58 protein-coding genes and 2 tRNA genes (2 of these 60 cut by a window edge) are annotated in these 56629 nt (G+C 65.8%); 26 read left to right on the top strand and 34 right to left on the bottom strand.

Features of this window, described 5'->3' with window-relative positions:
- The 3 genes from fdhD to LGY53_RS13355 form a co-directional block, all read left to right on the top strand.
- Positions 1 to 549, top strand: the 3' portion of a protein-coding gene (fdhD, locus tag LGY53_RS13365; RefSeq protein ID WP_225727000.1) for a formate dehydrogenase accessory sulfurtransferase FdhD. It extends 291 nt beyond the left edge of the window; the window shows 549 of its 840 coding nt (coding positions 292–840); its start codon lies off the left edge, out of view; the stop codon is at positions 547 to 549.
- 84 nt (positions 550 to 633) lie between these two features.
- Positions 634 to 996, top strand: coding sequence for a hypothetical protein (locus tag LGY53_RS13360; protein ID WP_225726999.1), 363 nt, complete (start codon positions 634 to 636; stop codon positions 994 to 996).
- The gene (locus LGY53_RS13355; protein WP_225726998.1) at positions 993 to 1178 is read left to right on the top strand and encodes a hypothetical protein; all 186 of its coding nucleotides are present in this window, start codon (positions 993 to 995) and stop codon (positions 1176 to 1178) included. The genes LGY53_RS13360 and LGY53_RS13355 overlap by 4 nt, the downstream gene beginning before the upstream one ends.
- Before the next feature lie 192 nt (positions 1179 to 1370).
- On the opposite strand, the gene mihF is transcribed toward LGY53_RS13355, so the two are convergent.
- Positions 1371 to 1685, bottom strand: coding sequence for an integration host factor, actinobacterial type (gene mihF, locus LGY53_RS13350; protein ID WP_167473202.1), 315 nt, complete (start codon positions 1683 to 1685; stop codon positions 1371 to 1373).
- Between the two features lie 623 nt (positions 1686 to 2308).
- Here mihF and LGY53_RS13345 point away from each other — a divergent pair.
- Positions 2309 to 2686 (top strand): nuclear transport factor 2 family protein, encoded by a 378-nt coding sequence (locus LGY53_RS13345; RefSeq protein WP_225726997.1) that lies wholly within the window; start codon positions 2309 to 2311, stop codon positions 2684 to 2686.
- A gap of 135 nt (positions 2687 to 2821) precedes the next feature.
- Entirely contained in the window at positions 2822 to 3754 is a 933-nt protein-coding gene (locus LGY53_RS13340) for a hypothetical protein (protein WP_225726996.1), read from the top strand.
- An 83-nt stretch (positions 3755 to 3837) separates the two neighbouring features.
- On the opposite strand, the gene LGY53_RS13335 is transcribed toward LGY53_RS13340, so the two are convergent.
- On the bottom strand, positions 3838 to 4626 hold the full coding sequence (locus LGY53_RS13335) for an alpha/beta fold hydrolase (RefSeq protein ID WP_225726995.1): 789 nt from the start codon (positions 4624 to 4626) through the stop codon (positions 3838 to 3840).
- Between the two features lie 65 nt (positions 4627 to 4691).
- Complete coding sequence (locus LGY53_RS13330; RefSeq protein WP_225726994.1) at positions 4692 to 5303, bottom strand: LysE family translocator; 612 nt, start codon at positions 5301 to 5303, stop codon at positions 4692 to 4694.
- Positions 5304 to 5412: 109 nt separating this feature from the next.
- Here LGY53_RS13330 and LGY53_RS13325 point away from each other — a divergent pair, with 109 nt between their 5' ends.
- Positions 5413 to 5865 (top strand): Lrp/AsnC family transcriptional regulator, encoded by a 453-nt coding sequence (locus LGY53_RS13325; protein WP_225726993.1) that lies wholly within the window; start codon positions 5413 to 5415, stop codon positions 5863 to 5865.
- On the opposite strand, the gene LGY53_RS13320 is transcribed toward LGY53_RS13325, so the two are convergent.
- The 6 genes from LGY53_RS13320 to LGY53_RS13295 form a co-directional block, all read right to left on the bottom strand.
- A complete protein-coding gene (locus LGY53_RS13320) occupies positions 5862 to 6119 on the bottom strand; it encodes a 50S ribosomal protein L7/L12 (RefSeq protein WP_225726992.1) in 258 nt (85 codons plus the stop codon). The genes LGY53_RS13325 and LGY53_RS13320 overlap by 4 nt on opposite strands.
- 85 nt (positions 6120 to 6204) lie before the next feature.
- Positions 6205 to 7485: an ATP-dependent Clp protease ATP-binding subunit ClpX gene (clpX, locus tag LGY53_RS13315; protein ID WP_167473196.1), complete on the bottom strand. Its 1281-nt coding sequence runs from the start codon at positions 7483 to 7485 to the stop codon at positions 6205 to 6207.
- A 432-nt stretch (positions 7486 to 7917) separates the two neighbouring features.
- Positions 7918 to 8583: an ATP-dependent Clp protease proteolytic subunit gene (locus tag LGY53_RS13310; RefSeq protein ID WP_225726991.1), complete on the bottom strand. Its 666-nt coding sequence runs from the start codon at positions 8581 to 8583 to the stop codon at positions 7918 to 7920.
- A 40-nt stretch (positions 8584 to 8623) separates the two neighbouring features.
- On the bottom strand, positions 8624 to 9211 hold the full coding sequence (locus tag LGY53_RS13305) for an ATP-dependent Clp protease proteolytic subunit (protein ID WP_225726990.1): 588 nt from the start codon (positions 9209 to 9211) through the stop codon (positions 8624 to 8626).
- Positions 9212 to 9410: 199 nt separating this feature from the next.
- Positions 9411 to 10787, bottom strand: coding sequence for a trigger factor (gene tig, locus LGY53_RS13300; RefSeq protein WP_374111172.1), 1377 nt, complete (start codon positions 10785 to 10787; stop codon positions 9411 to 9413).
- Positions 10788 to 10958: 171 nt separating this feature from the next.
- Positions 10959 to 11510 (bottom strand): FKBP-type peptidyl-prolyl cis-trans isomerase, encoded by a 552-nt coding sequence (locus tag LGY53_RS13295; protein WP_225726988.1) that lies wholly within the window; start codon positions 11508 to 11510, stop codon positions 10959 to 10961.
- A 267-nt stretch (positions 11511 to 11777) separates the two neighbouring features.
- On the opposite strand from LGY53_RS13295, the gene LGY53_RS13290 reads away from it, so the two are divergent.
- From LGY53_RS13290 to LGY53_RS13265, 6 genes are all read left to right on the top strand, one after another.
- A complete protein-coding gene (locus tag LGY53_RS13290) occupies positions 11778 to 12680 on the top strand; it encodes a glycosyltransferase family 2 protein (RefSeq protein WP_225726987.1) in 903 nt (300 codons plus the stop codon).
- 54 nt (positions 12681 to 12734) lie between these two features.
- Positions 12735 to 14300 carry a 3' terminal RNA ribose 2'-O-methyltransferase Hen1 gene (locus LGY53_RS13285; protein ID WP_225726986.1) on the top strand — a complete coding sequence of 522 codons (1566 nt, stop codon included), beginning with the start codon at positions 12735 to 12737 and terminating at the stop codon, positions 14298 to 14300.
- Entirely contained in the window at positions 14297 to 16924 is a 2628-nt protein-coding gene (locus tag LGY53_RS13280; RefSeq protein ID WP_225726985.1) for a polynucleotide kinase-phosphatase, read from the top strand. Before LGY53_RS13285 ends, LGY53_RS13280 begins: the two co-directional genes overlap by 4 nt.
- Positions 16925 to 17431: 507 nt before the next feature.
- The gene (locus LGY53_RS13275) at positions 17432 to 18325 is read left to right on the top strand and encodes a glycosyltransferase family 2 protein (protein WP_225726984.1); all 894 of its coding nucleotides are present in this window, start codon (positions 17432 to 17434) and stop codon (positions 18323 to 18325) included.
- A 131-nt stretch (positions 18326 to 18456) separates the two neighbouring features.
- Positions 18457 to 19683 (top strand): serine hydrolase domain-containing protein, encoded by a 1227-nt coding sequence (locus LGY53_RS13270; protein ID WP_225726983.1) that lies wholly within the window; start codon positions 18457 to 18459, stop codon positions 19681 to 19683.
- A gap of 125 nt (positions 19684 to 19808) precedes the next feature.
- On the top strand, positions 19809 to 20165 hold the full coding sequence (locus tag LGY53_RS13265; RefSeq protein ID WP_225726982.1) for a hypothetical protein: 357 nt from the start codon (positions 19809 to 19811) through the stop codon (positions 20163 to 20165).
- Between the two features lie 36 nt (positions 20166 to 20201).
- Here LGY53_RS13265 and LGY53_RS13260 read toward each other — a convergent pair whose 3' ends face one another.
- The 7 genes from LGY53_RS13260 to LGY53_RS13230 all read right to left on the bottom strand — a co-directional run bounded on the left by LGY53_RS13260 (position 20202) and on the right by LGY53_RS13230 (position 27519).
- Positions 20202 to 21536 carry a hypothetical protein gene (locus tag LGY53_RS13260; RefSeq protein WP_225726981.1) on the bottom strand — a complete coding sequence of 445 codons (1335 nt, stop codon included), beginning with the start codon at positions 21534 to 21536 and terminating at the stop codon, positions 20202 to 20204.
- 43 nt (positions 21537 to 21579) lie between these two features.
- Positions 21580 to 22062, bottom strand: a complete 483-nt coding sequence (locus LGY53_RS13255; protein ID WP_225726980.1) for a YbaB/EbfC family nucleoid-associated protein — start codon at positions 22060 to 22062, stop codon at positions 21580 to 21582.
- Positions 22059 to 25739 (bottom strand): hypothetical protein, encoded by a 3681-nt coding sequence (locus LGY53_RS13250; protein ID WP_225726979.1) that lies wholly within the window; start codon positions 25737 to 25739, stop codon positions 22059 to 22061. Before LGY53_RS13250 ends, LGY53_RS13255 begins: the two co-directional genes overlap by 4 nt.
- Before the next feature lie 42 nt (positions 25740 to 25781).
- Positions 25782 to 26087 (bottom strand): hypothetical protein, encoded by a 306-nt coding sequence (locus LGY53_RS13245; protein WP_225726978.1) that lies wholly within the window; start codon positions 26085 to 26087, stop codon positions 25782 to 25784.
- Positions 26088 to 26128: 41 nt separating this feature from the next.
- Complete coding sequence (locus tag LGY53_RS13240; protein ID WP_225726977.1) at positions 26129 to 26614, bottom strand: YbaB/EbfC family nucleoid-associated protein; 486 nt, start codon at positions 26612 to 26614, stop codon at positions 26129 to 26131.
- A gap of 713 nt (positions 26615 to 27327) precedes the next feature.
- Positions 27328 to 27401, bottom strand: a tRNA-Pro gene (locus LGY53_RS13235).
- 44 nt (positions 27402 to 27445) lie between these two features.
- Positions 27446 to 27519, bottom strand: a tRNA-Gly gene (locus tag LGY53_RS13230).
- A gap of 753 nt (positions 27520 to 28272) precedes the next feature.
- On the opposite strand from LGY53_RS13230, the gene LGY53_RS13225 reads away from it, so the two are divergent.
- Positions 28273 to 29229: a GGDEF domain-containing protein gene (locus tag LGY53_RS13225; RefSeq protein ID WP_225726976.1), complete on the top strand. Its 957-nt coding sequence runs from the start codon at positions 28273 to 28275 to the stop codon at positions 29227 to 29229.
- Positions 29230 to 29277: 48 nt separating this feature from the next.
- Here LGY53_RS13225 and LGY53_RS13220 read toward each other — a convergent pair whose 3' ends face one another.
- Entirely contained in the window at positions 29278 to 30489 is a 1212-nt protein-coding gene (locus tag LGY53_RS13220; RefSeq protein WP_225726975.1) for a cytochrome P450, read from the bottom strand.
- 383 nt (positions 30490 to 30872) lie between these two features.
- Between LGY53_RS13220 and LGY53_RS13215 the strand changes: the two genes are divergently transcribed.
- Positions 30873 to 31928, top strand: coding sequence for a cytochrome P450 (locus LGY53_RS13215; RefSeq protein ID WP_225726974.1), 1056 nt, complete (start codon positions 30873 to 30875; stop codon positions 31926 to 31928).
- On the opposite strand, the gene LGY53_RS13210 is transcribed toward LGY53_RS13215, so the two are convergent.
- Together LGY53_RS13210 and LGY53_RS13205 are read right to left on the bottom strand one after the other, a co-directional pair.
- Complete coding sequence (locus LGY53_RS13210) at positions 31916 to 32728, bottom strand: Fpg/Nei family DNA glycosylase (protein ID WP_225726973.1); 813 nt, start codon at positions 32726 to 32728, stop codon at positions 31916 to 31918. The two genes, LGY53_RS13215 and LGY53_RS13210, sit on opposite strands and share 13 nt — an antisense overlap.
- A gap of 47 nt (positions 32729 to 32775) precedes the next feature.
- On the bottom strand, positions 32776 to 33249 hold the full coding sequence (locus LGY53_RS13205; protein ID WP_167473176.1) for a ribose-5-phosphate isomerase: 474 nt from the start codon (positions 33247 to 33249) through the stop codon (positions 32776 to 32778).
- Positions 33250 to 33390: 141 nt separating this feature from the next.
- Between LGY53_RS13205 and LGY53_RS13200 the strand changes: the two genes are divergently transcribed.
- On the top strand, positions 33391 to 34380 hold the full coding sequence (locus LGY53_RS13200) for a M48 family metallopeptidase (RefSeq protein WP_225726972.1): 990 nt from the start codon (positions 33391 to 33393) through the stop codon (positions 34378 to 34380).
- Positions 34381 to 34389: 9 nt separating this feature from the next.
- Here LGY53_RS13200 and LGY53_RS13195 read toward each other — a convergent pair whose 3' ends face one another.
- Positions 34390 to 35025, bottom strand: coding sequence for a DsbA family protein (locus LGY53_RS13195; RefSeq protein ID WP_225726971.1), 636 nt, complete (start codon positions 35023 to 35025; stop codon positions 34390 to 34392).
- A gap of 187 nt (positions 35026 to 35212) precedes the next feature.
- Between LGY53_RS13195 and LGY53_RS13190 the strand changes: the two genes are divergently transcribed.
- The 3 genes from LGY53_RS13190 (at position 35213) to LGY53_RS13180 (ending at position 38164) form a co-directional block, all read left to right on the top strand.
- Complete coding sequence (locus LGY53_RS13190; protein WP_225726970.1) at positions 35213 to 36445, top strand: NAD(P)/FAD-dependent oxidoreductase; 1233 nt, start codon at positions 35213 to 35215, stop codon at positions 36443 to 36445.
- A gap of 84 nt (positions 36446 to 36529) precedes the next feature.
- Positions 36530 to 36931, top strand: a complete 402-nt coding sequence (locus LGY53_RS13185; RefSeq protein ID WP_225726969.1) for a YciI family protein — start codon at positions 36530 to 36532, stop codon at positions 36929 to 36931.
- A 21-nt stretch (positions 36932 to 36952) separates the two neighbouring features.
- Positions 36953 to 38164: an RNA polymerase sigma factor gene (locus LGY53_RS13180; protein WP_225726968.1), complete on the top strand. Its 1212-nt coding sequence runs from the start codon at positions 36953 to 36955 to the stop codon at positions 38162 to 38164.
- 54 nt (positions 38165 to 38218) lie between these two features.
- On the opposite strand, the gene LGY53_RS13175 is transcribed toward LGY53_RS13180, so the two are convergent.
- Positions 38219 to 38857, bottom strand: coding sequence for a LysE family translocator (locus LGY53_RS13175; RefSeq protein WP_225726967.1), 639 nt, complete (start codon positions 38855 to 38857; stop codon positions 38219 to 38221).
- 68 nt (positions 38858 to 38925) lie between these two features.
- Between LGY53_RS13175 and LGY53_RS13170 the strand changes: the two genes are divergently transcribed.
- On the top strand, positions 38926 to 39897 hold the full coding sequence (locus LGY53_RS13170; protein ID WP_225726966.1) for a threo-3-hydroxy-L-aspartate ammonia-lyase: 972 nt from the start codon (positions 38926 to 38928) through the stop codon (positions 39895 to 39897).
- A 174-nt stretch (positions 39898 to 40071) separates the two neighbouring features.
- On the opposite strand, the gene LGY53_RS13165 is transcribed toward LGY53_RS13170, so the two are convergent.
- The 4 genes from LGY53_RS13165 to LGY53_RS13150 all read right to left on the bottom strand — a co-directional run bounded on the left by LGY53_RS13165 (position 40072) and on the right by LGY53_RS13150 (position 42962).
- Complete coding sequence (locus tag LGY53_RS13165) at positions 40072 to 40539, bottom strand: hypothetical protein (protein ID WP_225726965.1); 468 nt, start codon at positions 40537 to 40539, stop codon at positions 40072 to 40074.
- A 371-nt stretch (positions 40540 to 40910) separates the two neighbouring features.
- Positions 40911 to 41582 (bottom strand): hypothetical protein, encoded by a 672-nt coding sequence (locus LGY53_RS13160; RefSeq protein ID WP_225726964.1) that lies wholly within the window; start codon positions 41580 to 41582, stop codon positions 40911 to 40913.
- A 160-nt stretch (positions 41583 to 41742) separates the two neighbouring features.
- Positions 41743 to 42282: a hypothetical protein gene (locus tag LGY53_RS13155; RefSeq protein ID WP_225726963.1), complete on the bottom strand. Its 540-nt coding sequence runs from the start codon at positions 42280 to 42282 to the stop codon at positions 41743 to 41745.
- Between the two features lie 287 nt (positions 42283 to 42569).
- Entirely contained in the window at positions 42570 to 42962 is a 393-nt protein-coding gene (locus LGY53_RS13150) for a hypothetical protein (protein ID WP_225726962.1), read from the bottom strand.
- A gap of 575 nt (positions 42963 to 43537) precedes the next feature.
- On the opposite strand from LGY53_RS13150, the gene LGY53_RS13145 reads away from it, so the two are divergent.
- Positions 43538 to 43693: a hypothetical protein gene (locus LGY53_RS13145; protein WP_225726961.1), complete on the top strand. Its 156-nt coding sequence runs from the start codon at positions 43538 to 43540 to the stop codon at positions 43691 to 43693.
- A gap of 366 nt (positions 43694 to 44059) precedes the next feature.
- Here LGY53_RS13145 and LGY53_RS13140 read toward each other — a convergent pair whose 3' ends face one another.
- Both LGY53_RS13140 and LGY53_RS13135 read right to left on the bottom strand, forming a co-directional pair.
- On the bottom strand, positions 44060 to 44242 hold the full coding sequence (locus LGY53_RS13140; RefSeq protein WP_225727214.1) for a DUF1918 domain-containing protein: 183 nt from the start codon (positions 44240 to 44242) through the stop codon (positions 44060 to 44062).
- A gap of 311 nt (positions 44243 to 44553) precedes the next feature.
- A complete protein-coding gene (locus LGY53_RS13135; RefSeq protein WP_225726960.1) occupies positions 44554 to 45003 on the bottom strand; it encodes a PPOX class F420-dependent oxidoreductase in 450 nt (149 codons plus the stop codon).
- Positions 45004 to 45092: 89 nt separating this feature from the next.
- Between LGY53_RS13135 and LGY53_RS13130 the strand changes: the two genes are divergently transcribed.
- A complete protein-coding gene (locus LGY53_RS13130) occupies positions 45093 to 45401 on the top strand; it encodes a hypothetical protein (protein WP_225726959.1) in 309 nt (102 codons plus the stop codon).
- Between the two features lie 139 nt (positions 45402 to 45540).
- On the opposite strand, the gene LGY53_RS13125 is transcribed toward LGY53_RS13130, so the two are convergent.
- Both LGY53_RS13125 and LGY53_RS13120 read right to left on the bottom strand, forming a co-directional pair.
- A complete protein-coding gene (locus LGY53_RS13125; protein ID WP_225726958.1) occupies positions 45541 to 46302 on the bottom strand; it encodes a hypothetical protein in 762 nt (253 codons plus the stop codon).
- A 168-nt stretch (positions 46303 to 46470) separates the two neighbouring features.
- Positions 46471 to 46719, bottom strand: a complete 249-nt coding sequence (locus LGY53_RS13120) for a hypothetical protein (RefSeq protein ID WP_225726957.1) — start codon at positions 46717 to 46719, stop codon at positions 46471 to 46473.
- A 578-nt stretch (positions 46720 to 47297) separates the two neighbouring features.
- Between LGY53_RS13120 and LGY53_RS13115 the strand changes: the two genes are divergently transcribed.
- The 4 genes from LGY53_RS13115 to LGY53_RS13100 all read left to right on the top strand — a co-directional run bounded on the left by LGY53_RS13115 (position 47298) and on the right by LGY53_RS13100 (position 49421).
- The gene (locus LGY53_RS13115; protein ID WP_225726956.1) at positions 47298 to 47813 is read left to right on the top strand and encodes a hypothetical protein; all 516 of its coding nucleotides are present in this window, start codon (positions 47298 to 47300) and stop codon (positions 47811 to 47813) included.
- A gap of 67 nt (positions 47814 to 47880) precedes the next feature.
- On the top strand, positions 47881 to 48159 hold the full coding sequence (locus tag LGY53_RS13110) for a hypothetical protein (RefSeq protein ID WP_225726955.1): 279 nt from the start codon (positions 47881 to 47883) through the stop codon (positions 48157 to 48159).
- A 307-nt stretch (positions 48160 to 48466) separates the two neighbouring features.
- Positions 48467 to 48856 (top strand): hypothetical protein, encoded by a 390-nt coding sequence (locus LGY53_RS13105; RefSeq protein WP_225726954.1) that lies wholly within the window; start codon positions 48467 to 48469, stop codon positions 48854 to 48856.
- Between the two features lie 58 nt (positions 48857 to 48914).
- A complete protein-coding gene (locus tag LGY53_RS13100) occupies positions 48915 to 49421 on the top strand; it encodes an NUDIX domain-containing protein (protein WP_225726953.1) in 507 nt (168 codons plus the stop codon).
- A gap of 92 nt (positions 49422 to 49513) precedes the next feature.
- Here the strand turns inward: LGY53_RS13100 and LGY53_RS13095 are convergent, their stop codons facing one another.
- Positions 49514 to 50365: a phosphoribosylaminoimidazolesuccinocarboxamide synthase gene (locus LGY53_RS13095; RefSeq protein WP_225726952.1), complete on the bottom strand. Its 852-nt coding sequence runs from the start codon at positions 50363 to 50365 to the stop codon at positions 49514 to 49516.
- Between the two features lie 209 nt (positions 50366 to 50574).
- Between LGY53_RS13095 and pepN the strand changes: the two genes are divergently transcribed.
- Entirely contained in the window at positions 50575 to 53145 is a 2571-nt protein-coding gene (gene pepN / locus LGY53_RS13090; RefSeq protein ID WP_225727213.1) for an aminopeptidase N, read from the top strand.
- 53 nt (positions 53146 to 53198) lie between these two features.
- On the opposite strand, the gene LGY53_RS13085 is transcribed toward pepN, so the two are convergent.
- The 4 genes from LGY53_RS13085 to LGY53_RS13070 all read right to left on the bottom strand — a co-directional run.
- Positions 53199 to 54467 (bottom strand): lipase family protein, encoded by a 1269-nt coding sequence (locus LGY53_RS13085; protein WP_225726951.1) that lies wholly within the window; start codon positions 54465 to 54467, stop codon positions 53199 to 53201.
- A gap of 213 nt (positions 54468 to 54680) precedes the next feature.
- Complete coding sequence (locus tag LGY53_RS13080; protein WP_225726950.1) at positions 54681 to 55145, bottom strand: DUF5130 domain-containing protein; 465 nt, start codon at positions 55143 to 55145, stop codon at positions 54681 to 54683.
- Complete coding sequence (locus tag LGY53_RS13075; protein ID WP_225726949.1) at positions 55132 to 55410, bottom strand: hypothetical protein; 279 nt, start codon at positions 55408 to 55410, stop codon at positions 55132 to 55134. Before LGY53_RS13075 ends, LGY53_RS13080 begins: the two co-directional genes overlap by 14 nt.
- Positions 55411 to 55479: 69 nt before the next feature.
- A protein-coding gene (locus tag LGY53_RS13070; RefSeq protein ID WP_374111171.1) for a glycoside hydrolase family 13 protein crosses the window boundary here: on the bottom strand, positions 55480 to 56629 show its 3' portion. 455 nt of this gene lie beyond the right edge of the window; 1150 of the gene's 1605 nt are visible here — the last part of the coding sequence; its start codon lies beyond the right edge, outside the window; its stop codon occupies positions 55480 to 55482.

The following is a 56629-nucleotide window of genomic DNA, read 5'->3' as shown; positions in this document are numbered from 1 at the left end:
ATTCCCTTGCCCGCCCGCAATTTCCTGTCCACCGGCGCCTGCGGCCTCTGCGGTAAAACGGCTTTGGACGAGGTGCGCAAGCGCGGCAGGTTCCCGATTCCGCGACCGGGTCCGCGGGTCTCGGTCGCGACACTGGCCGCGATGCCGGACGCGCTGCGCGCGCGGCAGTCGGTGTTCGACGCCACCGGCGGCCTGCACGCGGCGGGTCTGTTCACCGCGGACGGCACGGTCCTCGCGGTGCGCGAGGACATCGGCAGGCATAACGCGGTGGATAAGGTGATCGGCTGGGCGCTGCGCGAAAACCTGGTTCCGGCAAGCGATCTGGTATTGATCGTCAGCGGGCGCGCCTCGTTCGAACTGGTGCAGAAGGCCGTCATGGCCGGTATCCCGATGCTGGGCGCGGTCTCCGCGCCCAGCTCGCTCGCCGTCGACCTGGCCGCCGAATCCGGCCTGACGCTGGTGGGGTTCCTGCGCGGCGAGACGATGAACGTCTACACCGAGGCCGACCGCCTCGTCGAGCACGCGACGGCATACGAACCCGTGCGCTAGCCCAAGGGCTATTGCCCCTCGGTCACGTCCGCAACTACGGTTGGCGGCACCGGTCCACCATCTTCGGACGAAGGGGAGTTTCCGATGCGGATCTCGGTGCGTGGCGATTCCGGCGGCGTCCAGGTGCGGATGCACCTGGACCGGCAGCGTTGGCGATGGTTGGCCACCCGGATCCTCTTGGCCGTCTTGGCCGTGCAGGGCGTGGTCATCGGGCTCTGGGCGGTCGTGCTGCCGCATTCCTTCTACGAGGGTTTCCCCGGGCTGGGCATGCACTGGATCGCGCAGGACGGTCCGTACAACCACCATCTCGCCACCGATGCCGGTGCGTTCTTCCTCGCCCTGGGCGTGGTCGCGGCCGCGGCCGCCTACCTGAACACCGGCAATGCCGCGCGCCTTGCCGGGCTGGGCTGGCTCGTCTTCGCCGTGCGCATTTCCTGTACCACGTGACGCACCATCCCACCGCCATGCCGACCGGCAGCTATGTGCTCAGCGTGATCGCCACCGTATTGCTCGCGATCTTGGCCGCCGCCGTACTCGTCATCGCGCCGCGCGGCGCGCAACTGCCCGACCCGGACCCGATCAACCTTCGCTTCCGCCGCCGCGGCACGGGCGAGCGCCCGGCGCGCTGACCGGGGCGCGCTGCGCCGGATCACGCTGTATCGGACTCACAAATGGCACGAGGGTGTCGGACCGCAGTCCGGCACCCTCGTCGTGTGCGAACCACCCGCCGGGCTCTACCCCGGCAACCCGGTGGGTCGTCCTGGCCGCAGCGCCCGCCCCGGTTGGTCCGGCGGCGTGACGCCACGGCGCGATCGGCGTCGTCAGTCCTTGAGCGCCTCGAGCAGCGCGGCCCGCTGCCGGGCACCCAGACCGCCGATGCGCCGGTCTTCCGGGATTTCCGCCTGATCCATCAGTTTGGCGGCCTTGACCGGGCCGACACCCGGCAGCGCCTTGATAACGGCGGCGACCTTGGTCTTCTTCACCAGATCGTCGGTGTCGGATTTCTTGAGCAGGTCCGCGACCGTCAGCTTGCCCGCCTTCACCTTGCCGATCAATTCGGAGCGCGCCTTGCGAACAGCCGCCGCCTTGGCCAACGCCTCAGTGCGTTGTTCCGCGGTCATGGTAGGCAGTGCCATGTCTCCTCCGCTTCTACTCGTCACTCGAACATCTGGTTGGACCGGACCGAGTAAACCGCACGGCGTCGATAGCGTAACGCCGACACACCGGGACGAGGTAGCGATGAGTTTTCTGGGCCCTGACCGAGCAAACCCCCGCAACCGCCGATGAGAGCCGACCAAACGGACGAAACGGCCCGTTTGTGCCCCCGATTCATGCGGCACGACGAACCGGTAACGCCGCACCTTCCGATGCCGACAGCATCGGTGAAAGCACCAGCGTGGAAACAAGGTTCAACGACGAACCAGGGGGATCAACGGCGATTCCCGATCCGGGCGCGACGTGTCATTCCGGGCACCGCCGTCACCGGTTCCACCGGCGCCGATATCGGGGATCCCGACTCCACCATCGGGGGATGGACGTCGGCGCGGCTGAGGGGGTGGGGTGAGCGCCGTCGGCGGCGCCGCCGGACATTGCCGGTCCGGCCGCTGCCGGCGAGCGCCGTTTCCGCCGAATTGTGCGGGCGATTTGCCGGATACGCCGGTCGACGAGTCCGTCGCGGAATGCCGGATAACCGGTTGAAACGCGTTTGCGGGCTGATACGCTGCGCACTAGAACACGTTTCAATTCTTGGGAGTTTTCCATGGCGCGGCAAATTCGTGACGTCATCGATCAGTACGTGAAGGCGGTCGGCTCCGGAACCACCGCCGAAATTCTCGCGCTGTTCGCGCCGGAGGCGACCGTCGAGGATCCGATCGGCACCCCGACACGGCAGGGACACGCCGCGCTGCGCGAGTTCTACGACGTGGTGACCGGGCTCGACCGAGAGGCCGAACTGCACGCCGACACCGTGCGAATCGGCGATCGGCAGGCCGCGTTCATGTTCACCATCGTCACCCGAGTCGGCGGTCAGCGGTTTACGCTGTCCCCCATCGACGTCATGGAATTCGACGCCGACGGCAGGATCTCCCGGATGCGCGCCTACTGGAGCCAGGAGGATATGCACGCCGAGCCCGAGTAAACTCGCCGCGATGCTGCGCGCCGGAGCCCGAGACGGTATCTTGGGATCCTCGCGACTGCCGGGAATCCGGACGTAGGAAGGGATTTCGCTCCTACTCGCGCGAGATCCCTTACCGACCATCCCGTTTGGAGCCGCATGTCCGACCTGCAACCGCTCGACGACGATGTCGATGTCGCGGTGCTCGCCGCGCGCGTCGAGCAGGCTCGCGGCCGCCTGGCCTATCAGTTCGACCCGGCACTCACCGAGGCGCTGTCCGAGGATGAGCTGCGTGCGGAACGCGAACTCGCCGAACGCATTCGGACCCTGGACCGGGAGCAGCGCTGGAAGCACACCCAGGCCGCCGGTGTCGCGGCCGATCGAGTCCGCCAGACGGTCGAGGAGATCGAGAAGGCCGATATCCGGGATGTGATGGCGGCCCGCAGGGCGATCGCCGCGCAACGGCGCGAATCCAGTCCGCATGCGCGCCTGGCCTCGCTCTACCGGCATCGGGCCTGGTCGCTGCGCGCGCTGGCCGGAGTCGTCGTCGCGGGCATGCTGTGGTCGGCGGTGAACGTGCAGCACAATATCGCCCCGGCAGGCGCGTCCGATCCGCTGTACTGGTTCAGCTACCTCATCGAGGCGATGATCAGCGCCTGCCTCGTCATCATCATGATCGGCACCAACAAGGTCGCCGAATGGGGCATCCTGGACAGCCGCCAGAAAGTGGTGGCCGCCGAGATCGCCCTGCTCGCACTGACCGTCGGGCTGAACACCTACCCGTACATCCGTTCAACGCTATGGTTCGACGCCGCGGTGCACGGTATCGCCCCGGTGATGATCGGCGTCGCACTCCTGGTGCACGACGCGGCGAGCGCCCGCTACGGAATGGCGATCACCCGCGCGACCCAGGCGGTTCGGGAGGTGCCCGATCCGATGTCGAGCGCGCCGACCCTGTCCGATAGTGACGAGGCGATGCCGGACAACGCCTACGAGCAGATGGTGTACGGCACCGTGGAGGAGGCCGACCCGGCGCCCGCCACCGATCGAGAATTCGTCGGCCTGTCCTTCCCTGCGACGACACAGCGCTGACCGATCACACCGCTCGGGCTCCCGCACACCGGACCTTCCGGCAGCGGGAGCCCGAAATGTTTTCGTGACAAACAGGTCTCGACTCAGGCAGCGAATAGCCGCACGACCATACCGGCGAAGGTCTCCGGTTGTTTCAGGAACGACCAGTGATCGCCGGACACCTCGACGAGACGCGCGCCGGTCCGCTCGGCGATCACCCGACCGGCCCGGTACGGATGCGAATTCGGCTGGTCACACCCCACCGCGATAACGAATCGCGTTGCGGCGGCGGACAATCCGGGCATATCGGTGATGGAGTCGACGATCATCCTGGTCTCGTGCACGAAGGTCAGTTCGGGATTGCCGGTCAACCGCGCGGCCAGGTCCGGCGGCAGGGCGGTGCCGACCGCCGATAGCAGTCGGTCGGCCGCGGCCTGCGGGCCGTCCCGCCGGAATGCGCGCATCATCGCATCGGCCCGGTCCCGCATGGCCGCGACATCCGGCAGCACATCGAGTACGCCGGGGTCGTGCGCGATCATGCGATCGACGTAATCCGGTTGCCTCGCAACGAGATCCAGGGCCACAACGGCCCCGGCTCCGCTGCCGACCACCCGGGCGGGACCGCCACCGACCGCATCGATCAATCGGCACACATCCGCGCTCTGCCGCATCAGCGTGAGTTCTTCGAGCGGATGGCGCAGCGTACTGCGCGAATTGCCGCGCCGGTCATAGGTCACCACGGTGTAGAAGTCGGCAAGCAACTCGGCGACGTCGGTATAGACACCCGCGTCACCGCCCGCACCGGGAATGAGCACCAGAACCGGCCCCGCTCCCCTGGTCTCGTAGTACAACGTCGCGTCGGGCAACTCCAGCAGGTGGTGGGCATATGTCACAAGATCACCTTCGCCGAATCCCCCGACTCACTCAACGCCGTATGCGCTGCGAGACACCGGTGAAGTCAGATGAAGCGTTCCGCCAGCAGGAAGATACCGATGAGAATCATTGCGGCGCCGGAGATTCGGCTGACAATGCGGGCGGCGGTGGGGCGGGCGTTGAGCACTGATTGCGCAAGCAACCCGACGCACAGATAGATGATGCCGCAGGTGACGGTGTGCACGATCCCGAGCGTGCCGATTTGAATCGCTATGGGCCACTTGCCGTTTCGATCGGTGAACTGTGGCAGCAGGGCCAGGAACAGCAGCAGCGCCTTCGGGTTGAAACCGCTGATGCCCGCGCCCTGGCGAATGCGGGCGCCCCACGGTGTCGGCTCGCCGAGCGCGGCACCGGGCGCTGCGGGCCGCATCAGGGTGGCGGCGCCGATCCATATCAGGTAGGCCGCACCTGCGGTGGTCAGCGCGGTCAGCACGGCGGGGTTGCGGGTCACGATGACGGCGATACCGGAGGCCACCACCGCGGTCAGCGCCAGATAGCCGACCAGCAATCCGCCGACCGACGGCAGCACCGAGCGCTCACGCAATCCGGCGCCGATGACATAGGCCCAGTCCGCACCCGGGACCAGTACGAGCAGGAACGACACCAACCAGAAGGCGGCGACGGAACCGGCGGTCACGACAATTTCTCCCTTCACTTCGCTTGCCGAAGGGAGACTAATGCGAACGATGCCGAACAGGATTCCAAGTATTTCCAGCTGGAACCCGAAGAGTGGAAGAATCTTCCCCATGGACATGGTCGACCGGAAGATCCTTGCCGAACTACAGCGCGACGGCCGGATGACGATCACCGATCTGGCCGCCCGAGTGCGGCTGAGCCTCTCGCCGTGCCATCGGCGATTACGCGAATTGGAGGCGAGCGGCGTGATCCGCGGCTACCGGGCGTCGGTCGACGCCGCCGCCGTCGGATTGGCCTTCGAGGCCCTGATTTTCGTCACCATGCATCAGGAGGACCGCGGCACCGTGGCCGCCTTCGAGCAGGCGCTTACCGAGATTCCCCAAGTGCTACAGGCCCAGCGGCTGTTCGGCGATCCGGACTATCTGCTGCGCGTGGTGGCCGCGGATTTGCCTGCCTTCCAACAGCTTTACGATGATCGACTGGCGACGCTCCCCGGCGTCGGCCGATTGACGTCGACCTTGGTGATGAAGCAGGTGGTCACCGACCGGCCGCTACCGCTCTAGCGCCAGCGGGTCTCTACCGCGTCCTTGGCATCTTTGAGCCCGGCGCCGGTCAATTCCCGGTAGCGCTTGATCGCCTGAATCTTCTTACCCTGGGCCATGAGTTCGCCGACCTCGGTGAGATCGACCGAGTAGGACCCCGCCGATTTATTCAGCACGACGGCGTCCGCGTCCTGGATGCCCAGATGTTTGATGATCAGATCGAGCTTGTAGTTCAGCAGATCGATCTTACGTTCCAGATTGCGGTCACCGAACATATCCTCGATCCTCGATCAACCTGTGCCCGTATGGATTTCACGACGCGGCCGGGTTACGGCCGCGATCGCTGAACGGATTCGAATATCAGGCCGACTTCTCGCGACGCTCGGTGCGCTGCGCCTTGCGGGGCACGATGGTGGGCAGCACATTGTCGTTGACCGTATCGGCATCGACGACCACCTTGGCGACGTCATCGCGGCTCGGGATGTCGTACATCACCGGCAGCAGGACCTCTTCCATGATGGCGCGCAGACCACGAGCGCCGGTGCCACGCAGAATCGCTTGGTCCGCAACGGCTTCCAACGCGTCCTGGGTGAATTCCAGGTCCACACCGTCCATTTCGAACAGCCGGATGTACTGCTTGACCAACGCGTTCTTCGGCTCGGAGAGGATCTTGACCAGGGATTCCTTATCCAGGTTGGTCACCGACGCGACCACCGGGAGCCGGCCGATGAACTCCGGGATCAGACCGAATTTGATCAGATCCTCCGGCATCACCTCGGCGAAGTGGTCGGTGGTGTCGATCTCCGCCTTGGACCGGACCTCGGCGCCGAAGCCGATACCGCGGTGCCCGGTGCGATCGGAGATGATCTTCTCGAGCCCCGCGAACGCGCCCGCCACGATGAACAGCACATTCGTGGTGTCGATCTGGATGAACTCCTGATGCGGATGCTTGCGCCCGCCCTGCGGCGGCACGCTCGCCTGGGTGCCTTCCAAGATCTTCAGCAGGGCCTGCTGCACGCCTTCACCGGAGACGTCGCGGGTGATGGACGGGTTCTCGCTCTTGCGGGCGATCTTGTCGACCTCATCGATGTAGATGATGCCGGTCTCAGCCCGCTTGACGTCGTAGTCGGCCGCCTGGATCAGCTTCAGCAGGATGTTTTCCACATCCTCGCCGACGTAGCCCGCCTCGGTGAGCGCCGTGGCGTCCGCGATGGCGAACGGGACGTTCAGCATCTTGGCCAAGGTCTGCGCCAGGTAGGTCTTACCGCAGCCGGTCGGGCCGAGCATCAGGATGTTCGACTTGGTCAGCTCCACCGTCTCGCCACGACTGTCGCGCCCCTTGTCCCCGGCCTGGATGCGCTTGTAGTGGTTGTAGACGGCCACCGCGAGCGTGCGCTTGGCGGTGTCCTGCCCGATGACGTAGTTCTCCAGGAAATCCCGGATCTCGGCGGGTTTGGGCAGCTCATCGAGTTTGACCTCGCTGGACTCGGCCAGCTCCTCCTCGATGATCTCGTTGCATAGATCGATGCACTCGTCGCAGATGTACACCCCTGGTCCCGCAATGAGCTTCTTGACCTGCTTCTGACTCTTTCCACAGAACGAGCACTTCAGCAGATCGCCGCCATCTCCGATGCGCGCCATCTCGTGGGTCCCTACTTCCTTGTCCGCGTGCAACCGTCATTCCAGGTTGCCAGCTATCTGCCGTCCTCGGGCGAGGTCGGGAACACCACTGCCGTTTCCGGCGGATGGCAGAGCTGTCAACCAGGAGCAAAGGTCCCTAGGTTGACCGTACCCGGTGTGCGCGACCGAGGTCGACAACTCGAGCATGTTTCTCGTCAGGGTTGTGCGAGTTCTCACCGGAATGGACCCGTTTCACCCAGAGCGACGGCCGGCAACCGCTCCCGGCCACCCATCGCGTACCGGATGACGGGCGGGATGACCCGTCGGCCGGTCCGCGGTGGCGGATCGGCCGGGCGATCTGCCGGTAGGCATCTCGCCCGGCCGGATTCGACTGACGTACAGCAACTTACGAGCGCTCGCCGGACAAGTCCGACGACAGCGGGACTTGTGAGACTACTTCTTCGCGCTCAGCTTGCGGTAGTCGAAGACCGTATCAATGATGCCGTATTCCCTGGCCTCTTCCGCGGTCAGGATCTTGTCCCGGTCGGTGTCCTTGCGGATGGTGTCGGCGTCCTTGCCGGTGTGCCGGGCCAGCGTGGTCTCCATCAGGCGGCGCATGCGCTCGATCTCGGCGGCCTGGATCTCCAGGTCGGAAACCTGGCCCTGGATGCCACCCTCCAGCGACGGCTGGTGGATCAGCACGCGGGCGTTGGGCAGGCAGGCGCGCTTGCCGGGGGTGCCCGCGGCCAGCAGCACGGCCGCGGCGGAGGCGGCCTGGCCCAGGCAGACCGTCGCCACATCGGCGCGCACGTACTGCATCGTGTCGTAGATGGCCATCAACGAGGTGAACGAGCCACCCGGCGAGTTGATGTACATGGTGATGTCGCGGTCCGGATCCAGCGACTCGAGCACCAGCAGCTGAGCCATGATGTCATTGGCCGAGGCGTCGTCCACCTGCACGCCGAGGAAGATGATGCGCTCCTCGAACAGCTTGTTGTACGGGTTGGACTCCTTGACGCCGAAGCTGGAGTGCTCGATGAACGAGGGCAGGATGTAGCGCGACTGCGGGCTGGACGGTGCGATACCGGACAGACCGGCGCGCGGATCGATCAGAGCCATCTTCTCTCCAAAGTCTGTGGGGGTGAGCGGGATTCGCTGCTTAGCCAGCCTGGCCGTTGGTGTGGGTCTCGTGTGTGATCACGTGATCGATGAACCCGTACTCCAGGGCTTCCTTCGCGGTGAACCAGCGGTCGCGATCCGCGTCGGCGGTGACCTGCTCCACGGACTTGCCGGTGTGCTTCGCCTGCAGCTCGTTGAGCTCACGCTTGGTGTGCGCGAACTGCTCGGCCATGATCGCGATATCCGCGGCCGAACCACCGATGCCCGCGGACGGCTGGTGCATCATGATCCGCGCGTGCGGCAGCGCGTACCGCTTGCCCTTGGCACCCGCGGTGAGCAGGAACTGCCCCATCGAAGCGGCCAGGCCCAGGCCGTAGGTGGCGACATCGCAGCTGACCAGCTGCATGGTGTCGTAGATCGCCATACCCGCGGTGACCGACCCACCCGGCGAATTGATGTACATCATAATGTCTTTGGTCGGATCCTCGGCCGACAGCAGCAGGAGCTGGGCGCACAGCTTGTTCGCGATGTCGTCGTCGACCTGAGTGCCGAGGAAGATGATGCGCTCACGCAGCAGCCGCTCGTACACCGAATCACTGAGGTTGAGACCAGCGGTCGGGGATGTCATGACGACCCCTGCCTGATTAATTGTCACGGGTACCTGCCTTCTCTCGCTCGTTGCTGAATGCCGAGCAGCCATCTCTGGTTCGCTTGTCACAAACATTAACGAAGCAGGGCGGTACCGAACTCCCGGTACCGCCCTTTCTTCGCTTACAGCGCAATCGACTCGGGAAAAACCCGCCGGTAGCGCCGGTTATCCATCGAACTTATTCCGCGCTCGCCGCCGCGGTCTCGGCCGCCTCGCCCTCGGCCTCGGAATCCGCAGGCGCGCCGAACATTTCGGCGGTGTCCACGGTGTTGCCCGCGGAATCGGTCACCTTCACCTTGCCGACGACGCCCGCGAGCGCCTTACCGCGCCGCACGTCGGCGAATACCGCGCCGAGCTGACCCGCCTGCTGCACCTGCTGGATGAACTGCTCCGGGGACAGGCCGTAGCGCTGCGACTGGAACAGGATCCGCTCGGTGAGCTCCTCCTGGCCGACCTGAACCTGGTCGGCCTCGGCGATGGCGTCCAGCAGCAGCTGGGTCTTCACCGACTTCTCGGCGGCCTCCTTGGTGTCCTTGTCGAACTCCTCGCGGCTGGAGCCCTGCGCCTCCAGCGCCTCGGCCAGCTTGGCCTCGTCGTGGTCGAAGCCGTGCACCGCGTCGTGCAGCACGGCGTCGATCTCGGCCTGCACGACCTTCTCCGGCAGCGGCACCTCGACCTGCTCCAGCAGGGCCTCCAGCACCTTGTCCCGGATCTCGCCGACCTGCTGCACCTTCTTGACCCGCTCGACGCGGGTCTTCAGGTCTTCCTTCAGCTCGTCGAGGGTGTCGAATTCCGAAGCCAGCTGGGCGAATTCGTCATCGGCCTCGGGCAGCTCGCGCTCCTTGACGGACTGCACCTTGACGGTGATGACGGCGTCCTTATCAGCGTGCTCGCCCGCGACCAGCTTGGAGGTGAACTCCTTGGACTCACCGGCCGACAGACCGATCAGCGCCTCGTCCAGGCCCTCGATCAGCTGGCCGGAACCGACCTCGTGTGACAGGCCGGTGGTGGAGGCATCGGCCACCTCCTCGCCGTCGACCGTGGCCGAGAGATCGATGGAGACGAAATCGCCGTCCTGCACCGGGCGCTCGACGCCGGTGAGGGTGCCGAAGCGCTGCCGCAGCGACTGCAGCTGCTCCTCGATATCGGAATCCTCGACGGTGAACGCGTCGACGGTGACCTCGATACCGGTGTAGTCCGGCAGCGCGATCTCCGGGCGCACGTCGACCTCGGCGGTGAAGGCCAGCTCCTGGCCGTCCTCGATCTTGGTGATCTCGATCTCGGGCTGGCCGATGACCTTCACCTCGGAGGTGGTGACGGCCTCGCTGTAGCGGCCGGGCAGCACATCGTTGACGACCTGCTCCAGGATCGCGCCGCGGCCGAGGCGGGCCTCGAGCAGCTTGGCCGGGGCCTTGCCCGGACGGAAACCGGGGATACGGACCTGCTTGGCCAGTGCCTTGTACGCGCGGTCGAAGTCCGGCTTGAGCTCCTCGAAGGGCACCTCGACATTGATCCGGACCCGGGTCGGGCTCAGCTGCTCGACGGTGCTCTTCACGGACATGCTCCTTGTTCGTCGTTCGTTACGGTTGGGGCGCAAACCCTCATCATCAGGACTCTTTCCTCGCGTTCCGGCAACTGCCGGGGGATGAGGGATGCGGCGTACGCATCCGCTCCAGGTTAGTCGACCGGCCGCGAGCCCTTGCAGGCGGTCAGCCCTATACCGGCGTCACTTACCGACCGCGACGGCGTCGGTCACGAAGACCAGCGTCTCGTTCGGCTTGATGCCGTGGCCACCGCTGCCGTAGCCGAGCTCCGGCGGGATGATCAGCAGCCTGCGCGCGCCCTGCTGCACGCCGACCAGCCCCTGGTCCCAGCCGGGAATGACCATGCCCGCGCCCAGGGTGAGCTGGAACGGCTTGCCCCGGTCGAAGGAGCTGTCCAGCTTCTTCTTGTCCGACCAGGTGACCAGCGCGTAGTTCATGGTCAGCGGCTGGCCCGGCGCCGCGGCGGGACCGCTGCCCTGGACCAGATCCTTGGTGATCAGCTGCTTCGGCGGATCGCAATTGTCCGGGATGGTGATCTTCGGCGCGGCGCCGAAATCGCCGGTGACGCCGATATCCTCGGCCGTGCAGGCCCGGCCTTTGCTCTGCACCTGCGCGGCGGCGGTCGGCTTCGCCGAGGACGGCGCGTCCGACTTGCTGTCGCTCGAACCGCATGCGGTCAGCGTCAGCGCGGCCACGGCGGCGCCGATCCCGATGAACCTGGCGAGTGTTTGCATGCGGCCGAACCTAGACCACGCGCGTGGTCGCCGCCTCGGCAACCGCCCCGCACCACCTGCCGCGATCAATCCCGTACCGAGCGGTCATTTCCATTCGTCGAGCCGTTCCCGGCATCCGGTGGAATTCCGAAATGCGGGTACAGCAAACGCGAAGAGGGTTATCCGGCAACACATTTCGAAAAGAACCGAATAGGGTGTTCCTTTTCCGACGACTCTAACGAATATCCAGGTAGCAGGGACAACCACACCGTTTCCGAGGAAGCCGAAATGGTTACCGATTCACATGCGCCGCGCCATCCCGAGTTCGTCTCCGTCATCATTCCCGTCTACAACGGGCTGCCGTATCTGGACGAGCAGTTGTCGGCCCTGGCCGCACAGGACTATCGCGGCCCGTACGAGGTGCTCGTCAGCGACAACGGCTCCGAGGACGGTCTGCGCGAACATCTTTCGGGTCATCCGCTGACCGCGCGCCTGCGGCTGCGCTACGTGGACAGTTCGGCGAAGCGGGGCGCACCGTTCGCGCGCAACAACGCCGCGCGGCTGGCCCTCGGCGATTTCCTCGCCTTCGTCGACCAGGACGACCGGGTGCATCCCGGCTGGTTGAGCGCGCTGGCCCGGACCGCGGCCGACTACGACGCGGTGAGCGGTGCGCTGGAGGTGGATACCCTCAACACCCCGGAGATCGCGGCATCCCGCCCGCTGCCCGCACCCGCGGACGGCTTCCCGACCCACTGGCTGCCCTACGCGAACGGCAACAACACCGCGTACTGGCGCACCGCCTTCGAGCAGATCGGCGGCTACGACGAGGACCTGATCATCGCCGGTGACGACGTCGACATCTCCTGGCGGCTACAGCAGGCCGGGCTGCGGTTCGGGCATGCGCCGGACGCACTCGTCGCCTATCGGCTGCGCGCGGATTACCGCGAGGAATGGCGGCAGTCGGTGAACTACGGGTACGGCGCGGTACAGGTCTACGTCAAGCACCGACCGAACGGCTGCCCGCGGCTGCCGCTGCGCGCGACACTGCAATCGGTGGCCATCACGGTATTGCACAATCCGTATATCCGATTGACCCGCAGGCGATTACCACGCGGATTGTGGGTACTGCACGCCGGCGTATTCGTCGGGCGGATGCGAGCAAACCTGCGCTACCACACCTTCTACGGGTAATGCCGCCATAAATACTTCCTTGCGACCGGTCGGTCGCTGGGCGACGATCGCACCATGCTGCTGACCATCACCTGCACACCACCGGAGGGCGCCGCCTGGCCGGCGACCGACCTCGGGTTCTTGCTGCACAAGAATCCGAACCGGGTGCAGGCGTTCGAGCAGTCGTACGGCACCGCGCACGTCGTCTATCCGGAGGCCACCGCGGCGCGCTGCACCGCGGCGCTGCTGCTCGAGGTCGACCCGATCCGCCTGGTGCGCGGAAGAGCCCGCAACACACCGGATTTCAGCCTCGGACAGTACGTCAACGACCGGCCGTACGCGGCGTCGTCGCTGCTGTCGGTGGCGATCGGGTCGGTGTTCCGCACGGCGCTGCACGGGCGCTGCACCCAGCGGCCGGACCTGGTCGGCGAACCGCTGCCGCTGCGGATCGAACTGCCGGCGGTGCCGTGCAAGGGCGGCCCGGAGGTGGCGGCGCGGATGTTCGCCCCGTTGGGCTGGCAGGTGAATTCCACTGCGCTGCCGCTGGATCCGGCATTCCCGGAATGGGGCGCCTCACATCACCTGCGGCTGGAGCTCACCGGCACACTGCGGCTGGCCGAGGCGCTGTCGCACCTCTATGTCCTGCTGCCGGTGCTGGACGGCGCCAAACATTACTGGCTGGCCGCCGACGAGGTGGACAAGCTCATCCGCGCGGGTTCGGGCTGGCTCGGCGAACATCCGGAGCGCGCCTGGATCACTCGGCGGTACCTGGCGCGGCGGCAGTCGCTGGTGCGCACCGCGCTGGCCCGGCTGGCCGAGGTGGACGAGGTCGAGCCGGAGGAACTCGGCGCGGTCGAGGTGGTCGAGGAAAGCGATACGGCGGCAACGGGTTCCGATGCCAACGTCGGCGATGGCGCGTCCACGGCGACCACCTCCGATACCCTCGCCGACCGCACCGGGCCCGAGCATGCCGAGGCGGATCATTCGGCCCATGCCGGAAACGGCGATCGCGCGGTATCTCTCGCGGTGACCCGCCGTGCCGCCGTGCTGCGGGCACTGCACGAGGCGGGCGCGCACCGGGTGCTGGATCTCGGCTGCGGCGAGGGTGCGCTGCTGCGGGATCTGTTGGCCGACAAGACCTTCACCGAGATTGTCGGCGTCGATGTCTCGATGCGTGCGCTCAATATCGCCAAGCGCAGGCTGCGCCTCGACCGGATGCCGGAGCGGATGCGGGCCAGGCTGACGCTGTGGCAGGGCGCGCTCACCTACACCGACGCGCGGCTGCGCGGCTATGACGCGGCGGTGCTGATGGAGGTGATCGAGCACGTCGACCCGCCCCGGCTGCGGGCCCTCGAATATGCCGTATTCGGCGCGGCCGCACCGCGATCGGTGCTGGTGACCACGCCGAACGCGGAGCACAACGCGCGGTTCGAGTCGCTGCCCGCGGGCGAGTTCCGCCACCACGACCACCGATTCGAGTGGAGCAGAACCGAATTCGCGGCCTGGGCCGAGCAGGTGGCGGCGGCGCACGGGTATACCGTCCGGCACGAGCCGATCGGGCCGGTCGATGCCGAACTCGGCCCGCCGACCCAGATGGCGATATTCGCCAAGACCGCTGCCGAGGAGGGGACCGAGAAATGATTGCATTGCCAAGCGTTGGGCGTGAGCTGACTATCCCGGAACTGTCCCTCGTCGTGCTCGTCGGCAGCACCGGTTCCGGCAAATCGACGTTCGCGCGCAAGCACTTCCGCGCGACCTCGGTGGTTTCCTCCGATGCCTGCCGCGGCATCGTCAGCGACGACGAGAACGACCAGACCGCGACACCGGATGCGTTCGCGCTGCTGCACCACATCACGGGGGTGCGGCTGCGGCGCGGGCTGCGCACGGTGGTCGACGCGACCAATGTGCAGCCGAGATCGCGGCAGGAGCTGATCCAGGTGGCCCGAGCGCACGATGTGCTGCCGGTGGCCATCGTGCTCGACGTACCGGATTCGGTCTGTCTGGAACGCAATTCGACCCGGCCGGACCGGAAGGATCTGGACCGGCACGTGGTGCTGCGGCAGCAGCGCGAATTGCGGCGCGGGCTGCGCGGTTTGGAGCGCGAGGGCTTCCGCAAGGTGTACGTGCTGCGCGGTGTCGCCGAGATCGATTCCGCCACCATCACTTACGAGAAGTCGTGGAACGACCGTCGCGAACTCACCGGGCCGTTCGACGTGATCGGCGACGTGCACGGCTGCCGCGCCGAATTGGAAACGCTGCTCGGCGAACTCGGCTACCAGCTGCGGCGCGACGAGTCCGGCCGGGCCGTCGGCGCCGCGCATCCGGACGGGCGCACCGCCGTCTTCCTCGGCGATCTGGTGGACCGCGGCCCGGACACACCGGGTGTGCTGCGGCTGGTGATGGGTATGGTGGCGGCCGGAACGGCGTTGTGCGTCACCGGGAATCACGAACACAAGCTGGTGCGGGCGCTCGACGGCCGACAGGTGAAGGTCGCGCACGGCTTGGCCGAATCGCTGGCGCAGTTGGAAGCCGAGGACGAGGACTTCCGCAAGGCGGCGCACGAGTTCTGCCGCGGGCTGGTGAGCCACTATGTGCTGGACGGCGGCAAGTTGGTCGTCGCGCACGCCGGGCTGAAAGAGGAGTATCACGGCCGGGCGTCCGGCCGGGTGCGCTCGTTCGCGATGTACGGCGAATCCACCGGGGAGACCGATGAATTCGGCCTGCCGGTGCGCTATCCGTGGGCCGACGACTATCGCGGCCGGGCGACGGTGCTCTACGGCCACACACCGGTCACCGAACTGCAGTGGGTGAACAACACGATGTGCCTGGACACCGGCGCGGTGTTCGGCGGGCGGCTCTCCGCGCTGCGCTATCCGGAGCGGGAGCCGGTTTCGGTTGCGGCGGAAGAGGTCTGGTACGAACCGGTGCGCCCGCTGCGGGCGACAACCGTATTCGATGCGGCGTCCGCGGTTACTGCCGCTACCGCAGGGGGTGTGGTCCATCGCGAGCGCGGCGTGCTCGACCTCGACGATGTGATCGGACGGCGGGTGGTGCAGACCCGGCACCACGGCCGCATCGGCGTGCAAGAGGAGAACGCGAGCGCGGCGCTGGAGGTGATGAGCCGCTTCGCGATCGACCCGCGCTGGCTGGTGTATCTGCCGCCGACCATGGCCCCGTGCGCCACCTCGCCGCGCGATGGTCTGCTCGAACATCCCGCGGAGGCGTTCGGCTACTACCGGGCCGAGGGCGTCGCGCGGGTGGTGTGCGAGGAGAAGCATATGGGCTCGCGCGCGGTCGTGGTGGTGGCGCGTTCGGCGCGGGCGGCGCGGACCCGGTTCGGGGTGACCGACGGCGCGACCGGTGTGGTCTACACCCGAACGGGCCGCCCGTTTTTCGACGATGCCGCGCAGACCGAGGCGCTGCTGGCCCGGGTGCGCGCCGCCGCCGAATCCGCGGGCCTGTTCGACGAGCTGGCCACCGAATGGTTGCTGCTGGACGCCGAACTCATGCCGTGGTCGGCGAAGGCGGTTGGGCTGCTTCGCGATCAGTACGCGGCGGTGGGCGCGGCCGCCCGCGCGTCGCTCGGCGGCGCGAGCGCGGTGCTCGCCGGGGCCGCGGCGCGCGGGCTCGACGTCGCCGAATTGGCGGCGCGCACTGCGGCGCGTGAGGCGGACGCGCACGCGTTCACCAGCGCGTACGGGCGTTACTGCTGGCCGGTGGACGGATTGTCCGGGCTGCGCGTCGCGCCGTTCCAGATCTTGGCCGCCGAGGGCGTGAATTACGCGGTGCGCGACCACGATTGGCATCTGACGCTGATCGACCGGCTGGTCGCGGCCGATCCGGAACTGTGCGCGCCGACCAGGCGGGTGCTGGTGGATCTGGCCGATCCGGACAGCGAGGCCGCCGCCACCGCATGGTGGACCGAACTGACCGCGGCGGGCGGCGAGGGCATGGTGGTCAAGCCGATGGGCGGCGCCGGTTCGGCACTGTCGACGGCCGAGGGACGCCTCGTCCAGCCCGGCGTCAAATGCCGTGGGCCGGAGTATCTCCGGATCATCTACGGCCCGGAGTACCTGCGCGAGGACAATTTGCGCCGCCTGCGCACCCGCGGCCTCGGCCGCAAGCGCTCGATGGCGTTGCGCGAGTACGCACTCGGGCTGGAGGCGCTCGACCGGTTCGTCGCGGGTGAACCGCTGTGGCGGGTGCACGAGGCGGTTTTCGCGGTGCTTGCCCTGGAGTCGGAACCGGTCGACCCCAGGTTGTGACGATCGGCACAACCGATTCGTCCGCCGGTGGCGCACGCTCACGTTATCGCACCGTGATACCCGAGCCCGGATAATTCAGGGTTTGACGGCACTTCCCAGTACTGGTAATTGTTCATGCTTGTACGGAGTCATCCGCTGAATTGAGGTGATGTCCGTTTGTCTTGTTCAAGTTCCATTCCGAACCGAGGGGAGAGCGCCGTTGTCCGCGCGCGGCGTTCTGCCGATCCGAGTGATCCGGCAGAATAGTTCCGCGAGCATTCGATTCGCTTTCGAAAATCATCTCCGATAACACAGGCACGGGACGGCTGCCGCCAGCGCAGCCGAAGTGCCTGGTCGGACGCGTATAGCGGCGAAACCCCACCACATCGGCATCGGATCAACCTCACTAGATCCGAACCTGGTTCGCCGAGTCTTACTCATGAGTCTTTCAGATGAGTCTTCCATTCGAATGGTTCATCTGAAATTTTCATTAACTTATTTAAGTTCCGCCAAAAGGGAGAATCGGCGATGACGCATGCCCGAAAGCAGCCAGAATTCGTATCGGTAGTGATCGCCGTTTTCAACGGCCTCCCGCTGCTGGATGAGCAGCTGACCGCGCTCGCCGCACAGGATTACCCGGACCCGTTCGAGGTGGTCATCAGCGACAACGGTTCCACCGACGGCCTGCGCGCACATATCGACGAGCATCCGCTCGGCCGGCGCCTCGCGTTGCGCTACGTGGACAGCTCCGCCAAACCGGGCATCTCCTACGCGCGCAACAACGGTGCCGCCGTCGCGAAGGGCGACTTCCTCGCCTTCGCCGACCACGACGACCGGGTGTACCCCGGCTGGCTCAGCGCACTGGTGCGCGCCGCCGCCGATCACGACTGTGTCAGCGGCGCCAACGAGGTGACCTCGCTCAACGATCCCGAGGTGGCGAGCTGGCGCCCGGTACCGCCGCCGGAGGCGCGCTGGGACACGCACTACCTGCCCTTCGCGCAGGGCAATAACGTCGGGTTCTGGCGCAGCGCCTTCGAACAGATCGGCGGCTACGACGAAAACCTCACGCACACCGGCGAAGACGTCGATATCGCGTGGCGGATCCAGCAGGCGGGCATGACCCTCGGCCACGCGCCGGACGCCCTGATCGCCTATCGGCTGCGCACCACATATCGCGAGGTCTGGCGCCAGTCCGTCAACTACGGGCGCGGCGCGGCCGAGGTGTACGTCAAGCACCGGCCGCTCGGCGCGCCCCGGCTGCCGTGGCATGCGACGCTCACCTCGCTCGCCATCACGGTGCTGCACAACCCGTTCATTCCGCTGGTGCGCAACCGGTTACCGCGTGGGCTGTGGACGCTGCACGCCGGAGTCTTCTACGGCCGGCTGCGCACCAGCCTGCGCCACGGCGTCTTCTACGGCTGATCGCCGTACCTCTGATCGGCGCGTGCGGCCATTGCCGTCGCGGATCGGAACCCGTTACAGTCGGATCGGTTGCAAGCCGCTTGCAATTGCGTGCGGTGGGTTGCCCGGCGTTCTGACAAGGGAGTCCGACCATGCCTGTTGATTCGGATGGTGCCGAGCGATCGATGGTCGTCGACGATCGCTTCACCGCCGTCGCCGCCAAATTCTTCTCGATCTTCCGGCGGCGGACCAAAGGCGGTGGCGCACTTGCCATTTACCTGCACGGCGTACCGGTCCTCGATATCTGGGCGGGCTGGGCCGACCCGCGGCGGCGCTGGCGGGCCGACACCATGGCGCTGTCCTACTCCACCGGCAAGGGCGTCGCGGCGACCGTCGCGCACCGCCTGATCGAATGCGGAGTGCTCGAGCTGGCCGCGCCGGTCGCCGCCTATTGGCCGGAGTTCGCCGCGAACGGCAAGGGCGACATCACGATTCGTCAGGTACTCGACCACCGGGCCGGATTGCAGCGCATCCGCGATCTGGTGCCGCCGGAGCTGGCACTCGACCACGACGCGGTGGCCGCGGCACTGGCCGCCGCCGCGCCGGATCCGTTGCGGCTGCGCGCATCCGGCTATCACGGCCTGACCTTCGGCACCCTGATCGCCGAGATCGCCGGGCGGGCCACCGGGCTCGACTTCCCCGACCTGGTCCGCGGCGAGCTCGCGGAACCGTTGGGCGAGAAGGATTTCTGGTTCGGGGTGCCGCGCGGCCACCGGCACCGGCTGGCGCGGCTCGCACCGCGGCTGCGGGTGGCGGGCATTCCGTTCGATACGCTCACCGCGCCCGCGGCCCGCGTCGGCGGACTGCGCTCCGCGCGCAGCGCCGTGTACGACGGATGGGCCGATATGACGCTGGGCCCCAGACCGTACGACGCCATGATGCCCGCATGGAACGGCGTCTTCACCGCCCGCGCACTGGCCGCCATGTACGGCGCGATCGCCAACGACGGTATGACCGGCCGCGGCCGCCTGCTACGGCCGGAGACCGCCCGGCTGATCGCGCAAATGCCGCCGAACAGCCGCTTCGACTATGTGCTCGGTGCGCCACCGCATTTCGCGCTCGGCTACCACCGCGCCATCGTCGGCACCCGGCTCACCCGACAGGCGTTCGGCCACTTCGGCATCGGCGGATCCGGCGCCATCGCCAATCCGAGTCTCGGTCTTTCGGTCGCCTTCGTCACCAATCATCTCGGCAATGTCGTGATGTCGCTCGGCGATGCGCGGCTGCCGACGCTCGCGGCACTCGCCGAACGTGCGGTTCGCGCGGCCAACGGCGAGGAGCCGGGTGCCGCGGATACCGAGCGGCAGTTGACCGCCTGATGGGTCGCGCGGTGCCGGGTCCGACCGCCGGCGGTGTTCAGCGCATATATTGGCGCAGGACATCCGGTCCGTTTCGGCCACGGCGGACCGGTACGGCCGAAATTCGTCAGGCAGAAGGAGATTCGGTGCGCAGCACGCTGATCGTCACATCCGTACTCGGCGCAATGGCATTGGCGGCCGCCCCGGTGGCGGGCGCGGATCCGGCCCAGGGCACGCTGAAAGTGCAGGCCACCACGGGCTCCGACCAGATCCCGGTCAGCGGTTTGAGCGTCGGGGTCACCACCTGCGCCGCGGGCTCGGTGCTCGCGACCCTCACCACCGGTGCGGACGGAACCGCGGCGCACGATTTCGCGCCGAACTGCTATCAGGCGGAGGTCACCTCGGTGCCGTCCGGTTGCACGCTCGCCAGCATGGCCTATGTCCAGGTCGACGTCCGCGCGGGTGCGCCCGCGGTCGCACCGTTCCAATTGCATTGCGCCTGAGCCGGTTACCGCCTCGGCTCGGGTCATCCGCATAAGTCAGCGATCGCGCACCGTCACGCCCGCGAGCGCGAGTTGGTGATAGGCGTCCGCGAAGGTGCTTTCCTCCGTCGGCCGCAGCGCCGCACCCGCGATATCGCGATCGACCTCGGCTGATTCCGCGGCTCGGACCAGATCCGCGACCGCAGTCGCGGGCACCGACTCGTCCATTACCCGGCACACGACATCGACAACCGTTTCTACGGTCCACAATCCGGGAATCGCGTCGCCGATCCGATCCGGATCGGGCGACTCGCCCCGATACCAGCCGTCGCCGTCCCACCAGTAGCAGAACGACAGCAGCCCGCCGCCGACGCGTGGGTTCAGCACCGGCACGGCGAGCCAATCCGGCGCGCCGGCAAAGTAATCCGGCAGCGGCGCCCCCGCGTTGTACGCGGCGTCCAGCGACGGGTCATCCCAGATCCCGCCCGAAAGCACCGCCCGGCGCCCCGGCAGCAGTTGCAGCGTCGATCCGCTACCGCCGACGCTCTCGAACCGACCGGCGGACGGGAAAATCCTTGGTCCCCAATCGGATCCGGTCGCCACCGCCGCGGCCGCCACCACCGCCCATCGCGCCCACACCAGGTCGAGCGATGGAAATCGCAGGAGGTCCGGGGTGATACCGGCCGCCCGATCGGCCCGAACCCGATCCTGGGTCCGCTCCGGGGTACGCAGCTGTCTGTCGTTGTGCCGCATATAAGCGGCCAGCCATACCGGCAGCCCATCGCGCGGGTAAACCGTCAGATCGGCCTCATATGCTTCGGGCGGCAGCAGGTGGTCGGCCGGAAACGGCCGATCACCGTAGTCGAACTCGTAGTCGAGCTCGCCGGAGTCGCTGAGCCACAGCACAATTCGCCACCACGGTCGCCCCGCGACCACACTTGTCAGTGCGCGCAGCTCGTGAACGTACTCGAGCGTTTCGGGCGTGGCATCGACTCGGGAGAGGTGGCCGTCCCCGTCGAAGAATCCCGCTTCCGCGATGGAGACCGTTGCGGCGACCGAGAATACGGCCTCCAGCCTGCGCCACCCGGTGGGCGCTTCCAGTAGGAAGGATTCCATCAACCTACGTGCGAGAACAGAGGTGGCACCGGCGATATCGACATGATCGTCGGGCTCTTCCGCATTCGGTGCCTGTTCCGGATGGACCGCATCGGACTCGGTACTGGTCGGATAGTCCCGCGCGACAGACTGTTCCGGCTCGTCACCAAGTGGGCCGCCATCGGAAAGCGTGAACGCGATATCCGGAAGAGTCTCGGTGACAACGGGATCCGCTTCCCCCGTGTCGGATGCCGAACCAGCCCTGCCCGATGCGGCGTCGGCGATATCGTTCAGCACAGGCGCCGTACTCCCTTCGGTTCTTCGTCATGGACCGCGACCATCAGTCGAGATCCGCCACCATCGAACGGCCTTGCGCCGAGCCGACATCCGAGCGCTCGGTCGCTGCCATACGCTCATCCGCATTCGGCGGGCTGATCGGCGCCCGCGACTCACCCGGCACATGCTCCGGCAGATCCAGCGCCCCTTCGAGCAGATCCGACAACTTCGGCCAGTGCGCGCGACGCTCACGCAAGGGTCGCACCAGTTCGACACCCATTCGAGCGGCGTCGGTCGCGGCGGCGCGCACCGCCTCGGTGATCGCCGCGGCGATCTCGTCATAGGTGAGATCGTCGATATCGTCCGCGAATTCGAGTTTCGTCAGAATCCCGTCGGCATCCACCGTCGCCGTCACCCGCCGCTGCTGCACCGAAGCGGTCGCGGTGAGTTCGCCGCGCCGCCTGCTCACCTCGGCGATATCGCGCATCTGCTGTTGGAGACCGTCCAACACCGTCGCCAGTTCATGTTTCAGGAATTCGTTGCTCAACTCGCGGTCTCCGTGTCGGATCGGTGGCTGGCGGCAATCGACATCTCCGGTCCCACCAGCGCCAGCTTCGCGGGCTGGGCCAGTAGGTCCACGTACTTGTCGGGATTGATCCAGAAGTCGTCGGGCAGCGGCGCTTGTCCGTTGAAGAGGTTCGGTATCACGTTGTGCAGCAACAGCTTTTTGGCCCGCACTCGACCGCTGGTGGAGGTGCCGCCGATGAGTTCCCGTTCGTATCGCATGTCTTTGACGAACGCCTCGAGTTCGGCCCGCGCCTTGGCCTCCGTTATGCCGGACGCGGCCAGCTGGCGGTCGAACTCGTTCGTGAGATCGGTGACTCGTTGGCGGAGGGTTCGGATGTCGTTTTCGATGGTGGTTCGGGTCTGGTTGAGGTGTTCGATCTGGTCCCGCAGTCGCGTCACGGTGCGCTGATGGTCCTGCTGAGCGGTCTGGGCGGTCTCCAATCGACCCTGCACGCGCGCCACGGTCTGCGCATGTTCCTGCTGCGTCCGCTGGGCCGACTCCAACTCACCCTGCAACCGCGACACAGTCCGCACATGCTCCTGCTGCGCTGTCTGCGCCGACTCCAACTCACCCTCCAACCGCGACACAGTCCGCACATGCTCCTGCTGCGCTGTCTGCGCCGACTCCAACTCACCCTGCAACCGCGACACGGTCTGTGCATGATCCCCCTGCGTCGTCCGGGCCGACTCCAACTCACCCTCCAACCGCGACACCTCGTTTTGCAGTTCTGTCTGTCGCGCGTTCTTTTCTTCGAGCGTTCTCCGTCGGTCCTTCAGTTGGTCTTGACTCGCTTTCTGACCGTCGGTCGGATCGCCCTGATGCTTGGACATCTCTTCCTGATGGGTCTGCTCGTCGGTTAGCAATTTCTCCCACTCGCGCCTCAGGGTTTGCTGATGCTGCTGCTGATTGGTCCGGGCCGACTCCAGTTCCCCCTCCAGCCGCGACACAGTCCGGTCATGATCTCCCTGCGTCGTCCGGGCCGACTCCAACTCACCCTGCAACCGCGACACAGTCCGCACATGATCCCCCTGCGTCGTCCGGGCCGACTCCAACTCACCCTCCAGCCGCGACACGGTCTGTGCATGATCCCCCTGCGTCGTCCGGGCCGACTCCAATTCACCCTGCAACCGCGACACAGTCCGCACATGATCCCCCTGCGTCCGCTGAGCCGACTCCAACTCACTCCCTAATCGCGACACCTCCGCCTCGTGCTTTTCTCGCGCGTCGCGCTCGGCCGACGTCAACTCGGCCTGGGCATCCTCGATTTCCTTCCTGGCTTTGTCCTGGGCGGCCACCGTCTTTTTCAGTCCCGCGTGTTCGTCGGCAAGTTTGATATCGTGAAGTTTGAGCTCGGCCTTTGCTTTATCGAGCGCGCTCTCCTGCCCTCGCAAAGTTTCCTTCAGATCTTTGATCTCATTCTTCAGCGTGGTGCGCTGCTCACCATCCGCCGTCTTCAGCGCCGTCTCTTTGTCTTTGATCGACTTGGCGGTTTCGTCATGCGCGCGCTGCGCCTGTTCTACTGTGGTTTCCTTGGCAAGGCGTTCTTCGGCGAGCCTCTCGACCGACGTACGTTTGGGATCGTAGAGGCCATTCACCTCGTTATGCGCATGGTCGACTTGATTCTGGAGTTTTTCGATTCGGGTCCGCACCTTCGCCTCGGCGGATGTCAGGTCGGCCGACTGATGCTGTTGCTGCGGCAGTTCGTTATCCACGGGCCGAGCGTTTCTATTTCGTGCGCTGGCCTCATCGCTGATCGGATGTAACTGGATATCATCGTTCGAACCGCCGGGGTGTTGCGATCGGATCTGCTCGTTCTGCTGCGGCTGTTGATGCTGAATCTGATCGGTCGGCTGGTATTGCTGGCTCCGCTGATCCTGCTGGCCATGCTCTGTCGACTGCACCTGCTGATGCTGCTGCCCCGTCGAGTTGCTCCGTTGCGGTACGACCTGCTCGGTTCGGCCGGCCTCAACCGTTGAACGTGAATTCTGCGGTGCGGTCGAAGCCGCCGTGCCCGCGCGAGCAGCTCCACCGTTTTGCTTCGCCTGCTCGAGCGCAGTCGTTTTCTCGTTCAAATGCTTCTGCGTGAGTTCGTGCAGCTCCGTGCGCTGCCGCAGAACCGTGGCTTCCGCCGAACCCGGAGCATGCGATACCTGCGGGCCCGCTCGGTCGACGAGCGGGTTGCGCGTATACAGCTCCTTGGTGAACAACTTTTTCAGATGCTCTTGATAGTACGTTTTCCGGACGGTGTCGAGAACGGTGCCGTTGAGTTCCTTCTCATGTTGCTGAATCATTTCCTTGCGCGCGTCGGCGAACGACTTCGGCTGTTGGTCCGACCCGGCAACGGACGGTGCGTGTTCCGTCGAATGCTGACTTTGTGGCGCGGCGTGCTCGCTCTGCGGCTGCGTGTGTTGAATCTGCGATGTGGAGGGCTGGACCTGTTGCGGCGCATGCTCCGGCTGGTGCGATGTCTGCAAGCCGTTATTCTCGGCAAGCGGCCGGTCATAGGCAGCTTTGAATTCTTCATGGGTGCCGGGCAGAGCGCCGCGGGATCCGATATAACCACGCTGGATACCGGTTATCGTCCCGCTGCCTACCGCGCCGACGAAACCCGCCCATCCGTCGCCATACGGTTTATAGGGCGTACCGTTCATCAGCGCGACCACGCCGGAGCCCGCGAGGTTGCTGAAATTATTAGTGAACTGGGCGGAAACAACACCGGTTACCGAGCCGGCCCAACCGCGAGTCGGGTCGAACCCTCCTTTGGTGAAGAGTTTTCCGACGATTTTCTGGGACCATACGCCGGGCAGATGGCCCGCGAACGGACCGGCGATCGAGGCCGCCAACGTCAACCCCATTTCGCGCCCCTCGAATCCGTCGCGATGCCCCCGCCAAATCTGTATCTGCTGGACCAAGCCGTCCTGGACCGCGCCCCAGATCATCATATTCAGGCCCTTTTTGACCGCGAACTCCGCGAATTCGGCCGGGGCACCTCCGATCCGCAGCGCCCATTTGGCTCCGACCTTGCTCTCCAGGGAACGAACCAGGCTGGGTGTGGCCTTGCCGACGACCTTCCCGACGTATTTGCCGGCCGTCTCGCTCAGCTTTGCTGCGAGCGCGAATACGTTACCGTCCACGTATCGAAGGAATTTTCCGATCGTAACGCGGCTCCACTTCAGCGATTCGATGGCTTCGAGCAGCCGCCTGCCGACCCGCTGTACGAATGCGCGTGTCGCACCGATGGCCGCGGCCTCCTGCCCAGGTGCGGTCGGCGGAAAGAGCCAGGCCTCCATTATTTCGATGGCCAGCATCGCGAGCGACACCAGGATCAGAAGTTTGGTTTGCTCAATTCCCGTGCCGGTGTTCCTGATCGATGTATGGACGGCAACGAAATAGTCGGCCAGCTGATCTATCGAGCTGTCGCCGCCGAGCAATGCGCGCAACTGCTCATCCACGGCCTCGCGACCCCGCCCCGCCGGATAGGCGGCTGTCACCTCGCCCCGGAGCTCACTTATATCGGCGGTGTGCGCCCGCATGTCGGTCGCGGCGCGATTCCATGCGTCCGCAAGCGCGAACATCCGGTCCTCGTCGCCATCCGGCCACTGGGAACCCGCCACCCATGCCAGCCATTGGAGTTCCTTAGGCATTTCAATGGACACGACCGCCCACCTCTCCGCACAGCACCGGTGAATCGATTTCCGCTAGAATTTCCCGGCGTTGCTGTTCTCGGTTCGGTCCAGCGATTTCGCCGCGTCCACCATGCCGGTGCCGTTGCTGTGCAGCGTTTTCACGACCTCTTTGCCACCCTGCACCAGACTCGCCCGTTCGGGAACGTAGCTCTTGGCGAATTCCTGTCCGCTGTCGTCCGTACCCCAGGTCTCGTGGCCGTAATGCCCGACTTCGGCTGCCAGCCTTTCGACGACACCGGCGAAACCGGTCTTCACCTCCAGCATTCTTTTACCGGCTTTCGCCAGCGCCGGCACATTGACTTCGAGATTCCCCGACATCGAATTCCTCCAACCATATCGGCACGAACGGCCCGTTCGGGTCACCAATCATCTTCTCGGACAACGGAATAGGCGGTCCCGTTCCGCGTGGCGGCGGGCATCGCACCATCCGTATCCGGTTCCGGCTCACGCAGGCTCGCGGGCAGGTCGCGCGACGTAGGCGTCAGCGTCACCATCGTCCGTTCGCCACCGGCATCGGCCAATTCGAATTCCACCGGCGTCTCGGTGTCACGCTCCAGCAGGCCCCACATGAGTTCACGGCTTTTCCGAGTGACTTCCCGCGCCGCCGTGCGCACCGCCTCCGGCACCGCCGCCGCGATCTCGTCGTAGGTCAGATCCCCGATGTCGTCAGCAAAGCGGGTTTCGATCAACACACCCTCAGCGTTCACCGTCACCGTGATCCGCTTGTCACAAACGCTCGCGGTGGCGGTAAGCAGCGCCCGCCGCCGCTCCAATCCGGCGATATCGTCCCACTGCCGCCGAACGTCCGCATTCGTCAGCGGCGGCGAGCCACCCCCGTCACCCATAGGTCCTCCTTCCACCGCGCCCGCGAGCGACAATCCCTGCCCTATTCGTTCGAACCAAAGTTGTCCCGAAAACGAACAAGAGATGTAGAAGGGAAAACTAACACCCACCCCCCAAAATCCAGGTCACTCACCAATCACCCAAAAATAATCGCCACCTCATCGCCCCATCACAAAAGCCAACCCCATCCCCACACAACCCCCAACTCCCCACCCGCAATAGCCAAACGCACAAACCCCATCACCGCACCCGAACCCGCTCACCGCGCGCGAACTGGATCGAGTACGCCAACTCCACCCACATCATCCCGAACTAGTCGCACAAACCAGATCCAGGAAATAAAGCCGCCCAAAGCCCCCACCACCCGCACCCGCACCCAGCGAACCGCAACCAGCAACGAAGGCCCCCATCGACAGAAACACCCTCGCCGGTATGGAGATAGCTGATCAGCACCCAATCCTGCACCGAGCCGTGGACGCGTGGCCTACTCCTGGAAGAGCGCCGACACCGCCCAACCAAACACAACCAAGAAGCAAAAGAACCCAACCCCCAACAAACAGAACCACCCCAACCAAACGCAACCACCAACCTTGGGGGGTCCGGGGGGCAAAGCCCCGCCGGGCGGGGTGTGGGGGTTGCACCCCCACAAAACACTCGGTTCCTCGAGCCCAGGCGAACGCCCTCCGTGAGCACGCCTCACCTACGAGAGGAACCGTCGGGGTGACAGGATTTGAACCTGCGACCCTCCGCTCCCAAAGCGGATGCGCTACCAAGCTGCGCTACACCCCGTTGCCCTCGCGACGTGTGTTCTGCCGACGAGGAAGAATTTCCAGTGGAGCGGGCGACGGGAATCGAACCCGCACCATCAGCTTGGAAGGCTGAGGTTCTACCATTGAACTACGCCCGCTGGGCATACGACATCTTTGGGATCGCCATGATGCCGTGTGCGTGTGTGACTGTACCCAACGGGGCTCCCGGAACGCCAATCGCCCCGCCCATCGGTGGTGTGGCGGCTGGTTTGCGGCGCAAATGCGGTGTGCGGCAAGGTTGTCCGCCCGGGTATGGCCGGAATCCGCTGGGCGGGAGCGGTTGTGCGCCGGACGCTCCCGGGATTCGCCCGAATCGGACGACACGGCCGACTATGACAAGAATCCGCTATCCGCGTGTCGCGGCCGTGCCGTACCGGCCGGTTCGGGTCGCCACGCGGCGGGTCTACGCATATTTGCCCGGTGGGCGCGCCAACTCGCTTACCACCGGCTATCCGGTTCGCTATCGCGATGTTCGGACGCCTCGGCGGCCACCTGGGCGTCGCCTGTCGGTGACGCTGGGCACGCCGCCGCGGACCGCTTCGGTTCAGCGTGCGTGGCGGCGATTTTTCAGCGAACGGAATTGATGTGTAACGCCTCGCGATCGTCAGCGATCTCATACCCGATCGCCATTCGCTAGGCACCGAGAACACGTTGTGAAACGGCGTTTTTCGATGCCGAGTGGCTTGCTAGGATCCTTTTTGCCGGACGGGGGTATCTGGAAAGGGGGCGGTGAGCGTGCGCCGAGCGAGGTGGACACAACCGCGTAGCAGTGGGAACGATCGGGGTGACGCCGGCACCTGTGTTGGCACAGGGCACCTGGGTACCAACGTCACCCACGCAGGGTGATCTCGATGCCGACCGACATCGAGCCACCGGTAGCGGCGATGTGCCGTGCCTGGGCGCGCGCGGTGTGCGCGGAGCCGGGTTCCGGCGCGTCACCCCAGCAGTTGGAACCGGTACTGATCGAAATCGTCGACCGGCTGCTTGTACTGGCCAGATCCGAACCTTTCCCGGTGCCGGAGGCGCGGGCGCTCGGGGCGCGGTTGGCCGAGCCGCCGTTCGAGCGGATCAGGATGCTCGCCCAGGCCACCCGGTGGCTGCTCGGCTTCCCGTCCGGGGCGCCGGGTTCGCTGGTGGCGACGCGCTGGCCGTTCGTCGCGAGCCAGGCCATCGACAGCTATGCGCAGGCTTTGCAGGAGCGGGCGCTGGCACAGCAGGAGCAGCACATCTCGGCCGCGGTGTCGGTGCGGGTACAGGAGATCGCGGCGTTGCAGCATCGGCTGCGGCACGAGGCCACCCATGACGCGCTCACCGATCTGGCCAACCGCACGCTGCTGCAGGACCGCGTGCGCCTGATGGCGACCGATCCGACCCGCGGCGTCGGGCTGCTGCTCATCGATCTGGACCGGTTCAAGCAGATCAACGATGGTTACGGACATGCCATCGGCGACGAGGTGCTCGTCGAGCTGGCGAACCGGCTGCGCGAGGTGTGCCCGCCCGATACGGTGATCTGCCGGTACGGCGGCGACGAATTCGTGCTCGCGGTGAATCCGCGGCGCAACACCCTCGGCGACCTCGCGCACCGCATCGTTTCCGCGCTGCGCGATCCGGTGTGGTCGACGGCGGGTCCGGTGCCGGTGTCGGCGAGTGTCGGCACGGCATACTGCCCGCCCGGAAGCGCATGCGATTTCACGGATCTGCTGCGCAGGGCGGATCGGGCGATGTATTCGGCGAAGACGGCAGGTGGGCGGCGGTTCGCGCTGGCGGATTCCGACGAGCCGGAGATCCAGTCGGCCGTCGCCGGTTGACGCGGGTCTGTCGCGCGCCCACCCGGCGAGCGCGCGACAGAACGCCCGCTACCCGAGCCGCACCGGAAGTTCGGTGAGAGTCGGGAACCCGAATTCGTGATGCCAGGTGAGCTCGGCGGCGGGCCGCGCCAGCCGCAGATCCGGGAAGCGCCGCAGCAGCGTGGAGAACGCCACCGTGGCCTCCATCCGCGCCAGATTGGCACCGGCACAGAAATGGGCGCCGTGCCCGAACCCCAGATGTCGCCCGGCATCCCGGGTGATGTCGAGCCGATCCGGGTCGGAAAAGCACGCCGGATCGTGATTGGCGGCCGAAAGCGCGATGTGGACGAATTCGCCCGCCGGAATTTCGATATCGCCGAACCGGACGGGTTCGGCGGTGAAGCGGATGGCGGAGAGGTGGATCGGGCCGTCGAATCGGAGAAGTTCCTCGATGACGCCCGGCAGCTTGAATGGATCGTCACGCACGGTCCGCAGTAGGGTCTCGTCGCGCAGCAGCGTGAGCGATCCGGTGGTCAGGAAGTCGGCGGTGGTCCCGTGCCCGGCGAACAGCAGCAGAAACGCCATGGAGACCAGCTCTTTTTCGGTCAGCCGGTCATTGTCCTCCCGCGCGTGCACCAGTGCGGAAAGCAGATCCGGACCGGGCCGTGCCCGCTTCGCCCGCACCAGGTCCCGGATATATCCGCGCTTCTCCTCGATCGCGGCTCTGCGCCGCTCACCGGCGATGGTGAACATTTCCCTGGCCCAGCGCTGGAATTCGCCGAGGTCGGTCCGGGGCACCCCGAGTATTCCGCAGATCATCCGGACCGGCAGCGGCACCGCGAACGCGGCGAGCAGATCCACCTCGTCGCATCCGGCGATCTCGTCGAGCAACGCGTTCGTCGTCGCCTCGATATGCGGCCGCATCGCCGCGACCGCCCGCGGCGTGAAGGCCTTGTTGACGAGTTTGCGCAGCCGGGTGTGCTCGGGCGGGTCGCAGTTGCCCATATGGTTGTCGAGGTTCAGCAGGGACGAGCTCTCGGGCGCCGCCGGGCATTGGCGGCGGAAAATCTCCGCCGTGCCGTCGACATTCTTGCGCAGTCGCGGGTCACGCAGCGCGGCGCGCGCCTCGTCGTGGCCCAGGATCAGCCAGCTCACCACCCCCTCGGGGGCATGGAATCGCACGACCGGCCCGCGCTCGCGCCAGCGCCGGTAATGCGCCTGCGGATCGGCATAGAAGTCGTCGTCGAGCGTTTCGATCGGATTCGTGGTTTCGATATCCACAATAGGTCCTCGCCAATACCTGCGATCGCGATTCGATCGCATACACAGTCCGCTACTCGAACATTAAACTCGGATCATAATTTTTCCGTATGAAATGGATAACCAAAAAGTCAGATTCACCGATAAGACCGCCGGGTGAGCGCGCACTCCATACCATTGATCTGCACCCGAGATCCGGGCGCTTCGATAACAGGACACACTCGAAACAGGAGGTGGCGTCATGGCGGTTGTTCGCATTGCCAGGTGGCTGAAGCAGGGTAAGAGTCTGAAGACTTTCGCGTGGTACGGGTGGATATAACCCGCTGACCGAATTACACCCGCGCCCGGGATCGGCGCGCCGTTCCCGGGCGCGGGCATTACCTTTACCCTCGCGAGGAATCGCCATGCCTTCATCGCATACGACCCGAAATTCACGGACCGTCACCTTCGCGCCACGACTGGCGGAATTGTTCGAGAAATATCTCGGACAAGATCTTTTCCGCCTGGAGCCGGATACCATCGGCATCGCCGGCGCGGATCTGATGGATGCCGTGCTCAGCGCCCGACCCGCCGGCGCCGCGGAACGCCCGACCTTCAAACCCGTTCGCGGTCGGCTCGTCGGCCGGGCGGATGCGGTCACCTTCATGCGGGCGGTCACCGCCGACGTGCGCGCCGCGCTGAAAACCCCTTTGGAGGCCGATGCCGACCTCACCGGCAAATGGCCGCAGCGCGCCCACGACTACGTGCGCGACCTGGTCTTCGGGCGCGAGGATTTCCGTTTCCGGCTACTGGTCGACCGCAGACTGGAGCTGACGCCGAAGCTGACCTGGTCGGTGACCACCTCGGGGGCGGCGTTGATCGGCAGGCTCGGCGTGCGGCGGCCGCTGTCGAATCTGGCGGCGCAGGTCTTCGACGCCGACAATTTCCGCGACCGCCAATATTCGATGTACCTGTATCGCCGGGTCGCGGCGCCGGTGTGTTTCACGGTGGCGTCGCTGGTCACCGGTGCGCTGTGGCTGGCGTCGCCACTGGACCCGGCGGTGTCCAACCGCAATATCCTTCTGGAGACGCTCCGGCTGCTACCGCCGTCCTGGAATCTGTTGCGCAACAGGGGAAGTGAATTCGCCGCCCTCGACAGCCGGATCGGCGCCGACGACGACATCCTGCTGCTCACCCTGCTCAGCCAGCGCGATCCACGGCTGTGGGAGGCGCCGGAGGAATTCCGCCCGCAACGCTGGGACGCGCTGGACCCGGAAACCCATCCCGGCTACCTGCCCTTCGGTCACGCGTCTGAGCGCTGCTGGGGGCGGCATATGGTGCTGCCGCTGGCCGAGCGCATCCTCGATATCGCCCGACGCGACGGCCTCGCGGTCGATCCGGGCCAAACGATGGGACGGGTGGAACTCGACGGCCTGCTGGAGATCGCGACCATGCGGGTGTGCGCCGGTCAGTCCGGCTGACACCCGAGGCACCAGAACAGGTTTCGCGCCGCCATCACCGCATGCGCGACCGGTGTCCCGCAGAGACGGCACGGTTCGCCCGCACGCCGATAGACGTAGGTGCGCGGACGATCCGCCGCATACGAGGGTGCGCCGTGATCGTCCTCGGGTCGCACCACCACCATCTTGCCGACCCGCACCCCGACCTTCATCAGCTCGACGAGGTCCGCCCACATCGCCTGCCATTCAACAGAACTCAACGCGGTGCCCGGCCGGTGCGGCGAAATACGGTGCCGGAACAGCAGTTCCGCCCGGTAGACATTGCCCACTCCGGCCACCACCTGCTGATCCATCAGCAGGGCCCCGATCGGCTTGCGCGAGCGATGAATTCGCCGCCAGGCCCGGTCCGGGTCGGCGCCGCGGCGCAGCGGGTCCGGGCCGAGCCGCTCGGTGAGCGCGGAAACCTCGGGCGGCAACAGGATTTCGCATGCCGTCGGGCCGCGCAGGTCGGTGCCGAAGCCCGGTTTGCCGTCGGGCACACCGAATATCCGCATCCGCACCTGGCCGACCGGCTCCCCCATCGGCAGCCCGGAATCGTAGAACTTCCCGTACAACCCGAGGTGCACATGGACGACGAGTCCCGAATCATAGTGGTGCAGTAGGTGTTTGCCCCACGCCTCGGCCCGCGTCAATATGTGCCCGTCCACCCGCGCCGCCCCGGCCGCGAACTTCCCCTGCGGGCTGGAAACCCGGACGACGCCACCCGCCAGCTGACGCTGATGCAGCCGGGCGAGACGATGCAGGGTATGCCCTTCAGGCATGGAAGGTCGCTATCCTCTCGGGCGATTACCTACGCGAGCAATGGATTTCAGTACGCCGGAACCTCGGGTGCGACACCGGTCTTCTCGTACTCGGCCAGGATGTCGATGCGGCGCTGGTGCCGCGCCTCACCGGACCACGGGGTGGTGACGAACGCGTCGACGATGGCCAGCGCCTCCTCGGTGGAATGCATGCGGCCGCCGATGCCGATCAGCTGGGCGTTGTTGTGCTCGCGGGCCAGCTTCGCGGTCTCCACGCTCCAGGCCAGCGCGCAGCGGGCGCCGGGCACCTTGTTGGCGGCGATCTGCTCGCCGTTGCCGCTGCCGCCGAACACCAGGCCGAGGCTGCCCGGGTCCGCGACGGTGCGGCGGGCCGCCTCGATGCAGAACGCCGGGTAGTCGTCCTGGGCGTCGTACTCGAGCGCGCCGCAGTCGACGACCTCGTGCCCCGCCTGCTCCAGATGAGCCTTGACGTGATTCTTCAGTTCGAAACCGGCATGGTCGGCACCAAGGTATACGCGCATGGGCTGCATTGTGTCAGGCCGCGCGAACCGCCCGGCCGCCGGGACACGCCGCCATTAACACCGGCGGGCGACCGCGCGAATCCGAGGTTGCGCGCGTAGCGCCGCGAAATCGGCTCCCAGCAACTGAATAGAGTGCATCGCATGCAGCCGCATCAACCACAGGACATGAGCTACAACGTGCCTGGACTGTCATATCCGAACCCGTACGCCCAGTCGCCGTACGGACCCGTGCCGCCGGGTGTGCCGCCCCAGCAGCAACCGCGCGGCCTGTCGCCGTGGGGCAGGCCCGCCCGGCACAGCTGGGAGATCCCGCTGCTGGTGGTGGTCATCGTGCTGACGGTGTTCGCGTACCTGATCGCCGTGCTGATGCTGATCTTCGGCAGCATCGATCAATTGGTGTTGCTGCTGGTGTTCGCGCCGGTGCTGGTGTGGTTCGGCCGCGGCATCAACTATTCGGCGCAGCGGGTGAACGGCGTGAAGATGTCGCCGACACAGTTCCCGGAGGGCTACCGCATGGTGCAGGAGGCCGCGGCGCGCTTCGGCATGGCCAAGGTCCCGGACGCCTACGTGGTGCTCGGCAACGGGCAGATCAACGCGTTCGCCTCCGGGCACGGCTTCCGCCGCTATGTCGTCGTCTACAGCGATCTGTTCGAAATCGGCGGCGCCGCACGCGAACCCGACGCATTGGCGTTCATCATCGGGCACGAGGTCGGGCATATCGCGGCGGGGCACGTCTCCTATTGGCGCCAGCTCGGCATGTTCCTCGCCCCGTTCTTGCCGATCCTCGGCAGCAGCCTCAGCCGCGCGCAGGAGTACACCGCCGACAATCACGGCTACTGCAATCGCCACCGGGGCGCACCCACCGCGATGGGCACGCTGGCCGCGGGCAAATATATGAACACCCTGGTCGGCTTCGACGAGATGGCCGACCGGGCCGTACAGGAGAAGGGCTTCTTCGTCTGGATGGTCAATGCCATGGCCAGCCATCCGGTGCTCACCTGGCGGATGGCGGCGCTGCGCGACCGCAGCAGGCACGGCAAGCTGTTCCTGCGACCGTCGCCCGCGCCGTTCCCGCCGAATCATCAACCGTACGGAGAGGTTCCGGCGCTGCCGCCGAAACCCGTTCCGTAGCGGGCGAATTCAGTCGAATTCCGGATCCTCGGTGCGGGTCCGCTTCAGCTCGAAGAAGTGCGGGTAGTTGGCCAGCGTCACCGACGCGTCCCACAGCTTGCCCGCCTCCTCGCCGCGCGGGATCCGGGAGAGCACCGGGCCGAAGAACGCGACGCCGTTGATGTGGATGGTGGGGGTGCCGACATCGGGGCCCACCTTGTCCATACCCGCGTGGTGGCTGGCGCGCAGCGCCTCGTCGTACTCGGTGCTGTCGGCGGCCTTCGCCAGTTCGGCGGGCAGGCCCACCTCGGCGAGCGAGTCGGCGATCACGGCGGCCAGCGATTCCTTGCGGGAATCGCGCCGATACTCCTCGCGACGGTTGTGAATGCGGGTGCCCATCGCGGTGTACAGCGGTAGCAGCACCTTGTCGCCGTGCTGCTGCGCGGCGGCGATGCAGACCCGGACCGGCGCCCAGCCGGTGGCCAGCAGCTCCTGGTACTGCTCGGGCAGGCCCTCGCGATTCTCGTTGAGCACCGACAGGCTCATCACGTGGAATTTGGCCTCGATATCGCGCACCTTCTCGACCTCGAGAATCCAGCGCGAGGTGATCCAACACCACGGGCACAGCGGATCGAACCAGAATTCGGCGAGGTCTTTGTTACTCACGGGCTTCCTCTCGGTCGTGTTGCGGGCAGCGGTGAACCCGCCACCGCATATACCGAACCAACCATGCCGTCGGGCGATTCGTTCCCCATTTCGGACGCGACTTTCGTCCGGATCCGACGGCCCCGACCGCCCCGCGCCAGTAGGGTTGACCGGACAGGAGTAACTGGAACCGAGCAGGGAGCCGGATATGACCTCGGGACAGCATTTCGTCATCGTCGGCGGCGGACTGGCCGCGGCAAAACTGGCGGAAGCCTTGCGCGCCAACGATTTCGCCGGATCGGTGACGCTGCTCGCCGCCGAGGACCAGCTCCCGTACGAGCGACCTCCGCTGTCCAAGGAACATCTGCTCGGCAAGAAATCGCTTATCGAATTCACCGTCGAATCGCCGCAGTGGTACCGCGATCACCACATCGATCTGCGCCTCGGCACCAGCGTCACCGCGATCGATCGGACCGCCAGGACGGTGACGCTGCCCGACGGGTCGACCCTGTCCTACGACAAACTCGCGCTGGCCACCGGTTCGGCGCCGCGCACGCTGCGCATACCCGGCGCGGACGCGCCCAACGTCTACACCCTGCGCACCATCGAGGATTCCGACACGCTGATCGAATTGTTCCGCAGCGCAAGGCGTTTGGCGATCATCGGGGCCGGGTGGATCGGTATGGAGGTGGCGGCGGCGGCCAGGGCCGCCGAGGTCGAGGTGACGATACTGGAATCCGCCGAACAGCCGCTGCTCGGCGCGCTCGGCCCGGAGATGGGCGCGGTATTCGCGGACCTGCACCGGGCGCACGGTGTCGATCTTCGGCTCGGCGCGCAGGTCGCCGAGATCGTCACCACGCACGGTATCGCCACCGACGTCGCCACCGGGGTGCGGCTGGCCGACGGGAGTGTCGTCGAGGCGGATGCGGTGCTGGTCGCGATCGGCGCCGCACCCAATATCGACCTGGCGCGGGCGGCCGGGCTCGAGGTGGACGGCGGCGTGCTCGTCGACGCGAGCCTCACCACGAGCGATCCGGATATCGTCGCGGTCGGCGATATCGCCGAGCAGCAGCATCCGGTGCTCGGGCGGCGAATCCGGGTGGAGCACTGGGCGAATGCGCTCAACCAGCCCGCCGTCGCGGCGGCGACCATGCTCGGCAAACCGGGCAGCTACGACCGGTTGCCCTATTTCTTCACCGATCAGTACGACCTCGGCATGGAGTACACCGGTTACGCCGGGCCGGGCGATTACGAGCGGGTGGTGGTGCGCGGCGACAAGGCGGCCCGGGAGTTCCTCGCATTCTGGCTCGACGGCGCGAATCGGGTGCTGGCCGGGATGAACGTCAACATCTGGGATGCCGGGGACCGGATCAGGGAGCTCATCCTGTCGGGCGACCCGGTCGACCCGGACCGGATCGCCGATACCTCGACCCCACTGTGACCGGAGTCACATCGAAATCCGTAGAATGCGGCGGGCGGGCACCGACCTCCTGGTGAACACACCCCACACATAGGAGTTCGAGCCATGAAGTACATGCTGCTGAAGACCTACACGGGCGCCGCCTTCTGCGATACGCCGATATCCGAATGGGCGCCCGAGGATATTCAGGCGCACATCGATTTTCAGCGGGCACTGGGCGCGGAACTTCGACGATCCGGCGAACTCGTCGACGCACAGGGCCTTGCGGGCCCGGCCGAGGCGCGGATCGTCAGCTCCGACGGCCGGTCCGCACCGGTGATCACCGACGGACCGTTCCCGGAGACCAAGGAATTCCTGGCCGGATACTGGATCGTCGATGTCGATTCGCCGCAGCGCGCCTACGAGATCGCGGGGCAGGCGTCCGCCGCGCCCGGCCCCGGCGGCAAGCCGATCGGCGAATACATCGAGGTGCGTGCGGTGCTCGACGTACCGGCCACATCGGACTGACGCGCGAAACCTCTTGCGCCCGTGATTGATTCGCCCATCGAGGACCTGCTGCGCGAACTCGCGCCGCAGGTCCTCGGCACGCTGGTGCGCCGCTTCGGCGATTTCGGCGCCGCCGAGGACGCGGTGCAGGAGGCACTGCTCGCGGCCGCGACCCAGTGGCCGAAGGACGGGTTGCCGGACAATCCGCGCGGCTGGCTCATCCAGGTCGCCCAGCGCCGGATGACCGATGCGGTGCGCGCCGAAATCGCCCGGCGACGCAGGGAGACAACGGCTTTCGAACGCGACGTGCCCGATGCCGCGGCCGTCGACCACGACGACACTCTGGACATGTTCTTCCTGTGCTGCCATCCGGCGCTGTCCCCGGCCGGCGCCATCGCGCTCACCCTGCGTGCCGTCGGCGGGCTCACGACCGGCGAGATCGCCCGCGCCTTCCTGATACCGGAAGCCACCATGGCGCAACGTATTTCGCGCGCGAAACAGAAACTGTCGACGCTGCGGCGGCCGTTCGCGCGGCCCGGCGACGCCGAATGGCGGGAACGGCTCGGTGCGGTGCTGCACGTGCTGTACCTCATCTTCACCGAGGGCCACACCACCACCTCCGGACCCGGCCTGCACCGAACCGACCTGTCCGGCGAGGCGATTCGGCTCACCAGGGCCATGCACCGGCTGCTGCCCGACGATACGGAGGTCACCGGCCTGCTCGCATTGATGCTGCTCACCGACGCCCGCCGCACCGCGCGCAGCGGCCCGCACGGCGAGCTCATCCCGCTCGCCGAACAGAACCGCACCTTATGGGACCGCGGGCTGATCACCGAGGGCGTCCGGCTCGTCACCGGCACGCTGGCGCAGGGCCTGACCGGCCCCTACCAACTTCAGGCCGCCATCGCCGCGCTGCACGCGGAGGCCGCCCGCGCCGAGGACACCGACTGGGACCGAATCCTCGTGCTGTACAACATGATCGAGCGCCTGGCACCGAACCCGATGGTGACACTGAACCGCGCCGTCGCGGTCGCCATGGTGCACGGCCCCGCCGCGGGGCTCGAACTCACCGACACCCTCACCGCCGACCTCGCGAGCAATCACCGTCTGGCCGCGGTGCGCGGCCACCTGCACGAAATGGCGGGCGACTACCACGCGGCCATCGCCGCGTACACCGCCGCCGCCGAACGCACCACCAGCATTGCCGAGCGGGATTACCTCACCATCCGGGCCGCGCAGTTGCGCCGGCTGTGAACCCCGCCTGTTCGAGTAGGCCGACCGCCGTTGTGGCACAGCATATTTGCTCGGTCAATCGTTGCGACCGGACGCGGCGACGGCGACACCCAGGCCGATCATCGTCAGTCCACCGACGCCGCCGACCATCGACAGCCGGCGCGGTGAACGACCGAACCAGTCCCGCGCCGTCGACGCCGCCAGTCCCCACACACTGTCGGACAAGAGGCCGAGGAGGGTGAAAACCAACCCGAGCACCAGCATTTGCACAGCGGCATGCCCCGCGCCGCGATCGACGAACTGCGGCAGCACCGCAACGAAGAACATGATGGTTTTCGGATTGCCCACCTCGACGGCAAAGCCCTCCCACATCGACCGCAACCCCGAATGTGCGACGGACTCACCGGCTATGGCGGTCCGCAGCGACCGACCCTGCCGGAGTGCCTTGGCCCCCAAATAGATCAGATATCCGGCACCGGCCCATTTCAGCACCGTGAACGCGATGACCGACCGTTCGACGATCGCGCCGACACCGAAGGCGACGGCGATCACCAATATGTAGGCGCCGATCGCGCTGCCGACAATCGTCGCCAACGCCGTGCGTCGCCCGTGCGCGAGCGCGCGCCCGATCAGGAACAATACGCTCGGGCCCGGAATCGCCAGCAGCACAAGCGACATCGCCGCGAACGCGAACAACCTATCAGCCGACACCATCAGAGAATGTTAGCCACGCGAAGCGTTTCGCGACCAGGTGGGCCGCATCGGATGACAGAATGCCTTGTGTGGCGGACGGTTTCACCATTGATGAGGTACGTGCGGCGGCGCGGCGGTTGGCGGGGGTCGCGCACCGGACACCGGTGCTCACCTCCCGGGTGCTGAACGAGCGCGTCGGGGCCGAAGTGTTTCTGAAGTGCGAGAATTTCCAGCGCGTCGGCGCGTTCAAATTCCGCGGCGCATACAACGCGATCTCCCAGCTGACCGCCGAACAACTCGCGCGCGGTGTGGTGGCCTGGTCCTCCGGTAACCACGCGCAGGCGGTCGCGCTGTCCGCGCGGCTGCTCGGCACCTCGGCGGTCATCGTGATGCCCGCCGACGCCCCGGCCTCGAAGTTGGCCGCCACCAAGGAATATGGGGCCGAGATCGTCACATACGACCGCTACACCGAGGACCGGACCGCGATCGGTGAAGCCCTGGCCGCCGAGCACGGCCGAACCCCGATTCCGCCATTCGACCACCCGCAGGTGATGGCCGGACAGGGCACCGCGGCGCTCGAACTCATCGAAGAGACCGGACCGCTGGACGCCTTCCTCGCACCCATCGGCGGCGGCGGGCTGATGGCCGGATGCGCCACCGCCGTGACCGCGCTGTCCCCGGGCGCCCGCATCATCGGCGTCGAACCCGTCGACGGCGACGACACCAAGCGTTCGCTGGAGGCCGGTCATCGGATCCGTATTCCGGTCCCGCACACCATCGCCGACGCGCAGGCCAACGAAACTCCGGGCGAACTCACCTTCGCCGTCAATCGCAGATTAGTGGATCAAATCGCACTGGTCACCGACGACCAACTGACAACAGCCATATCGTTCCTCTTCAACACCATGAAAATCGTCGCCGAACCGACCGGCGTGGCCGGAGTCGCCGCCCTACTGGCAGGCCAGATCTCGCTCCCCGGCGCCCGCGTCGGGATCGTCATCTCCGGCGGCAATATCAACACCACCCGATTCGCCCAGTTGGTCGGTGCCCTTTCCAGTTAGCGCCGCCGCTATCTCGAATCGACCTCCCGACAGAATCCCGTAGACGGTTGGGTCGAAGACATGGCGTGCGAACGCACGGAAACGCCGATGTGCATGCGTGGAGCGCGGGCCCTCTCACCTTCGGGAAGCTCGAATCCGGATGCGCACCGGAGCCCGATTTGGACATGGACGGAATCAGGAGCAAGCTGCGCCCGTCAAAGTGACGACACCGGCCAGTCCGCTGACATCCTCCCGCGTCGGGCCGAATAGCATGACGTCGACCGATGCGCCGTCCGCAGGGTCTTCGGTCGTGTCCGGTGCCTGCACGTCGTTGAGGTCGACCTGGACGGTGCACAACACACCAGGGATATCCGCCACGGACTTGCCTTCCGAGGTCCAGAACGGATCGGTGTTGTTGACCAAGGCGTCGGGGATCAGCATGGCTACTGAGTGATACATCCTCGGTATTGTGGTCGGCTGCAGCACCCGATCGATGGGGGCGTTGTTGTTGTAGGCAGCTTGGGAGGGGTAGATGCAGGCATACCCACTCGGGCAGCCGTGAACGCTGCCGGCTTGGGCGGAGGCGGGGGCGGCCGATATCGCGGCCGTGGTGAGGGTGGCCGCGCTCAATAGGGCAGCGACGCGGTATCGGGTGGTGCTCATGACAATCTTCTTCGGTGGTATCCCGACCCTATTGTTGGAAGATCAACACTAGCCGCGTAGCGATCGGCTTACCATTGGCTTTTGAGAGCGTTCTGGTTGCAGCGCAGTAACAAATATTTATCCCAATAGGAAGTGCAACCGCCTTTGGTACTTCGGCGCAATCGAAAATAACCTTCACGTAAACCAAGCAGCACCACGAAGCACTGCACAGAAATGCCGCTGCGCGCGGATGGTGAGCCGAAATGTGCTGGGGCTCGAGATATCCGGTATGCCGATCAGGTAGCGAAACCGCCCGTCGGAATGCCTGCGCCGTGGATGTGGCATCGCCGGGTACGGCAATGCCACATCTGGCAGTGACTTATCGGCTCCGGTCAGGAGGATTTGAAGAAGTTGACCGAATCGGGCGGACCATCGATGAAGACACGGGCAAACGACTGTGTGCCATCGGGGCACGTCATCGGACTGTCCGTCGTGAGGGCAACGATGGCGTTGATCGAATAACCCGCGTACGGCCCCTTCTTGACGTTGATGACCAAATTCGCCCCGTTGCTCGGATTATTCAGATTCAGGGTGATGGTGTAGTCGGCCGTGCCGTTCTCGAAGGTGTCGTTGCGGTTGACCCAGTAGAGGTTCGCCGATCCGGTGAGGACTATCGGTCCCGCCGGGTTGCAACCGGTCATGCTGGCCGGCGTCGTGGCCAGCCACGAACTGTACTGGGGCGGGCTACCGGGGACGGCGCCGGGGACGGTGCAGTGCCGGTATGACGCCGCGTACAGCGCTTTAGGAGGCACAAGATCTGCTTGTCCTCCCACATCACAGGACAGCGCGGGTAGCTGCGTGGGCAGCTGGGTCTCGACCAACGGCGCCGGCGATGAACCCGAAACAGCGGGAATGGCCAGCACGCTGCCGACCGTGAGCACGGTGGCCGCGAGGACCCGGCCGAGAGTGGCGGTGCGCATGATGTCACCTGTCTTCCTGCGCCCGTGGGGCACAACTTGTTCCGTCCCCGACATGTGGGAGGTGCGCACCTCGTACTCATCCATCGCTGAGGTTTTGCTGTGGGTTACATCACTATCAGGGCACCCCATAATGCCGATTACCGAGCTCTGTCGTTAGGGCGCAACGGGGTCCACCCATGCTTCAATGGCCCACACGTCGATCAGCGGGGGTGGTCGGATCTAGTCAGAAGGGACGGGCCGCTGACTAGGTGAACTCGATGGTCACCTCGCCGCTGAGGGTTGTCATGCCCACGGTGTTGCAGGCGAGGGAGAAGTCGGGGTCGGTGACGGTCTTGGTGGCGGTGAATCCGGCATCGAGCCCGGAGGTGACGGTCCCGGTGTGGACGTCCACGTGTGACCCGTTGGCCAATACTGTGACGACGCTTTTCGTAAAGCCGACGCTGCTCTGCGCCCCGTTGTTCCACTTGTCGGTTTCGGTGCCCGCCGGGACCAGGACAGCGCTGGTGCAGCTCAGCGGGCGTGTGATCTCCAGGTGGGTGGTGCCGCCGGTGAGCTGGGGGTCGGGCGTGATCGGGCACGGGCCGTAGCGGTCGTCGATGGTGATCTTCACGTCGTGGGTCGTGCTGGTGACCGCCGGGTCGAACGTGACGTTTTCTGTCCCGTTGCACGTCAACGGCCCTGGACCAGCCGCATAAGCGGTATGTGCTGGGACCAGGGCAGCCGAGCCCAGCGTCAGTAGCGCCAGCGGCAGCAGGCGGGTTGCTGCGGACCTGAGGATTTTCATGGCAAGTACACTTTCTTCGATTCCTGGCACGGCTCGATAGCTGCGGGGATAAGAATGTGATCGACGACACATTTGTGTCGTTACAGGTGGACAAGTATCGGACGGACAGGCGCGGATCGAGATTGCACTGCCCTGCCGACGCCGGCAACACCGAGCCCATCGGTGCACCGCCACTGCTGCGAGGCCACGGCGTTCAACAAGTCGGTGTAGCCAACTCCTGTTGAGCAGCAACGAAATCCCCGGCCGACCCCGTCGGCCGGGGATTCTCTCATCCGGGGGCGTCGGGGCTAGGGGCAGGTGAAGGGGACGCCCTTGCCGCCCGAGGCGGTGCTGGTGTCCATGTAGTAGGTGAGGTTGTCGGGGAGGTGGTTGATTTCCATGCCCACGGCGTGAGTGCCGGAGGCCATGCCTTCGACGGAGAAGGCGAAGTCCACGGTTCCGTCCGCACTGGAGGTGACGGTGCTCGACGTCGAGACGGGAGCGCCGCCGTCCAGCTTGTAGTACGCGTGGAACTGCTGGTTGGGGAGGTTGGTCTTGAAGAGATGGCCACTCACGAAGAGGGTCTTCGAGTCGTCACATTGAACGGTGGCGAAACTGTGGTTGCTATCAACGGTCTGGCCCTGGTGTTGCCCCGTCCAGGCAACGATGGGAGCGATCTCCGCCGATGTCGGGAGTGCCATTGTTCGATTCCCTTACTTGCGATGAGTCATAGTGAGAAGTGGGTCACCCACGTCAATGGTGCGCCCGATGCGGTCTCGAAGTGGGATGATTCGCCCGAATTAGTCTGCCGCACAAGCGATTATCCTCGCTCTGGCATACCGCCCAGGCGGTATGCCAAGGCGAATTGATCTCAGCCACAGTCGATTACGAGCCAAGCGAGAATCTACCCTCGCGGTGGCCATCGCGACCTACCTGAAGATCAACAGCCCCGCCGCAGCTCGGGGCCGTCGCGGTGTCCGCTAGGTGACCTAGCACCGTTCAATCGGCTGGCTGTACTCGACACAAGCATCCGGTATTGCCGCGTTCCGGGCGGCTCGAAGCGGCTCGCGCATAGAGTGGAAGATCAACGGGCCGAGATCATCTCGGCCCGCTGAACGCCCTCTTCTGCCGATGACAACGTGTGGGTCCTCGCTGCCTATGTCACTGTTACGGCCGCGAGGTCGCTGGTGATGCATGAGAATTGGGGTCGCGTCCGTTCACAGCTCCGCGACGAGTACACCGGGGCTGTCTTGATCCCGACACCGTGAGGAAAGTGATGACCACACCGAACCCAGAACCGACACCCGTCAAGTCCACGATCGCCGACACTGGCGGTGGCAAGGATGTGCCCGTCAATGATGGGGATGATCAGCTGTCCCACATTATCGATGACATCCCGATCATCTCGGGCAACGGCAGCGCCGACGGGTAATCCGCGATGCTGTGCCCGAACAGCAACGAAGCAGACGGACGATGGGGTGCCTCACTCAGAACCCGAAGGCGGCATCGGCGAGATCGTTGGCGTCGTCCACCTGTGACCCGCTGACACAACCGGCCTTGCTGTAGCGGATTGCGGCGAGGCCCACTCCAAGGACATCCGCTTTATGCCGCTGACCACCCTGATCGAACCAGCTAGCGCGACGCGGCGGAAGATCAAGTGGCGGTGTCGGTTCGAGTTCGACCGAACGCCCTGCACTGCCGATGAGCGCGTGCTCATTCCGGATCGGAAGCTGGTGACTGTGGCGGCAGCTGAACCGACTCCCGCCACAGTGCCCACCTTGGTACTTCTCAGACCGCCCTAACTGGGCCTGAGCTCACAGTCCGGGCCGGGGAAAACCAGGGATTCATGCCCGTTCGCGAATCGCACCACGTACGGCGGCTCGCCCTGTTCTCCTCTGACTTCGACAATTTCGCCGGTTTGTTCCGGTATGCCCGTTGCGCGGCCATGGATCAAGATCTGGTCTCCAACGTTTGCTCGCATCGAACCAATCCTCTCTCCGAACAGTTGCCTGGCATCACCAGTCTGCGGTGCCAACAGGGGTCATTTGCCCGAAACCGAACAGACTGCCTTGCCGAACAGCGGCCAGCCGCTGCGGCAAGCAGATTCGACACCGCGCAGAAACGTCCGGAAATGCCGCATATCGAGCGTTCGGTGCGCCGTGCGCATTGGCTGCCAACCGATTTCGTGTACGTCCCGGTATTGCCGAGGCGCGGAACCCTGCGCCGGCAGCGGACGAAGGCCGTGTCATCACATCCTCGGGCGGTGAACGGCACGGCCGTTCGCATCACCGGTCAGGCGGGCAGTACGCCGGGGCGGAACGGCTCCACGCCGATGGTTCGATGCACGTAGTCCGGCTTGATGAGCACCGCCACCCGTACCTCGCCGTCGACCGGCCACGGGAACGTCTCGGTGCCCAGATACTTCTGCGCCAGCCGGTCCATGATCCGCGACGCGGGCGCTCCCTCCACGAATCCCGCTGCACGCCCACGGATCTCGACGCGATCATAAGGATTGTCCGGGCTGAACGAGCACAGTGACAATCGCGGATCCCGGCGCAGATTCTGCTCTTTCATCCGTCCTCGCGACGTATCGACGACGATCCACTCCGTTCCATCGATCGTCTCCAGCCCTGCCCACATCGGCGTCAACTGCGGCCCACCGTCCGGATTCAGCGTTCCCATCACCCAAAACCACGGCCGCCGTAGCCAATCCCGAATCCCATCGTCCAGCGCATCGCTCATACCGTCATCCTGCCCGACCCCGAATACGCGCTCATGCCGAATTTCGGAGACCCGATCGTCGCGCCACGTCTCACGGTAGGTTTTACCCTGTGTCTGCGAACTGCGATCTCTACGCAACGGTAATAGGACTTGCCGATCTTCATGAAGCACAGTCGGTTAAGGCCGCGGTCGAGCAACTGTTGGCGGAGGAGTTCCAAGGTGGTTGGGATTTCAACGTGGAGGTCAAGCAGCGCGGCGATACCGAGATCTACCTGGTGATCGAGTCGCTCGATACGGTGATCATCGGCGGAAACGGCTCGTGGACAGACGTTTTCGATGACCTTCTCGCAGAGCGCGTTTCCGCCGTTGCGGCCCACGCCAAGACGAACACCGAGTGGACCTGGCCCGACTACCAGTAGCCGAGGTGCGTCGAGGCCTCGGCCGGATGCCGATCGACGGCGGAAGGGTCCGCCTGGAGGATCACTTCACCGAAATGCGGCTCGGAACACGGCTTTACGTGTACCGCTTCGTCGACAGCACCGGACAAAGTTTCGAATGTCATGCGGTCGGCTGCGACGCCGGGAAAATCAGATCGATCCAGCTTGCGGTGTGGCGGAAACCGATTCGCTCGTAGACGATGCGGGCCGGGTTGCCGTCGGTTACCGATAGCCCCAGCGCCGCAATGCCCGACGACGCCGCACGGGCCGAGACCACCCGCAGCAGCAGCGCGCCGAGCCCGGCGAGATCGGGGCCGGGGCGGCGGAAGACGTCGGAGATCCAGGCGCCTTCCAGCGGCGGCTCACCGCCGGTGTCCTGGACGAGGACCGCGGCGACCGCACGTCGCCCATCCCATGCCACGGTGCTACACGGCAGCAGTGGACCCATGAGCGAGCCGTCGTACAGCGCGGCGAGTGTCCGCAACCCGTCGACATCATGGTCGGGATGAGTCGACGGATAAGCGGCCGAGAATGCGTCCTGCAGAGCGGCGGGCGCAACCTCGGATGCGGGAACAGGTCGCAGCCCCGGCGGCAGCTCGGGCTCGGTCGGCGCCATCCCGGTCAAATCTCGTGTGTAGGTGTGGAAAAGCCGTACACGGTGGGCGCCCGCATCCAACAGCGCGGCGCCCAGGTCGGCGTCCGCGGTCGCGCCCCAACCCGACAGCGCCCGCAGGATCGGTGCCACCGCGCTCCGATCCCCGGAATCGGCCCAGCGCAAATCCTCGGCCCACAGCCGGTCACCACGGCGCCCCGGCTCGTAGTGTGCCAGCGCGGTTCCCCGAGGATCGAAAATCGTCTCGATATCCCTCTCCGGCTCGATCATCACCGACATTCTTCTCGATCGACCTATGCGATGGCGGGGTGCCCCCAACCTCGCCACCAGCGGTCGGCGATCCGCGCGGATGCACGAAAACGCCGCGTTCCGGTCGTTCAGATGAGCCACAGCCGTTGGCTGACAGGCGATCCCGCGGAATGCGCGCACCTGCCGACGTCAGTGCGATGGTTTGGTTTCGATCTCAACCTCGTTGAGTGAATACAACGTCATGGCCATGTCGCGCAACCGTCCGAAGTATTCCGCCTCGTACTCGTCTTCGAAGTAGGGCATGATTCTGTCCAGCTCACCAATGCATTCGCTCAGGACTCGGCGACGCCAATCGTCCAGCGCCCCCGAAAGCGCCACCGAGACGCAGCCCGCGATATCCGCATCGACCAGTACCAGCTCCACATCTTCGATGTCCACGCCTCGGCAGCGTGGCGGAAATGGGGCCGACCGGTGTTCGACCCATAGCCGTGCGAGCAACTGGCGACTCGGCTCGTCCATGTCAAAACCCTTGTCTCTCAACGCATGACCGCGACATAAAGGCTTCCATGAGCCGTCCGGCCCGGGGACCGAATGCACGAAAACGCCGCGTTCCGGAGATTTGGGCGAGCCGTAGCCGTTGTCCGCCAGTCGATTTCGCGAACCTCTGATAGTGCCTACGAGCGGATGTGGCTGGTCTGGTGGCGGTCGGTGTGAGCTGAGCGTAGAGGCGAAGGACTCCATACACGCTGAGCGGTGACACGGCCGTCGCCAGCGGCACGGTTACGGCACCGACCGTCCCATCCGGAATGATCCGTGGAAACGAATAGCGAGGGGTCTAGGCAACTCTGGGATGGTTATCGTCCCGATCCGCCGCTTCGGCCATGCAGAGAACCGAAACTGAACATTCGATCTGAGGAACAGGGGAAGAATCAGTGCGAGTTGGTCGGGTCAGAAACCGTGCGGGTGAAACGTTCTCGGGCCGGTGTCGCAAACCCAGCGGCGTGATTGTCGCTTGCGTGCTGGCCGGGGCCGTCTCGTTCGGTGCGCCGGTGGGGGTGGCGCCCGCGGCGGCCAAGCCCGACACCGTTGTCATGACGTGCGACGAGACCGGCATCGTCACCTGGCTCAATGCCGGGATCACCGACACCAAGGCCACGGTCAGGTGGGAGAACAACAAACACTACGACAACTGCCGGCTGCCGGACGGATCCACACCCAAGGTGTATCCGAAGATATCCGTCGCGGAGGGCACCGAATTCGCGTCGTGCGACGATGTCGATGTCGAGAGCCACAAGGGCAGCGGGGAAATGACTTGGTCGGACGGGTCAGCCACCACGTTCGAGCAGAAGGCGTCGAAGCAGAGCAAGTTCAAAGGTGATGGCACCGGCGAGTTCACGCTCATCATCGGGGACGGAAATGACTTCGCGGGCGACACCGCCATAGACAAGGACACTCTGACGAAGAAGGAATCGGAATCCTGCCCTGGCCTGACAAGCGCGACAACCAAGGGCACTCTCACCATTTACGCGTAGTAGAGCACGGGCGAGGCGGCGGGCGAATCGGATTCGCCCGCCGACGCCGTCGTCATAAGCTGCGGCCATGCCGAAGATCAGGTTCACCAATTCGGGCTCCGACAAGCCGTTCATTGTCTGGATCGAGCCTTGGGCCCAGGATTACTGGCTGCGCCCCGGAGATTCGTTCACCATAGAGTACGACGAAAGCGACTTCGTGGAACGGGCAAACCTCGGCGCGGACTTCGATGTGGTGTGGCATGACAAGGGCGTCACGGTCTGGCCGGCCTCCAGCCACGAGGTCACAGTCCGCGATCAGTCCGGTACCGAACTCGAATGCGGCCACCAGCGTCCCGCAGCGAGTTGAGAGCTCGACACGTTACTGCCGCTGCGCGGGCATTGGTAAACCATCAGAATCGGTTGCGCGACAAGGACTTCCAACGCGCGCACCTGCCGACTATCGAGTTACACAGTTCGACGGACAGACCCCAACCGTTCAGATCCATTATGCAACAGGGGCTTTCAATGCCCGGTATCGCCGATTATGCGACGTTCGAGATCGTCGCCGGTGAGATCAGTCCTGCGGGGAGGGGCTTCGGGGCGACGACCGGTCGTCGATCGGCGTGCGTAGCATCCTCGGCGATGATGGGAGGGGAATGTCGGAGGTTGTGAACTTGACGGCGGTTGATTCCGCGGGCGTGCTCTGGCCGGTCGTGCTTCGTTTGGGTGAGCCGTCGGTGGCGCGGGTGGAGTTGGTGGGTCATGGCGTGTTCGGGTCGGGTGATGACGACCACCTGAGCTGTCTGGTCGCTGTCCGCGAGTATCTGGAGGAGCGGGGACGGCTGTTGTGCTGTCAGGGCGCTCGGCCGGATGTGTGGCCGTCGGGCATGTTGCGGCAGTTCGAGAATGGTCGGCGGGCATACGTTCTCGACCGTGATCGGCGAGGTGCGGAGCTCGAGGTGGTGGACATCTTCGCTCCGGCGCCGGCCGAGATGGTCGTGAGCGTGTTGGAGCAGGGTAAGGCCGTATTCGCGTTCTACGGCTTGCCTTGGCGAGGAGAGTAGCCGCTCCCCCATCACCGGGTTATCCGGTCGTCCGCCCGATAAGGCAAACTGCCAACTCATGGTGGCCAAATTCAGTGCGGGGATTCTGTTGTTCCGGATGACCGATACCACCGAGGTACTGCTCGGGCATATGGGTGGGCCGTTCTGGGCGAAGAAGGACGGCGGCGCGTGGTCGCTGCCGAAGGGCGAGTACGACCCCGCGACAGAGGAGCCACGGGTGGCGGCGGCGCGCGAGTTCACCGAGGAGTTGGGGCTGCCGGTGCCGGATGGCGAATGGGTTGCGCTCGGCGATGTGACGTACGGCAGCGGCAAAAGCCGAAAACAGTTGTCCGCCTGGGCGATCGAGGGCGACCTCGATGCGGACGCCATCGTGCCGGGAACGTTCGAGATGGAATGGCCGCCGAAATCGGGCAAGCTGGCGGAGTTTCCGGAGATCGACCGCGCGGGCTGGTTCGATTTGGCCACCGCCGCCGACAAGCTCGGGGCCGGTCAGCGACCGCTGCTCGACCGGCTCGCCGAGTTGATCGCGAATCGGCGCACCGCCGGTGCGGTGAAACGCGACTGAGATCGCCAATTCCCGCACAGCGGTTGACCTTCCGGCGTCGGCCAATCCGCAACCCTGGCTATTCCAGCGCCGAACGCTACCCAGGAACGGTCTCAGGCGGGCACGCCGGTCCAGGCACGGCCCGTGATCAACTCGTACGCCTGAACGTACCGCTTACGGGTGGCCTCGACGACATCGCCCGGGATTTCCGGCCCGGGCGGTTCCTGATTCCAGCCGGTGGAGGTGGCCCAGTCGCGGACGAACTGCTTGTCGAAGGATCGCTGCGTGCGACCGGGCTGCCATTCGTCGGCGGGCCAGAAGCGCGACGAATCGGAGGTGAGCACCTCGTCTCCGAGGGTGAGAACGTCACCGTCCCAACCGAATTCGAGTTTGGTATCGGCGATGATCACACCGCGCTGCGCCGCGTGCGCCGCACCCCGCGAATAGATGTCGAGCGTGCGCTCGCGCAGCAGTTCGGCGACCTCGCGCCCCTCCTGGGCCACCACGTCGTCGAAGGTGATGAACTCGTCGTGTCCCTCGGACGCCTTGGTGGTGGGCGTGAAGATCGGCTCGGGCAGCTTGTCGCCCTCGACCAGTCCCGGCGGCAGCTGCACACCCGAAACCGCACCGGTGCGCTGATATTCCTTCAGCCCGAGTCCGACGAGGTAGCCACGGGCGATGCATTCCACCTGCACCATCTTCAGCGGCTTGCAGCGGATGGCGCGGCCGGCGAATTCGGCGGGCACATCGGTGGCCGACAGCACGTGATTGGGCACATCGGTGAAGAAGTCGAACCACCAGTTGGACAGCTGGGTCAGCAGCGCACCCTTGTCCGGAATCGGCGTCGGTAGCGTCACGTCGTACACCGAGACCCGATCGGAGGCGACGAGCAGCAGGCTGTCACCGTCCTCGTACAGGTCACGCACCTTCCCGGCGTGCACATGCTTCAACGCAGACCTCCACATTCCTCGGCTCTTCCCGGCAACCCGCACAATACCGCCGAGCCCACCGTGCCGGGTCACCGGCGGTACGCGCAATGACGCCCGTAACTCCGCCGCGGCAACCGGCGGGCAGTGACTAGGGTTGAGCGAGGAAAACCCCGCGCGGGCGACCACGCCGAGGTGGCATCGTGAGTGCCGCCCGTGCTCAGTTCTTCGACAACGAAGGAGCCCAATTGTCCGCACCGAATCTGACTCGCGACCAGGCGATCGAACGCGCCGCGACAGTGCGGGTCGAGAACTATCGCATCGACCTCGACCTCACCGACGGGGCCGGCAAGCCGGGCGAGCAGACCTTCTTTTCCCGCAGCACGGTGACGTTCACCGCGACACCGGGCGCGAGCACATTCGTCGATATCGTCGCGCGCGGTGTGCGCTCGGCCGTGCTGAACGGCACCCCCATCGAGATCGGCGACTATGACGAGGCCAAGGGCATCGCGCTCACCGGCCTGGCCGAGCACAACGAACTGGTGGTGGAGGCCGATTGCGAATACTCGCACACCGGCGAGGGCCTGCACCGCTTCGTCGATCCCACCGACCAGGCCGTCTACCTGTATTCGCAGTTCGAAACCGCCGACGCCAAAAGGATGTTCGCGTGCTTCGACCAGCCGGATCTCAAGGCCACCTTCGATATCACGGTCACCGCACCGTCCGACTGGCAGGTGATCTCGAACAGCGCTGCGACCCAACCGGTTCCAGGTAAGCACGTCTTCGCGACCACGCCGCGGATGTCGACCTACCTGGTCGCCCTGATCGCCGGGCCGTACGCTCGATGGACCGATGAATACACCGATGAGCACGGCACCATCCCACTCGGAATCTACTGCCGCGCTTCGCTTTCCGAGTACATGGACGCCGAGCGCCTGTTCACCGAGACCAAGCAGGGTTTCGGCTTCTACCACAAGAGTTTCGGTGTGCCGTACGCCTTCGGCAAGTACGACCAGCTGTTCGTGCCGGAGTTCAACGCCGGCGCGATGGAGAATGCGGGCGCGGTAACCTTCTTGGAGGACTACGTCTTTCGCTCCAAGGTGACTCGCGCCTCCTATGAACGCCGCGCCGAGACCGTGCTGCACGAGATGGCGCACATGTGGTTCGGCGACCTGGTCACCATGAAGTGGTGGGACGACCTGTGGCTGAACGAATCGTTCGCCACCTTCGCCTCGGTGCTGTGCCAGTCGGAGGCGACCGAATACACCAGCGCCTGGACCACTTTCGCGAATGCGGAGAAGTCGTGGGCGTACCGGCAGGACCAGCTGCCGTCCACCCACCCCATCGCCGCCGACATTCCCGATCTGGCCGCGGTGGAGGTGAACTTCGACGGCATCACCTACGCCAAGGGCGCAAGCGTGCTGAAACAGCTTGTGGCCTATGTGGGTTTGGAGCCGTTCCTGACCGGCCTGCGCCAGTACTTCACCGAACACGCCTATGCCAACGCCACTTTCGACGATCTGCTCGGCGCGCTCGAAAAGGCTTCCGGCCGTGACCTTTCCACCTGGGGCGCACAGTGGTTGAAGACGACGGGTCTGAACATCCTGCGCCCCGACTTCACCGTGAACGAGGCGGGCGAATTCACCTCGTTCGCCGTGGTGCAGGAGGGCGCCGCGCCGGGCGCCGGTGAGCGCCGGGTGCATCGCCTCGCCATCGGCGTCTACGACGACCAGGACGGAAAGCTGGTGCGCACCAAGCGCGTCGAGCTCGATCTGGACGCCGTCGAACGCACCGAGGTGCCGGAGCTGGTCGGCGTGCCGCGCGGGAAATTCGTGCTGGTCAACGACGACGACCTCACCTACTGCTCGGTCCGCCTCGACCCGGATTCGCTGAACGTGCTGATCAACCGGATCGGCGATATCGCCGAACCGCTCCCGCGCACCCTGGCCTGGTCGGCCGCGTGGGAGATGACGCGGCAGGCCGAGATGCGGGCCCGCGATTTCGTCGCGCTGGTGCAGCGCGGCATCGGCGCGGAAACCGAGGTCGGCGTGGTGCAACGGCTGCTGATGCAGGCCAACACCGCACTCGCCGCGTACGCCGATCCCGAATGGCTCGCCGCCTCCGGTTGGACCGGCTACGCCGACCGGCTGCTGGAGCTGTCCCGCGCCGCCGCGCCCGGTTCGGATCACCAGCTGGCCTTCGTCAACGGGCTGCTGGCGACCAAACTGTCCGGGCCGCACATCGAGGTACTGCGCAAGTTGCTCGACGCCGACCCGGCCGAGGTCGGGCTCGCGGGGCTCGCCGTCGATACCGATCTGCGCTGGCGGATCGTGACCGCGTTGGCCGCGGCGGGCGAAATCGACTCCGACGGGGTGGACCATCCGTTCATCGACGCGGAATTGGCCAAGGATCCGACCGCGGCAGGCAAACGGCAGGCGGCCACCGCCGGTGCCTCGCGACCGATCGCCGCGGTGAAGGAACAGGCCTGGCAGACCGCGATGTTCGACGACGCCGTCCCGAATATCACCATCCGCGCGATCGTCGCCGGCTTCTCGCCGGTCGGTCAGGGCGAACTGCTCGCGCCGTTCGTCGAACGCTACTTCGCCGATATCGCCGGCGTGTGGGAGCGCCGATCCAGCGAGGTCGCGCAGACCGTGGTGGTCGGCCTCTACCCGAGCTGGGCGATCAGCGAGGAGGCGGTCGCGGTGGCCGATAAGTTCCTCGCCGACAACCATCCGCCCGCCCTGCTCCGGTTGGTGTCCGAGGGTAAGGCGGGCATCGAACGCTCGCTGCGCGCACGGGCTTTCGACAAGGAGTAGAGGTAACTCTGTAATCCCGTTCCCCCGGCTGTCGCCGGGGGAACGGTAGGGCGTCAGCAGGTCTTGGGACCTGGGTTGCCGCCGCGCAGGACCCAGCTGAGCCAGGCGGTCGCGGCGGGCCAGCCGATGACATCGGCCGAAATGTGTTCGCTGATCGGCACTTCCAGGTAGCGCAGGTCGACGTTCGCTCGGCAGTAGGCGTCGATCGTCGGGTGGATGACCTGGGGCGGGATCAGCTGGTCGGTGGTGGACTGCCACATGAACAGCGGCATATCGGGGCGATGCGCCGGGTCGACGCCGAAGCTGATGTCGTGCAGCACCTGCTGAATTTCGGGCCGCCGCAATACGTTCGGATCCTTCAGGTACGTCGACATCGGCGGGCTGAGCATTCCGGCCGCGATCTCGGTCCACAGGCAGCGGTTACCCATATCTTCGAAGTGCGCGACGCCATCGGGCGTGAGCAGGTCCTCGGGTTTCAGCACGTCGGGATATTCCCGCGCCACCCCGTTGACGAAGACCCACACCGCCCACTGCGCGAAGAAGTTGCCGAGGTTCACCGGCCCGAGCACCTCGTCGAGCAGCGCATTCTTATCGCCCGGCACACCGCCCTGCGCCGACCCGAGGATCGGCAACTCCGGTGCGTAGGACGCGTGCAGTTCGGCCGCGGACGCGCTGGCATTTCCGCCGCCGGAATACCCGTAGAGCCCGACCGCCGAATCGGCGAGTCCCAGTGCCGGATCCCGCTTCGCGGCCCGGATACCGTCGAGCACCATCCGGCCCTCGGACGGGCTCAGCGCGGTATTGCGTTTGCCGTTGAAATCCGAGATCACCACGGCCATACCCTGTTCCAGGAAATACTGGGTCAGCGCGATCTCCTTGAACAGCCCGGCCCGCAACGTATACGACGGGTTGCAGATGTTCGCGGTGCTGTCGATCGCCTCCTGATAGGACACCAGCGGCCGCGGGCTCCCGATCCACGGAATACCCGGGGTCAGCACCGTGGTCGCGGTGACCAGCGGGGTCCCGTGCGCATCGGTGCTGCGGTACAGAATCTGCCTGGTGGACACCGGGATCGGGATGCCGAGCACATAGGACTGCACATCGCGGGTCCGCACGATATCGCCATTGTTCAGGCTGTCCAGATTCGGCGGATCGGCGTACCAGGGGTCGCTCTCGGGTGGCGTCAGCGGCACCACCGCCGGGTAGATCTGCCGTTCGCTCGGCAGCGGTATCGGTGGCTGCGCCACGGCCACCGCGGTGGACACCGCCGTGAGCACGCAGACGCCGAGACCGGCGAGCATCGAAAGCCGTCGTGCCGACATCTTCTCCCCTACCGTGTGTGCTGAAGGGAGATCTGCGGTACAGCCGACACCTCCCTGTGTCAGCTTTCACAACACACGACGGCGCGATGTTGCGGTAGTCGCAACTGGCCTGTTAGCGAGGCCAACGATATGTGCACTCTGCCCAAATGGCTCGGCGCGCCCACCGATAACGGTGGACGCGCCGGGAGCATCAGCGATTTCGGGTGGGCGAGCCTAACGTCCGATCGCGGCGGCCATCACCCGAACCGCCGACACCAGGCCGTCGATGAGCTGCCCCTGACGGAATGAGCTCAGCGCGGCCGTGACGCCGAGCTGGCAAACCCGGTCGTTGGCGCGGTCGGCGACCTCGCGGCCGGAGCGCACCTCGATCGCCTTGTCGTTCGGGGAGACGGCGATGAGCACCGAACGCGCCGCCTCCGGTGTCTTCGGGAAGATCGCGTCCGCGCCCGCGGCGGGATCCTCGCCGAGGTTGCCGATGTAGATGTTGAAGCGCACCTTGGTCGCCCGAGTGGCCTCGGTGAGCACGTTGTCCATGGCCAGCCGCTCCGGATCGCTGAACGGCGCCTCCTTGAACACGGCACCGGCCTCGTGCACGCCGGAAACGCGTCCGCTGCTGGTGATGGCGTATCCGTGCGGCAGATCGGCCTCGACCACCGCGGGCCATTTAGAACTTGCCACTTGCCCGGCCTCCGATCAGATCCGCCGCGGCGGACTCGATAGCCGCATGGGAGCCATGCGACGAACCACTGTCATGGTGACCGGATCCGGTCACCTCGTCGGTCGCACTCCACAGCACCGGCTCTGCCGTCCACTCCTGACCGAGGTCGAAGTGGGTCGGCTTCTCGCCGGCGAGTGGCTTACCGAGAAACGACAATCCGGCGATCACGCCGTAGATCACCAGCGGGATGCCGACGAAGATCAGCACTGTCTCGAGAATGCTCACGGATCAACGGTAGACGATGCTGTGTAGTAGTTCCGCCACCGGCCGAAAGATCGGTGAATTCGTGTCGATTCAGACCAGCCAGGCGGCCGTGTCGGGCGGCAGCAGACCGCCGTCCAGCGGGGCGCTGGCCAGGATCACCGTGCCGGGCGGCAGCGCCACCGCGGCCGGGGACGCGTTGAGCACGCAGATCAGGCCGCCGGGTCTGCGGAAGGCGAGGCAACCGGGCGGGCTGCCGTACCAGTCGAGTCCGGGACCGGCGAATTCCGGTCGCACACCGCGCAATTCGATCGCCGCCCGGTACAGCGACAGCGTCGAACCCAGCTGCTCCAACTGTCGCTCCACCGTGAGCTCGGCCCAGGACGGCGGCAGCGGTAGCCACGGCTGCCCGGTGGTGAATCCGAACGGCGGCTCGCCTCCCTCCCACGGAATCGGCACCCGGCAACCGTCCCGGCCGCGAATGGTGTGCCCGGACCGCTCCCACGTCGGATCCTGCAGCACCGCCTCCGGCAGATCGTCGACGTTCGGCAGGCCGAGCTCCGCCCCGTTGTAGATGAAAACCGCACCGGGCAAAGCGAATTCGACCAGGGCCATGGCCCGCGCCCTGGCCAGGCCCGCTAGGCCGCCGCCGTAGCGGGTGACCTCTCGGTCGACATCGTGATTCGACAGCGTCCAGGTGGGGTTCGCGTCGACGGTGGCCACCGCGGCCAGCGAGTTATCGATCGCGCCGCGCACCGAATCGGCATCGAACGGCGTCTCCGCCAACCGGAAATTGAAGGCCAGATGCAGTTCGTCGGGGCGCAGATATTCGCCGAAGCGGTGGTTGTCGTCCACCCACACCTCGCCGATCGACACCGCGTCGGGATATTCGTCGAGCACCTTGCGGATGCGGCGGTGGATCTGGTGCACGGCGGGATTGTTGAACCGGGGATCGTCGTCATCGATGTGGGTGAGCTGGCCCGCGGGGACGTCCACCATATCGGGCAGGCCGTCGGGCTTGGCCATGCCGTGCGCGACATCCAGCCGGAAACCGTCGACGCCGCGATCCAGCCAGTACCGCAGCGTCTTCTCGAAATCCTGCCAGACCTCCGGATTGTCCCAGTTCACGTCCGGCTGTTCGGGGGCGAAGATATGCAGGTACCACTGGCCCGGTCTGCCGTCGGCCTCGGTGACCCTGGTCCAGGCCGGGCCGCCGAAGATGCTCGGCCAATTGTTCGGTGGC

It is taken from the genome of Nocardia sp. JCM 34519.1, from assembly GCF_020361265.1.
Lineage (GTDB): Bacteria > Actinomycetota > Actinomycetes > Mycobacteriales > Mycobacteriaceae > Nocardia > Nocardia arthritidis_A.
This window is presented reverse-complemented; position numbering and strand designations above follow the sequence as displayed.

Bases quoted from the DNA above. Each gene is read 5' to 3' on its own strand.
- LGY53_RS13360 (WP_225726999.1), top strand. From the start codon at position 634: ATGCGGATCTCGGTGCGTGGCGATTCCGGCGGCGTCCAGGTGCGGATG.
- mihF (WP_167473202.1), bottom strand. From the start codon at position 1,685: ATGGCACTGCCTACCATGACCGCGGAACAACGCACTGAGGCGTTGGCC.
- LGY53_RS13345 (WP_225726997.1), top strand. From the start codon at position 2,309: ATGGCGCGGCAAATTCGTGACGTCATCGATCAGTACGTGAAGGCGGTC.
- LGY53_RS13340 (WP_225726996.1), top strand. From the start codon at position 2,822: ATGTCCGACCTGCAACCGCTCGACGACGATGTCGATGTCGCGGTGCTC.
- LGY53_RS13325 (WP_225726993.1), top strand. From the start codon at position 5,413: ATGGACATGGTCGACCGGAAGATCCTTGCCGAACTACAGCGCGACGGC.
- LGY53_RS13320 (WP_225726992.1), bottom strand. From the start codon at position 6,119: ATGTTCGGTGACCGCAATCTGGAACGTAAGATCGATCTGCTGAACTAC.
- clpX (WP_167473196.1), bottom strand. From the start codon at position 7,485: ATGGCGCGCATCGGAGATGGCGGCGATCTGCTGAAGTGCTCGTTCTGT.
- LGY53_RS13310 (WP_225726991.1), bottom strand. From the start codon at position 8,583: ATGGCTCTGATCGATCCGCGCGCCGGTCTGTCCGGTATCGCACCGTCC.
- LGY53_RS13305 (WP_225726990.1), bottom strand. From the start codon at position 9,211: ATGACATCCCCGACCGCTGGTCTCAACCTCAGTGATTCGGTGTACGAG.
- LGY53_RS13295 (WP_225726988.1), bottom strand. From the start codon at position 11,510: ATGCAAACACTCGCCAGGTTCATCGGGATCGGCGCCGCCGTGGCCGCG.
- LGY53_RS13290 (WP_225726987.1), top strand. From the start codon at position 11,778: ATGGTTACCGATTCACATGCGCCGCGCCATCCCGAGTTCGTCTCCGTC.
- LGY53_RS13285 (WP_225726986.1), top strand. From the start codon at position 12,735: ATGCTGCTGACCATCACCTGCACACCACCGGAGGGCGCCGCCTGGCCG.
- LGY53_RS13280 (WP_225726985.1), top strand. From the start codon at position 14,297: ATGATTGCATTGCCAAGCGTTGGGCGTGAGCTGACTATCCCGGAACTG.
- LGY53_RS13275 (WP_225726984.1), top strand. From the start codon at position 17,432: ATGACGCATGCCCGAAAGCAGCCAGAATTCGTATCGGTAGTGATCGCC.
- LGY53_RS13270 (WP_225726983.1), top strand. From the start codon at position 18,457: ATGCCTGTTGATTCGGATGGTGCCGAGCGATCGATGGTCGTCGACGAT.
- LGY53_RS13245 (WP_225726978.1), bottom strand. From the start codon at position 26,087: ATGTCGGGGAATCTCGAAGTCAATGTGCCGGCGCTGGCGAAAGCCGGT.
- LGY53_RS13240 (WP_225726977.1), bottom strand. From the start codon at position 26,614: ATGGGTGACGGGGGTGGCTCGCCGCCGCTGACGAATGCGGACGTTCGG.
- LGY53_RS13225 (WP_225726976.1), top strand. From the start codon at position 28,273: ATGCCGACCGACATCGAGCCACCGGTAGCGGCGATGTGCCGTGCCTGG.
- LGY53_RS13215 (WP_225726974.1), top strand. From the start codon at position 30,873: ATGCCTTCATCGCATACGACCCGAAATTCACGGACCGTCACCTTCGCG.
- LGY53_RS13210 (WP_225726973.1), bottom strand. From the start codon at position 32,728: ATGCCTGAAGGGCATACCCTGCATCGTCTCGCCCGGCTGCATCAGCGT.
- LGY53_RS13205 (WP_167473176.1), bottom strand. From the start codon at position 33,249: ATGCGCGTATACCTTGGTGCCGACCATGCCGGTTTCGAACTGAAGAAT.
- LGY53_RS13200 (WP_225726972.1), top strand. From the start codon at position 33,391: ATGCAGCCGCATCAACCACAGGACATGAGCTACAACGTGCCTGGACTG.
- LGY53_RS13190 (WP_225726970.1), top strand. From the start codon at position 35,213: ATGACCTCGGGACAGCATTTCGTCATCGTCGGCGGCGGACTGGCCGCG.
- LGY53_RS13185 (WP_225726969.1), top strand. From the start codon at position 36,530: ATGAAGTACATGCTGCTGAAGACCTACACGGGCGCCGCCTTCTGCGAT.
- LGY53_RS13175 (WP_225726967.1), bottom strand. From the start codon at position 38,857: ATGGTGTCGGCTGATAGGTTGTTCGCGTTCGCGGCGATGTCGCTTGTG.
- LGY53_RS13165 (WP_225726965.1), bottom strand. From the start codon at position 40,539: ATGAGCACCACCCGATACCGCGTCGCTGCCCTATTGAGCGCGGCCACC.
- LGY53_RS13160 (WP_225726964.1), bottom strand. From the start codon at position 41,582: ATGGATGAGTACGAGGTGCGCACCTCCCACATGTCGGGGACGGAACAA.
- LGY53_RS13155 (WP_225726963.1), bottom strand. From the start codon at position 42,282: ATGAAAATCCTCAGGTCCGCAGCAACCCGCCTGCTGCCGCTGGCGCTA.
- LGY53_RS13150 (WP_225726962.1), bottom strand. From the start codon at position 42,962: ATGGCACTCCCGACATCGGCGGAGATCGCTCCCATCGTTGCCTGGACG.
- LGY53_RS13145 (WP_225726961.1), top strand. From the start codon at position 43,538: ATGACCACACCGAACCCAGAACCGACACCCGTCAAGTCCACGATCGCC.
- LGY53_RS13140 (WP_225727214.1), bottom strand. From the start codon at position 44,242: ATGCGAGCAAACGTTGGAGACCAGATCTTGATCCATGGCCGCGCAACG.
- LGY53_RS13135 (WP_225726960.1), bottom strand. From the start codon at position 45,003: ATGAGCGATGCGCTGGACGATGGGATTCGGGATTGGCTACGGCGGCCG.
- LGY53_RS13125 (WP_225726958.1), bottom strand. From the start codon at position 46,302: ATGATCGAGCCGGAGAGGGATATCGAGACGATTTTCGATCCTCGGGGA.
- LGY53_RS13110 (WP_225726955.1), top strand. From the start codon at position 47,881: ATGCCGAAGATCAGGTTCACCAATTCGGGCTCCGACAAGCCGTTCATT.
- LGY53_RS13100 (WP_225726953.1), top strand. From the start codon at position 48,915: ATGGTGGCCAAATTCAGTGCGGGGATTCTGTTGTTCCGGATGACCGAT.
- LGY53_RS13095 (WP_225726952.1), bottom strand. From the start codon at position 50,365: ATGTGGAGGTCTGCGTTGAAGCATGTGCACGCCGGGAAGGTGCGTGAC.
- LGY53_RS13085 (WP_225726951.1), bottom strand. From the start codon at position 54,467: ATGTCGGCACGACGGCTTTCGATGCTCGCCGGTCTCGGCGTCTGCGTG.